This window comes from Streptomyces sp. NPDC003247 (assembly GCF_042888135.1).
Lineage (GTDB): Bacteria > Actinomycetota > Actinomycetes > Streptomycetales > Streptomycetaceae > Streptomyces.
Genome location: NZ_JBIAPF010000006.1, coordinates 1 through 57,406, shown reverse-complemented (window position 1 = coordinate 57,406; position 57,406 = coordinate 1). Strand labels below are relative to the sequence as shown.

Below are 57,406 nucleotides of genomic sequence, written 5' to 3'. Positions count from 1 at the left end.
CCAGGTCCTCGGGGCACATACGGTAGCCGTCGTCGACGGCGACGGTCCGCAGGGCCGAGGAGCCCAGTCCCAGGAGTTCGACGGACTTGCGGACGGAACTGTGCGCCTCCTCGGAGGTGTACAGGACGAGACGCCGGCCGTCGGGAGGATCGACGCCGTCTCTCCGGACGTCCCACCCGTCGGTCTCGGCGACCCACTGGCGGGCCGCGGCCAGGCCCGTCATGGTCGCCGTCGTTCCGCCGCTGACGAGGATTCCGGCCGCTTCGGACGGGAATCCCATCAGGTCCTTGAACCACCCGAGTACAGCGGTCTCCACGTGCAGTGCCGCGATGTCACCCACGTCGGCGCTCGGATTCTGGGCCGCCGCGAGCATGTCCGCGAGGACACCTATGGGTGCGGGTGCCGAGTTGACCCAACCGAAGAAGCGCGGGTGCCCGTTGCCCATGGGGTAGGGGAGCACGAGTTCGTCGATGTCCTTGAGCAGTTCGGCGGCAGGAGCCGGGGCGTCGCTCAACTCCTGCGTCCGTAACCGCGTCCTGACCGCTTCGGGCATGACCCGGAAGACGGGGCCGTTACGGATGTTCGTCAGATGGTCGACCACTAAGTCGGCCGTCTCGTGAGCCAGTCGACGGAATTCGTCCTCCGTGAGGGACGGACCGCCCTCAGTGCTCATGGCACAGATCCCTTCGGACGTCGTGGACCGTTACCGGTCTTGCCGCTGTGTCCTTCCAGACTTGTCCGTTCAGCTGGCAGCTGATATCGGCATGGGTGGCCATGAAGTCCACGGCGGTGCGGCGCACACGCTCAGAATTCGTTCGGCATCCGGGAGTCACCTGAGGGGCGTGATGCCGCACGAGGAAATGGGATGCGGGCGCGAAAAGACCGTCTCCTCGCGGAAGCGCACCTTATTGCGGATACGGGGCAGATGGATGCGGTCAGCAGTGGCCGACGTGTTCGGGAATGATGGAATGCTGCGCTGCGAACAGCGTTCGACATCTCGAACGTGCGAGGGCGGTTGTGGTCGGGTGACGGCCGGCAAGAAGTGGGCCGGAAGCGGTGGTCGGCGTTACTGCGGCTCCTGCTGGTTCTCCCCGAAAGCACTCCCGGGGATCCGGTCTCCGGTGTGGCCGCACCGCGGCACTCCGCCCGACTCCGGCCGGCGGTACACCCGGAGTCCGGGAGAGAACACCGTCGCAGGTGAACGGTGCGCCATCACGAACAGGCGAACGGAACAGACTCATCTAGTCAGCGCGCCAGCTTTACCGCGCTGCAATGAGCCTAGATGAGGAATTGCCGCGCTGCAAGAAGTCGGTCGACGCCGGTGCGGAGGCCGGCTCTTCGGGTCGGGACGGAGCAGGCCTCCATCCCCCTGCTGTCGGCGGCGTCGTGAAGTGGAACCCCTCGGCCGGCTGACCACGGCAGACAGTGCGGTGGGGCGGGAGGGGTCGGGGGAGCGGCGTCGGGCCGCGCAGGCGATGCGCGTCAGGAGCCGGAGGCCTGCGCGGCCTGGCGTCCCACGGTGCTCTGGCGTGCGATGAGCCGGTGCGGGGCGCGAATCTCCAGGCCGGGAACCTGAGTGGTGCTGCCGATGCGCTGGAGGAGCCGCTCGACCGCCGTTTCGGCGATCATCTTCTTGTCCGGCGAGATGGTGGTGACGGTGGGGTTGGAGTACCGCCCGTCCTCGATGTCGTCGTAGCCGACGACGGCGACGTCCTCGGGAACCCGCAGGCCCCGGGAGGCCAGCGTGTGCATGGCGCCGAGCGCCACCAGGTCGCTGTAGCAGAAGACGGCGTCCGGCGGCTCCTCCCGGTCGAGCAGGTGGGCCATGGCGGTGGCGCCGTCGGCGCGGTTGAAGCGCGGCGTGGAGATGATCAAGTCCTCGTGGACCGGCAGCCCCGCGTGTTCGTGGGCGAGCCGGAAGCCGCGGGTGCGCAACTGGGCTGCCTCGCCGGTGCGGTAGGGCTGGTCGCCGATCGCCGCGACGCGGCGTCGGCCGAGGCTGAGCAGGTGCTCGGTGGCTTCACGGGAGGCGGCGCTGTCGTCGATGCCGACGTGGTCGAAGCCGCCGTCGCTGACGCGTTCGCCGAGCACGATGAGCGGCAGACTCGCGTCGCGGACGGACAGGTCGGACTGGGCCAGGCCGAGCGGGCTGAAGATGACGCCGTCGAAGAGCAGGTGGAGGGAGCCTTGGGTGAGGAACTTCTTCTCGTGCTCCGGATCGCCTTCGGTCTGGTCGATCAGGACGTTGTAGCCCCGCACGCGAGCGGCACGGATGATGTCTTGCAGGAGCTCGGCGAAGTAGGGGGTGTCCAGGTAGGGCACCACCACGGCGATCTGACCGGAACGTCCGGCGGCGAGGTTGCGGGCGAGTACGTTCGGCCGGTAGCCGAGTTCGTCGACGGCCTGCTGGACACGGGCGCGGGTGCCCTCGGCGACCGGCGCGTAGCCGTTGACCACGTTGGAGACGGTACGGCTGGAAACGCCCGCTCGGATGGCCACATCGCGCAATGTGACGGGTCTTCCCATGTGTCACCTTCGCCTGGGATGCCGGTATTCGGAGTCGTCGAGTTACTGCCGCGTTACCTCTTGCAGCGCGGCAACTTCTTGGTTCACACTTCTGCAGCGCTGCAAAACAGCCTAACAGAGCGGCTCTCCCGGCACAGCGAACCGTCCCCTTCCCGGGCCGGGGAAGCGGGTTGCCCGGGAGGCCCGGCAGGCATGCACACAGCCGGAAGGAGACGGCCCGGACCAGACACGGGAATCGTTCACACCTCCTCGATCCTCTCTTCCTGCCACCTACCCGACGCCGGCGGCCCCAGCCTTCCTGCCCGAGCCGGGACCGCGAACCCCTACGGGATCCTTGCCGGGCCCCCGCGGCGCTACCCGCCGCCCTGCCGCAGTGGTCCGCGGCGGTTCCCGTTTCCGAGCCGACCGCCACCAGGACTCCCCGAGGCGGCAGGCCACCCGCCGTGCCGCGCCGAACCGCCGCCCAACAAGCACGCCCCCCGGGCGGGGCCGGGGTGGCCCCTGCCTGCCGCGTCGGAACTCCGTCCGTCGCCGAACCGCACTCGAAGCATCCGCCAAGACATCCGCTCACCCTCCTGTCACGGCCGTCCCGCGGCCGGCTGCGTCTACCTCCCGGAGCGATTTCTCATGCTGCATGCCTCCCTGACCGTCGATCCCGCCTTCCGCGTCGCCGAAGTCAACCCCCGCCTCTTCGGTTCCCTCGTCGAGCACATGGGCCGCTGCGTGTACACCGGCATCTACGAACCCGGCCACCCCCAGGCCGACGAGGACGGCCTGCGCCGCGATGTCCTCGCCCTCGTACGCGAGATGGGCGTGACCACCGTGCGCTACCCCGGCGGCAACTTCGTCTCCGGGTTCCGCTGGGAGGACAGCGTCGGCCCGGTGGACGAGCGTCCCCAGCGGCTCGACCTCGCCTGGCACAGCACCGAGACCAACGCCTTCGGCCTGCACGAGTTCCGCACCTGGACCGAGAAGGCCGGCATCGAACCGATGATGGCCGTCAACCTCGGCACCCGCGGGGTCGCCGAGGCCCTCGACCTGCTGGAGTACTGCAACCACCCCGGTGGCACCGCCCTGTCCGACCAACGGCGGGCCAACGGCGCCAAGGACCCCTTCGGCATCCGCATGTGGTGCCTGGGCAACGAGATGGACGGCCCCTGGCAGACCGGCCACAAGACCGCCGCCGAGTACGGCCGCCTCGCCGCCGAGACCGCCCGCGCCATGCGCCAGATCGACAACCGTCTGGAACTGGTGGCCTGCGGCAGCTCCAGCTCCTCCATGCCCACGTTCGGATCCTGGGAGGCCACCGTCCTGGAACACGCCTACGACCAGGTCGACTACATCTCCTGCCACGCCTACTACGAGGAGTGGGACGGTGACCTGGCGAGCTTCCTGGCCTCCGGGGCCGAACTAGACCAGTTCATCGACGACATCGTCGCCACCGCCGATCACGTCCGGGCCAAGTTGCGCAAGAAGAAGCGGATCAACCTCTCCTTCGACGAGTGGAACGTCTGGTACCTGTCCCGCTTCCAGCAGGAGGAGGTACCGACCGACTGGGCGGTGGCCCCGCGGGTCACCGAGGACGAGTACAACGTCGCCGACGCCGTCGTCGTCGGCGGCCTGCTGATCAGTCTGCTGCGGCACAGCGACCGCGTCACGGCGGCCTGCATCGCCCAGCTCGTCAATGTCATCGCACCCATCCGCAGCGAACCGGGCGGACCCAGCTGGCGGCAGACCACCTTCCACCCCTTCGCCCAGGCCGCCCGCCACGCCCGCGGCACCGTCCTGCGGGTCGAGCCCGTCGCGCCGGTGTACGACACCAAGCGGTCGGGCGAGGTGCCCGTCATCGACGCGGTCGCCACGCACATCTCCGGTGCGGAAGGCGAGGACGGCGACGAGCTGACGGTGTTCGCCGTCAACCGGCACCTCAGCGACACCACCGAACTCTCCGTCGATCTGCGTGCCTTCCCCGGCTACCGACTGGTGGAGCACTCGGTACTCAGCGACCCCGACGTCCGCGCCGTCAACACCGAGCAGCAGCCCGACCGAGTGCGTCCGCACCTCGCCGAGCCCGGCTCCCTCGACGGCGGCCGCCTGGTCGTCCGGTTGCCGGCCGTCTCCTGGAACGTCATCCGGTTGCGCCCCGTCGGCTGACCCGTCGCCGCGATCGGCGCCGGAACCCGCAACAGGCCCGCCGCCGGCGGCACCGGGATCTCCAGCTTCTCGGTCTCGTGCGGTGCGGGGCCCGTGATCGAGCGGGCCGCTTAGCATGCGGCTGGTGCAGAGCGGCCTTCGCCGGAGGTCCGGGTGGCGACGGACTGCCGGCGTCCGCGGGATGAGCAGGGCTGAGTCCCCGGCCCGCTGGGGCGGCCGCCGGCCGAGGTGCCGACCCGTGTGCCCCTCGTGGGGTGCGCCACCGCCTGGCCGCTGGAACGGTCGGCGAGGCCGGCCTCGCCCTCGGCCGTCCCGCCGTGACGCCCGGCTGACCGTTCACGGCAGGCGGCGGCTGGTCGCACGAGGACCTCCGGTGCGGTGCAGTCCTGGACAGCCCCACCACACCGGAGGTCCTCGCCATGATCAAGATCCGTGAGTGTCACCAACGCTCGTGAGCAGTACGCCTGGCCGCTCGTCGTCGCCGCAGAGGTGCGCGGCCACGATGTGACGAGCACTCACGACGGCGGTCAGAGGGCGATGACGTCCAGATCCGACGGGGCGATGATCGAACCCCGGTAGCCGATCGCGTCGGCAGCCGTCTGCGCCTTCGCGGAGAACGCGGCAGGGGCCTGCGGAATCGGCGTGTAGTGGCAGAGGACGAGTCGTCGCGCACCGGCGGCTTTCGCCACCCGAGGGAGGTCCGACACATCGGAGTGCGCCTGGAGCATGTGGGTGCGCAGTTCCTCCGCCTGGGCTTCCGGGAGCGAGGCGGTGATCCGGTCGATGAGCGAACTGTCCATCACCTCGTGCACGAGGACGTCGCAGTCGTGCGCGAGCCGGATGAGGTTGGCGTCGGGCGCGGCGGTGTCACCGGAGAAGACGACGACCTTGCCGCTCGCCTTGACGGTGAAGCGGTAGGCGTAGGCGTCCTTCACCTCAGGGCCGTGGAAGACGCGGGTCGCGTCCACTACGACGTTGTCGTCCTCCATGACCCGAACGATCGCCGAGGAGCCCGGCACCTTCACATCGTGCGCACGCAAGGTGGGATAGTCGGCGAAGCCGCCGGCGGCTTCGTAGAGCCGCACGTCCTGACCGAACATGGCCGTGAGTCCGGTGAGCTTCTGCTTGACGCCCGGCGGCCCCCACAGGGTGAGTCCGCCGAGGGCGCTGCGCGCGTAGGTCCAGCCGTGCAGGACCAGGTCGGGGAGACCGGACGTGTGGTCGACGTGGTGGTGGGTGAGGAACACGTTCTCGAGGTTCGCGAATCCCAGGCCCGAGGCGACCAGCTGGCGGGCCGTGTCGAGCCCGCAGTCCACGAGGTAGACGCTGCCGCCGGCGACCAGGGCCAGGGCGGGTTTCGCGTGCCCGACATTGACGGTGGGCCCGCCGTCGACGCCCAGCATGACGAGCCGGTCGGCGCCGGAGTCGACGGCCGCCGCCGTATCCGCCGCGGCAGGCGACGCCGACCACAGGCCCGACGCCGTCAGCCCGCCGGCCACGACCAGTCCCGTCTGTACGACCCGGCGCCTGGACACCGGTGACGCATCGGCTCCGGTCCTCGTGCCGTCGGGTGACAGTCCGGCCGGTGCGGAGTGGAGGGGCGGGTCAGCACACATGTCGGCTCTTTCCGTACGGCCGTCGTCGACGGCGGGGACGATGCGGGGGGCGGGTACGGTCGGTCGAGGGGCCACGGGGGTTCACGGCCGACTGCCGCGGCCAATGAGGGGCGGGGGCGTCACGGTCGTGGTGACGAAGGATGGGGCAGAGAGCAGGCGGGAGGGCTGCCGTCGGGCAGGGCGGGAGTCGCTGGCCGAAGGGGGGCGACTCTGCCGGCCGCAGAGATCACCGCTTCAACAGGTGAGGACTTCTGGCGGTCGGTCGCGGAGATCACTGCTTCAACGGGTGGGGGCTTCCGGCGGCGCCGTGAGGGGCTGCCCGCCGGGACGAAGGACGCGGGAGGCGCCGCCGCTGTCGCGCGGGCTCGTTCTGCGCTGGTACGCCAGGAGGCCGAGGAACCCGGCGAGGAAGCCGCTGATCAATCCGGAAACGGCGTGATGGGCTGCGTTGGCCGCCGGGCCGGAGGGCATGCCGACGACGATGTAGTTGGCCAGTGCGCTCATGACCGCGCCGATGACGCCTCCGATCAAGCCACTGGTCAGCGCGGTGGACGTCGGCCCTGCCCGGTGCCCGGAACCCACGTGGGTGGTGCCGGCGCAGGACGCGGGGTCGGAGCATGGCGGCTTTGGGGCGGAGGAGGACGTGTCGTCGGACGGGATCATCGTTGATTCCTTGGGTGTGCGGGTGTGTCTCGAGGCCGCGCCGCCGTCGCCCGCAGTCGCGGACCGCCGAAGCGACCGGACCGGGGCGGGCACGGCGACCGAAAGGCTCAACGGCCGGCTCCCGGTGGGGGCGGCCGCCTGGGGGCAGTGAGGCTGATGCCGATCCCGGGCAGATGACCGTCGCGAGCGACGCGACGGCGGATGGCGGCGTGGCGGTGTCGGTACGGCGGCGGCAGGGGGTGGTGCGCCGGACGTGCTCCCGGTCCCTTCGGCGGGCCCGGAATGTCAGTAAGCCTGACATGGCTTTCGGTACCTCGACAAGACGCGCGGCGAACAAAGTCGTGGCTTCCGCAGTACGTGAACCAACCGGCCCGGAACCAACCGGCCCGGCCCCGGGCTGCCACCCTCAAGATGCTGCCCAGCGCGAAGGGCAGCGCACGGCGGTGAAGCCGCGAGCCGCCTCGGCGCCCCCGTCCCTGGCGCGGGTGAGGTCGGCGGCGGTGTCGAGGCGTCATGGCGAGGCGGGCTGCGCAGCGAGCGGACCGTCAGCGAGGGTGACGGTCATCCACGGTGCGGCCTCCTCGCGAAAGGAGTGTCCGACGGGATCGGTGCCGCTGCGGTCGTCGAGACCGAAGCCGGTGACCATGATCATGTCCGAGTCGTCGGCGACGGAGACGAGATGCGTTCCACGGAGCGGGCAGAAACCGCGGCGCAGGGTCGGCCAGGTTGCCTACCACGTCGGCTCGCCACCGGGGCCGGTCCACGTCAGCCCGTCCCTGCGGAAGCCGAGCCACAGGACGGCCGGGCCGCCGGAGATCCGGGTCTCGTGTCGGCAGGAGCACAGATGCGGATCATCCGGGACACCTGCACCTGGTACACGATGTTCTCGCACTCGCGGCGTCCGGTCCTCAGCGCAATGGCCGTACCCGCTGCGTCGACGTCCGGGTCCGTGTCCCCGGATGAGGTGTGATCCGGGTGGCGGGAGGGACCGTCTGGCCGGGGCGGCGGGAGGAGCTGCGCATGGAACTCCTTGTCCGTAGGCGCCCGTTGGGCCGATGACACTGGGTGGGGCATCACGCGAAGGGGCTTCACCAAGGTCGGGGTGGGCTGTCCGTAAGTCCTGAGGCGGCCGGGCCGCCGCAGGGGAGGCCGAGACGGGTGAAGTACTCGGTGGCGAGGATGCTGTCCCGCCTCTGGGCGTCGGCACGGGACAGCAGTGCGGGCAGCGGTCGCCTGCCCCTGAGTTGGCTGATGTGTGAGCAGACGGCGGCCCATTTATGGTCGAGCCAGGCCGTCACGTCCACGACGGCGGTCACGTACTCATCGGGTACGGCCAGCAGGGTTTTCCCGACCTCGCTCAGCAGCGGCTCGAGGTCAGTGATCCCGGACCGGGGGTGGGTTGCGGCGTAGAAGGCCGAGGGGTGCCAGGGCTCGCCGGCGTCGGGGTACAGGTGCGGCAGTCCGGCGGCTTCGACGGCGAGAAGGGTGATCTGGTGGGTGCGCCTGTGGTCCGGGTGTCCGGTCAGCTGGCCCAGGGCGTCGTGGCCGATCACGATGTCGGGCTGGAACTGGCGGATGTGTACGACCAGGCGGCCGACGGCCTCGTCCAAGGGCGCGTCGACGAGGCGTACGGCACCGCCGGGTGCGGAGTCGGGGTTGCGCGCGTCGGCGTAGCCGAGCAGACGCGGGGCGCCGGCGCTCAAGGCCGTCAGGGCGTCGGCGAGTTCGGGGGCACGGTGGCTGTCGGCCGTCCAGGTGGCGGTGACGACCGCGGTGCGGGCGCCCGCGGCGGCATGCAGGGCGAGAACTCCGCCGGCGAGGAGGGATTCGTCGTCCGGGTGTGCGAAGACTCCGAGGACGGAGGGTGCGCTCGGTTGCGTCACGGGGGTGCCTCCGGGCAGGGGCGGTTCGGTCAGTGCGTGGGGACGGGGGTGTGGGTGAGCTCTTCGGCCCGGCGGGCGATGAGCGGGGCGAGGGTGGGGTGGACGCCTCTGGCGCAGGCCTGGAGGAGCTGGGCGAGCGCGACGAGTTCGCCGGTTCGGCCGGCGTCCGTGTTCAGGACGTGGGCGAACTCGCGCCGGATGCGGGCGGCGGTCGCGGGCGCGGCGAGGGTGTACGCGTGGAGAAGGCCGAGGTCGTAGCCGACGGGGAGGCGCCCCCAGTTTTCCCAGTCGAGCATGACCAGGGGCGCACGGGTGAGGTTCGCCCAGTGCAGATCGGCATGCCCGGTCGTCGTCTCATGGATCCGTACGGCGTCGATGCCGAGGAAACGGCGGAAGTTCCGGTCGATCCAGCCCTGCCGTACGGACTCCCGGTCGGTGGGCACCGTCGCGAGCGTGCTCAGGGCGTTCCTCAGGTCCGTCCACCAGGCGTCGGGCAGAGCGATGTCCTGGGCGAGGGCGGGACTGCCGAGGGTGACCGGTGGGACGGGCACGTACTCGGTGAGCTCGGCCCGGTAGGCGACTTCCGACGCGGTCCAGTCGAGGACGCCGCGCAGCCGCGGCCGCGGTACCGATCGCGGCACCTGCGTGTCCGCGGTCGCCGTGCCTTCCCACAGCCGGCCGCCGGCCCGGTCCATCGCGGCGGCGACGACCCGGAGCCAGCCGTCCCCGGTCCGGCGTCCGAGGGTGCGGCCCTGCCATCCCCACACCTCCGGCCCCGACGCGGACACCTGCAACCGCTGCGCGGCGGCCGCGTGCGCGCGCCGCATCCGCTCCCTGTCGTCGTGTTCCTTCGGCGCGGTGAACACCGTCTCGCGTGCCGCCGGTTCCACCGTCACACCCCCTCCGTCACGACGCCGGCCCCGGGGCGCTCGACGGGGCGGGGCAGCAGCGCGTCACGCCCCGGCCATCGGAACACCAGGCGGCAGTGCTCCTTGTCCAGGACGTCCCCGGCGGGCAGCAGATCGTCGGGCGTGCCGGCCGGGTGGACCGTCAGGGCGGGGTCGGCGTGCTTGCTGTTGTCGTCGGCGCGCACGTGGCGGTCCCAGGCCCGGACCGTGGCCGCCAGCCGCTCGGCGAGCTGTGGGCCCTGCTTGCCGAAGGCGTGGACGACCCACTCCCACTCCTTGTCCTCCGGGCGTTCGCCGTCCTGGGTCTGTACGTGGGTCAAGTAGGCGAGCGAAGCGTCGCCGACGATCGCGGGTGCGTCACGGTCCTTCGCGATGCCGGTCACACCCTCGTCCGGGTCCTGGTGGGCGGCCAGTCGGCAGGAGCTGGGCAGGGTGGTGGCCGCGTACAGCTGCAGTGAGCCGAAGAAGACGCCCGCCCCCATGACCACACCGGTGGCGACCTCGTGCCGCGGCCCGCGCAGCGCCTCCTCCAGGCCCGCCGTCGGGGCGGCGGCACCGTCGTCGAAGCGGAGCGTCAGGCCGCCGTCGAGAAGGGAGACGACCGGGGTGGCGCGGGCCTGCTGCCCCTGGTCGCGGACGAAGCCGCAGTAGGTGAAGTGGCGGGCGTGCAGCACCTGGCCGCGCCGCTCGAAGGCGATCGCCCGGGTGTAGCCGCCGATCTCCAGCGGAAGGACGAGGCGTCCGCCCCCGGCCAGCTGTTCCCGCCAGGCCGGGGCGATGTCCCAGCAGCTGTAGGTGATCACGCTGCCGTCGAAGCCGCCGCGGGGCACGAGGTGGGCGGGTGCGCCGAGGGCCGCGTCGGCTTCGACGACGGTGACGCGTCCGCTGCCGGCCTCCGTGGTGAACCGGCGGGTGCGGCGCACGACCCACGGGTCGATGTCGACGGTGACCACGCGCCCGTCGGGTCCGGCGACGTGGGCGATCAGCTCGGCGTTGTAGCCGCCGGATCCCGCTTCGAACACGATCGCACCCGGCTTCAGGCACAGGTTCTCGATCATGTCGGCCTGGAGCCACGCCGAGGACACCGAGCTGAGCGCCGCTCCGGCCTCGTCGCGCCGGGTGATCACGGCCCGGTCGCCGCCGTCGTACGCGGCCGAGAGGTCCGCTTCCGGGGCGAAGCGGTGGCGCGGAACGGTCCGCAGCGCGTCGCGGACCGGCTCGGACGGGGCCCAGCCGCCGTCGATCACCGTCTCGGCCATCGCCTGACGCAGCCGGACCGCCTCGGCCGGCTCACCCGGCACCATCGGCTGCTCGACGGCGACGGGGTAGGAGACCACGGGCGGCAGGTCGGGAACGACTCCGGGCCACACGGCATCCAGCGCCTGCGCGGCCGGGACGAACACGGCGCCGACGCGGGCAAGAGCGTGCAGGTCGTAGAACTCCCAGCGGTCGAACAGCTCCGGTTCCCGGTTGGCCGGGGTTCCCGTCCACGCGGTGATACGGACGACCGCCGTGAGCCGCGGAACGCCGTGACTGTCGTCGACCAGCATCGTCACCACGTGCGCATCCGCCGGATCGGCGACCAAGCCCGTGTCCTCGGCGAGTTCACGCACCGCCGCGGCGGCGAAGTCCTCCGATGCGGTGGTCTTGCCGCCGGGCAGATCGAGCATGCCGTGCCGGGACCGGCCGAGCAGGACCCGCCCGGCTTCGTCGGTGACGACGGCGAGGGCCCCGGTCAGGGCGTGCCCGGTGGTCGGCCTCTTCTCGACGGTCCGGGTGTCGGTGTGGCAGGGCCCGCGCAGGACCAGGAAGGCCAGACCGTCCGCGTCCAGCCGCTCCACCGTCTCCCATCCGGCGGCGGCCAGGGCGATCTCGTCCTCGTCCAGGGCGATTCCGCGCCGCTCCGCAGGCGTGTTCTCCACCACCGGCGTGATGACGACGAGAGCGCCGCCGTCCCGCAGCCGCTCACCCAGCCTGTGCATGAGGCGACGGCGGTCCTTCACGAACGGGTACATCAGCCGCAGCACGACCAGGTCGTACCCCTTCTCGTGCAGCGGGGCCGGATCGTCGCGCTCGATGTCCAGCCGCAACCAGCGCACGCCCTCGACGTCGGCGTGCTCCGCGCGGGCCCGGGCGATCGCACTGGCGGCGAAGTCGACGGCGTCCACGGTGTAGCCGAGGGAGGCGAGACAGACGGACATCTCGCCGGTTCCGCAGCCCACGTCGAGCGCCCGCCCGCCGTCGGGGGCAGGGGCGTGCTCGGCGAGCAGATCCCGCTCGCGCTCACCGACCCGCCGGAATCCCTTGCCGTCGCCGTAGTGCTGCTCCCACTGATCGCGGGCGATGTACGTCACCGTGCTGCTCCTCGTGTAGCGGGGTGGTGGCCAGGGTGTTGTGCGGCGCGGAGCCGGGCCAGGGTGCGCCGGCCGCGCTCCACCAGCTCGGGATCGCCGTGGGCGGCGCCGTAGGAGACGCCGGAGACGGCGTCCAGGACGGAGAGGACCGTGAGCTGGGCCTCTTCCTCCGCGGTGAAGGGGCGGCCGTAGCCGTCCATCACGGCTTCCAGAAGGTCCGGACGGCCGTGCCAGGCATCGGACAGCCGCACGAAGTCCCGTACCGCCGGGCCTTCCTCCGATCTCTCGAAATCGATCACGTACAGGGCGTCGGCGGCTTCGTCCCATCGCAGATTGCGGGGCTGGAAGTCGCCGTGCGTGGGCACCGCCTCCCGGGCGGGCAGGCCGGCGGCCCTCTCGGCCGTGGCGCGGCCGAACTCCTCGTCCCCCGGCGCGAGGTGGGGCCGGGCTCCGTCCAGGTGCCGCCCCAGCTTTCCCAGCGGCGGGGCGCCGGCGGCGGCCGGACGGGGTGGGGAGCTGTGGTGGATGGCGGCTGCGAGCCGCCCGATGCGGTGGAAGATCCGGCGCTGCTGCTCGGGCGGGTGGGCGGCACCGTGCAGGGACCGGCCTCCCACTGCGGTGAGCACCACGGCCCGCAGCCCCGCGTCGGCGGCCACCAGCCTCGGCGCGGCCGCGCCGAGGCGGACGACATAGCCGCGGAGCGCGGCTGCTTCTCGCTGGTGGAAGCGGGCGTTCTGGTGGATCTTGACGTACCAGGTGCCGCCCTCGGCGCCGCGCGCCCGCCATACGCGGCTCTCCTCGCGGGCCCAGGAGACATCCGTCCAGGTGATGATCCGGCCCACCGCCCGCTCGGTGAAGGCGCGCACCGCAACGTCCGGGACGGTGCCGCAGTCGGTGCGGTCGGGGACCAGGACCAGTCGGTCGGCAGCCGGGGCATGGGCGATCGGGTCGCCGGACTCCTGGAAGTGCACGGCCATCCGCGCGCCGGCCCGGTAGGCCTCCAGCCCGGCCCGGCAGTACGCGGCCATCGGCTCCGGCAGCGCGTCGAGCGGGAACCAGCCCAGGGCGTCGCACACCCGGGGTGCCACGACCTGCGGGGTGCCGTGCCGGCGCCTCACCTCGAAGAACACCCCGAGACGGGCGCCGCCGGCGGGGGAGCGGTGGTGCACGGTGACGGCCGCGCGGACATCGGCCGGATCGACCGCGACGCCGGCCTCCTCCCGGGTCTCGCGCACCAGCGCCGTGACCATGTCCTCCCACGGACCGTCCACATGCCCGCTGACCAGATGCCAGCAGCCCGCCGCGTACACGTCACCGGCCCGCCGGGACAGCAGCACCTCAGGTCCCGCCGTGCCGTCGCGCAGGGCGATCAGGTGAACGTCGAGCGGCTCGGTATGCCGCCGGGTGCCGGTCACGCGGCACCGCCGGGGCGGCGCGCGAGCAGCACGGTGAACACCGCGTCCTCCTTCAGGACGCCGCCGCGGGCAGGGGCCTTGAGGAGCCGGAGCGCTTCGGCCTCGAACTCGCGGTGGCGGCCGGCGAGCAGGGCGGGGTCGGGAACGCCGTGCTGGGTGGCGGCCAGGAGGCGGACCGCCGCGTCCGGCAGGCCGGGACGGTAACGGGCGTGGTCGGCGGCCTCGGACCCGAACAGGGCGTCGTCCGAAACCACCGCAGAGGCCGACTGGTCGGGGCGGGTCATCGCGAATCTCCAGGGACGTGGGGGAGTTGCCAGGTCAGAGCGCCGTTCGGGCTCGTGGCACGCTGGACGTCATCGGCGTCGAAGCGGAGCTGGTACACGGCCGGTCCACCGGCCGCCCGCCAGCGGGCGGCGACATCCTGGACCTCCGCCCAGATGTCCCGGGGGCCGCAGGTCGTCACGTCCCACCGGCGGTAGCCGACCGGTCTCACCCGCATCCACGACCCGCACCGGGGCGCGCCGATCGTCAGGTCCTCGGCACCGAAGTGGCGCACCGACCCCGGGTACAGAGCGTCCAGGGCCAGCCACATCCCGCGTGCCGTGTCCGCCGGCGGCGCCAGCCGGCTGCGCCGCGTCCGCCCTTCGGCCGTGGTGATCGTCGCGCGGAACCCGGCGGACAGGAACAGCCGGTCGAAGCCGGCACCGGCGCGATGCCCGAACTCGACCGCGCGCAGCTCCGCCCCGACGGTCCCGTCCGGCCGTTTGTCGATCACGGCCAGGCCCGGCCACGACGGCGACGACGTCCCGAGCGTCATCAGGGCGCGCCCGCCCAGAGCCAGCTGCTCCACCAGGGCCTTCGGCACGCGGCGGACGGCGAAGGAGACGAACATCCGGTCGTAGGGAGCCGCGTCGGCCCACCCCCAGGTGCCGTCTCCGGTCGCAACGGTCGGCCGGTAGCCGAGTGCGGACAGGCGCTCGCGGGCGCCCGCGGTGACGTGCGGGTCGATGTCGAGGGTGACGACGCCGGCGTCGCCGCACACGAAGCACGCCACCGACGCGGTCACCCCGGCGCCGGTCCCGACGTCCAGCACTCGCTGCCCGGGCCGCAGGTCCAGCTGCCGAAGCAGGTCCGCGGTCATGCCCATCGTGCTCGACATCGCGGTCATGGAGCCCCCGCGGCGCGGACCGGCAGCGCGGCCGACGATCGGCTCGCCGTCGTGCTGGATCGCGACACTGTCCCCGCTGTGCAGCCGCTCCAGCAGCTCGTCCCGGTCGGCCGGGCGGGACCAGTCCAGCAGATCCCAGCGCGGCGGGTCCTCGTCCGGGACGCCGCGCCGCACGTACGCCTGGGGCATCAGGATCTGGCGCGGCAGCGCGAGCAGGGCCGCACGCACCGGCCCGGGGCCCAACTCTCCGCTCTCCTCGAGCCGGGCGACCATCGCCGCCCGGGCGGCCGCGGCCCCGGACGCGGCGTCGGCGGACTGAGACGGCGGGAGAGCCACGGTGGGCATCAGGGCGCCCGGCACGACCCCGCCCGCCTCCGGCACCTCGCGCAGCGCCGCGGCGAGCAGCGAGCGCTCGTCGGGCTCGATGCGGCTGACGGGGGTGAGCAGGGGACCGTCGGTGGCCCGGTGCCAGATGTGCAGGACGCGGCGCCGGCGGCTGGTCACGACAGCGCTGCGGGTGCCGTGACGTGCTCAGGCAGCGTCGTGCGGGCGGGCACGTCGACGGGCCCGTCCAGCGCTGCGAGCAGCCCGGCCAGGGCGTCACGCTGGTCAGGGTGGCGGTCGATGTGCGCCTCGACGGTCTTACGGATCGCGGAAGAGCTGGGTGGCATGAGCGTCGTCTCGCCTTCGACGTGGGGGCGGTTCTGTGGGCGGGGCCGGGGAACTCGCACTGGTGGGTCAGCTCGCCGTCTCCTGATCGGGCGGCTGGGTGCCTCGGGAGCCGGCCGCGGCCTTCGGCAGGTTCCCGGCCCCGTCGCTGCCTGGTTCGATCTACGTCGATGCGCTCCCCTCGTGGACGTGATGGCGGTGTCGATGTGTTCGCCGGTGTGTTCAACGACGCCGCCGGGATGTCGAACGCCTGCTCTTTCGGACGGGTTGTGCACCCTGGGATCGAGCGGTTCTCCGAAGGTGCTCAGTGCACCGACCCTTGCCGCGCAAGAGCACACGCTCGCTGGCCGATTGGCCGAAACGCCGACGCTCGGGCGCTGTGGCGGTGCCTGATGAGGAACGCCTGGCTACGGGCTCGGGGTCCCGCTGGGTTTCGGCCCGGTGGCGACGATCGCCTCGGTGCGGATCACCTCGTCGAAGCGCCCGGACGACGTGGAGGTGAGGAGCGCCGCGCGCAGGTCCTGCTCGAAGTCGTCCTCTCTGCCGCCGAGCTGGGCGGGGCTGGAGTGGGAGAGAGCCGACGCCGAGCGACCCCGATGGGGCACTTCGTCAGCCCCACGGGTGAGCGCTTCGACCGGCTTTCCTGTCGGCTGTCCTGTCGAAGCGCATCTGTCAGATAGTGGTCCGGCGATCTGCGGGGATGCCATGTGGTGGGGGGAACCATGGCGGCCGATGTCCTTAAAGGACCTGGATCTCGAGGAAGTCGCGTTCGCGATACTGGGGGCCTGGATTCCGAGGGCGGTGCAGATCCGTGCGAACAGTCGGCTCAGCTCGGCGGTCGTCGCCGTACAAAGCTTCTTGGGATCGAGGGCCGGCTGTGGGCGGGGCGAGGATCAGGTGCACCGGCACCACGATCTCGGGGAACGCCGCGAGGTGACTGCGGTCCTCAGCCGAGACCTTCTTGCTGACAGCGAGAGCTTCGACCCGGTCAGGACGATCGGTCCATTCCTTCCCGGGGCCGATCGGCATTCCGGAGGCGGACCAGTCCGCTGACGGAGTTACGACAGCGGATTCCCTTCCTCTTCCAGGGGGTTGAAGACGCCGAACGGGGTGATCGGCGGGCCTCCTCCCGCCCCGCCCTATCTGGACTGCACAGACCTTTGTGCGAACGCTGCTGCCAGCGGATGATCCACTCGTCCAGGAGGTCCTGGAGCTTGGCGGGGGCCCAGACAGCCTCGGGGCCCGGTCGCTGCCGCGGCGGGTGACATCGGAGCCGGTGCGGCCAGCGACGTACTTGGATGCAGCGGCGTAGCAGCTCACCGCGCACAGCCTTCGGGTCGTCTGCCTTGTCGCCCAGGAGGCGCTCCGGGCCGCCGCAAAGGCCGGCCGGGTCGTCCGGCGACGGGCGGGATGCCGTCGACGAGGGCGCGGGTCGTCGGCGGTGCGCGCCCCGGAGGCGCGATGTCCTTCGGGGCGCGCGGCAGGGGTTCCGGTTCAGGCGTTGTAGCCACCGTGGGCGTCCAGCACCGCGCCCGTGACGTACGACGCGGCGGGGCTCGCCAGAAAGGCGATCGCCGCGGCGATTTCTTCGGGGCGACCCATGCGTTGCAGGGACAGCGAGCTGACCAGGGCCTTGAGGGTCTCGGGGTCCGGCCCTTCCATGCCGCCCTCCATCAGCCCGGCCTCCACGACGTTGGCCGTGATGTTCCGGGGCCCGAGGTCCCGTGCGGCCCCCATGGTGTACCTCTCGATCCCTGACTTGGTCGCCGAGTAGTCGGCAAGGCCCGGGGCGCCGACCCGGGAGCCCAGTCCGGAACTCACCGTGATGATGCGGCCGCCCGCGCGCAGCACTCGGGAGGCGGCCCGGATGACGGCGATCACGCCGAGGTAGTTGGTGGCGTGCATCCGGTCCAGTGCGGCGGTGTCGGCGTCCGGGTCGTCCACCGTGCGGCCCTGCTCCACCGAGATCGCCGCGTTGTTGACGAGGATGTCCAGGCCGCCGAAGTGCGCGACCACGTCGTCGATCAGCGCCGGCGCCCGACTCGTGTCCGCCTGGTCGGACTTGAAGGCGACGGCCTTCGCTCCCTTGCCGCGCACCTCGTCCACGACAGCCTGCGCCTGCTTCTCGGAGCTGACATAGGTGAAGGCGACGTCGGCGCCCTGCTCGGCCAGCAGTCGTACGGTCGCGGCTCCCAGTCCGCGCGACCCCCCGGTGACCAGGGCGACCTTGCCCGTGAGTGGCTTGCTCATTCTTCTCACCTCGTTGATTGACCCTTGCCGATAGTCGCAACGTTAATGGTTACGACAGTGCGTTGCAACCATAGCTGTTACGACTGTGCCGTCGTAGCATGGAGCGTTGCGTCCGGGAGGAGGGTTCATGAGTGCCAACAGCAGGCTGACCATTGCCGCCCATGCGCTGGCCTGGATCGGCCTCTACCAGCGCCAGGGTCATGAGGTCGCCACCTCCGAGCAGATCGCGGCCAGCGCGAACACCAACCCCGTGGTGATCCGGCGGCTGCTCGGCGAGCTGCGCAGGGCCGGACTCGTGGAGTCCCGGCGGGGCGTGGGCGCGGGCTGGTCGCTGGCGCGCGAGCTGGAGTTGATGACCCTGCTCGACGTGTACGAGGCAGTGGAACCCGGCCCGCTGTTCGCGATGCACCGCGCCACCCCGGACCAGGGATGCGTGGTGGGCCACGGCATCCAGCCGGCGATGCAGGGCATCTACGACGGCATCGAGGAGACCCTGAGGAACGAGCTGGCCCGCGTCACGCTCGCGAACGTACTCCGGGACGTACTCGCGACACCTCGCTAGCCTCCCCGTTACGGCGCTTACGCCCTGACATCACCAAGATCCCATCCGTGCCCAGGTCGGCGAACAGCCTGGCAACCAGTCACGCCAAAGGGCGTTGCGGTAAGCGACCGTGTCCTGGGTCAGGGCCGCTTCCGGCTCGGGCGGGCGCATTCGGCTCCTCCAGGGCGTGGGAGTGGTGCGCCACAGCCTGCTGGAATTCGGCGATCACGAGACCACCGTCAATACGATCTTGCCTTGGAGGTGGCCCTGCACGGCTCGCACGTGTGCGCTGCCCGCCTCCGGCAGCGGGTAGGTGCTGTCCACTCCGACCTGGAGCTTGCCCTCGTCGAACAGGTGCCCGATCTCGGCGAGCTGGGGGCCGTTGGAACGCACCTGAATGTTCGAGACCGTGATGCCCAGACGTGCCGTCTCTTCCGGGTCGTACTGGGCGAAGAACACCGGAAGCATGGTGCCGCCGCGCTTGAGCACGGTCAGGAAACGTGAGCTGTCCGGGCCACCGACGGTGTCGATCAGCAGGTCGACACCGCTGACCACTTCCGCGGCCCGCGCCCTGGTGTAGTCGATGAACTCGTCGGCGCCGAGCTTGTGCAGGAACTGCTGGTGCCGGCCCGAGGCCACCGCGATGACGCGTGCCCCCTTCCATTTCGCCAACTGCACCGCGAAGTGGCCCACTCCACCGGCGGCCCCGTTGACCAGCACGGTCATCCCTGGCGTGATCGGCACCGGCTGGTGCACCTGGCCGGTGAAAGGAGACGGCACGTCGTGGCCGAGATCAACCAGGTACTGCCAGGCCGTCAGCACGGCCATCGGCGCCCCAGCCGCCTGCACGTGGTCGATACCGGCCGGCTTGTGGGCGAGGTCCGAAGCCGGCGCGGCCACGTACTCGGCGTACGTCCGGCCGTCGAAACCGGGGAACCGCAGCATGCCGAAGACCTCGTCACCGACGGCGAACCCCAGCACGTCCGGAGCGACCGCCTGGACCACGCCCGACATGTCCGTTCCGGGGATCAGGGGGAACTCCAGTGCCGGCCTCATCTCGGCCGGCATGACCTTCATCCCCTCACGCAGGTACCAGTCCGGCGGGTTGATGCCCGCCGCGTGCACCCGGACGAGCACCTCTCCCGGGCCGATCTCGGGAACCGGCACCTCGTCATACTGCAAAAACTTCCGGCCCGCCCGCTTCGTGGAACTGGATCGCCTTCATCGCGCCCGTCGCTTTCTTGGGGAAACGTTGCTCCTTCAGTCAAGGCCCACGACGGCCTGGCCGTCCAAGGCCGGTTCGGCAACCGGATCATTCCGAAACGGCATGACGCTTAGGCTGGAAGGGTGAACGATCTCGGACAGGACCTGGAACTGCGGCTGGTGCGCTACTTCACCGTGGTGGCGGCGCACCAGCACTTCGGCCGGGCCGCCGCCGAGTTGCACGTGGCCCAGCCGGCGCTGAGCCGCCAGATCCAACGGCTCGAGAAGTATCTCGGCGCACGACTGCTGGACCGCGTACCCCAGGGCGCCCGGCTCACTCCGGCCGGCCAGAGGTTCCTCCCCCTCGCCCAAGCCCTGTTGCAGGCCGCCCGCCAGGCCGAGACGGCCGTGCGTGAACAAGCCGAGACCGAAGCTTCCTTGCCGGTGGCGTCCATGGTGTCGAGCGCGGTACGCACGGCACGCCGGTCGGTGTCGAAGAGGAACCGGGCGAGACCGGTCTGCATGGAGATCACGGAATGTGGTGGGCGACCACTCGTGCAGTTCGCGGGCGATCCGGCCGCGTTCCTGGGCCACCTCGCGCCGGGCCCGCTCGGCCTGTTCGCGGCGCAGTTGCCGGGTCAGTTCGACCGAGCGGCGGGCGACGACGCCGAACCGCCACAGCACCGCCGGATAGACCACGGCCTGCCCCAGGACGGACGGCCAGGAGTCGGTGTGGTTCACCGCGCCCGCGTAGATCCATACCCCGCTCATCAGGACCGCGCACGGCACGGAGATCCGCACGGTACGCAGGGAGGCGACGATGTAGACGGCGAGCATGGAGCCGAAGCTGCACACCACTCATTCCTCATTCCTGCTTCCTGTCGAATGCAACCGCAGCCGGCATGGTGTTCACCGACAGACGGTTGTCCTTGGAGTTCCTGTTCCGTAGCGCGTGACGTGCTCGGTGCGTGCCACGTCCGACATCCGTGGTGCCTCGCCGGCGACGGCTGTCCGACCTGGCGTGACCAGGAACTCAGTGCGCTCGGCGACCGCACACGTCAACCTGGCGGTGGGCCGCGGCCGAAACTTTCGACGTACGGAGGGGGACCGCTGCAACCGGACGAGTAGTCCGACGCGGCTCAGGTGGGCGGCCGTGGCCGAGCCCGCACTCCCGGCGGTGCCGCATCCATCCGACCGGAGAACCGCGGAGGAGGTCGAGTTCGGTCCGGCCGGAGCCTGCGCGTTGGAGGAGCCTGACCACGGTTGCCTGACCTTCGACCTGACCGAGCTCCAAGTGCTCGACAGGCAGGCGAAGGCGCTCACGGCGGGTCGTGATCCAGCGCAGAGCCCTCCTGGGTTCCCACAGTGCCGGGGGCGGTGGCGGCGCGGCGGTGCCTTGCTTCAGCAGGTGAACTTTGGAGTCGACCATACTCCGCGGCGTGCCGTCCCTTCCGGTGCGCTACCGCGTCGGCTGACGGCCGTCCGCCCGTCCGGAACGGTTCGGAGCCGGGGCCGGAGCCGGAACCGGAGCGGGAGCGGGTGCGGAACGGTCCGGAGCGGGTGCCGGACGGTCCTGGACGCGCAGATGGCGGCTGACGTCGCCCACCAGATGGATACGGACCCGTCGCTCCGCGAACCGCCAGCGTCCGTCCCGGCGCTCGAAGCGGTCGTTGTAACGCCCCGCGGCCACCGGCTGCAACGGGAAGCCGGGCAGGGCCTGGAACACCGTGACGTAGGACCGGGCGGCGGCGACTCCCGCGTCCTCGTCGACATCGACGGCGATGTTGGTCGTGACGTGATGGGTGCGCGGAGTGCCGTCCTCGTAGAGGATCACGCTGTCCCGGAGCATCTTCTCCACTCCCGCGTCCCGCCCCGGGACCGGTGCGCCGCTGCCGATGAACACGGCGTCGGCGAACAGTTCACCCGCACCGGCGAAGTCTCCGGTGTCGACCAGTTCCGCGTACTCGGCGATCAGGTTGGTTATGGCAGCTGTGTCCGCAGTCGTGCTCATGATTCCGAGAGTACATATCGAGTGGCCACCGGCAGGGGGTTCCGGTCGCCGCCCTCCGGAGAGCGGCGCCGGCCAACACGCCCGCCGCAGAGCCGGCATACGGGTGAGCTTCTCCGCGAACAGGCCGGCCAGCAGAGCGTGCGGAGCGGCGAGCGCCGGGCGGTGCTCGGGTGAGGCCACCTGGAAGGCTCCTCGGGGACGCCGAGGAGTTCGGCGATGACCGTCGCGGGCAGCGGGGCGTTGAACGCCTCGACGAGGTCGAGCTCGCCCGACGGCGGCATTGCGTCGATCAGGCCGTGCGTGATCTGGTCGACGCGCGGCGCCAGTTCGGCCGTACGACGGAGGGTGAAGGCGGCCGAGGCCGACCGGCGCAGACGGGTGTGCTCGGGCCGGATCGGCCTCCGTCATCTGTGCGCCGAGTCCGGCCGACGGTGCAGGACGTAGCGGGCGGGGTCCTCCAGACCGCGCGGCAGGCCGCCGTACTCGCCCTGGCAGACGGCGTCGAGGGCGAGGTGACGGCGCCCCGGCGGCACCCGTGGCGCGCAGCGGTGCCATGGAACGGCGCGGGTTTGTGGCGACGGCTGCTCCCGACCGGGCCGTCCGGCGCCTCGCGTACCGGGGTGCCGCCGGGTCTCAGGCGTTGGACCACTTCTGGTTGCTGCCGCCGGAGCAGGACCACAGCTGGAGCCGGGTGCCGTTGGCCGTACCGTTGTCCCGTACGTCCGTGCACTTGTCCGCGAGAGCGCTGACCAGGTCGTTGCGGATGTTCAAGGTGAACCGCTGCGCCGGACTCCCGTCGCAGGCCGCCAGTTCGAGGTCCGTCCCGTCCGCGGTCGAGGCGCCGGCGAGCTGCACGCACATGCCGAGCGTGCGCATGGTTCCGTCCGAGGCGAACGTCCAGCGCTGCGAGGCGGATTGCGAGCAGTCCCAGATCATCAGCCGCGCGCCCTGCGCGGCCTTGCCGCCCACGACGTCGATGCAGCGCCGCGACGCGTGGCTGACCACGTTCCCCCCCCGGCGCGGCGGCCGGAGAGGTCGTCCTCGTCCGGGGCTCGTCCCGCGCCGAGTCGGTGGCGTGTTCGCCCGGAGACGCGGAGTCCTCGCTCGACGCACTGCTCCCCGGCGAGGCGGACGTGGGCTCGGCGGAGCCGTCGGGCTCCTTGCCGACCCCGGTGCCGGACGCGCTCACGGAAGGCGCCGGCAAGCCGCCGAGCCCGTCGACGACGTCCGTGCCGTGCCCGTTCGAGCCTGCGCCCACCGACGTCCTGTCACGCTCCGGGCTCTGATCACGGTCGGCCAGCCCCAGGGCCAGCAGGACACCGCCCGCCGACAGCAGCCCCACGATGCCCACGACGGCCAGGGCACCCCGGAACCCCTCGCGCCGCGCCTTGCCACCGGTGTACGGGGCCGCCGGCTTGAGCGGTACGACGATGTCCGCGGCGGTGCGCCCGTCCGCCTCACCGCGACGTGCGAAGCCGCCGGGCCGGTCCGCGGCGGATCCGTCCGCCGGGGCGTCGGCCGTCGAGGACGACGCCGTGGGGAAGCGGCCGGCATTCCTCCGCGACCCGAGCGAGGAGAACTGGGTGAGCCGGGGCACAGAGGTGCCTTCCCCGGCCGTGTCGGGCGCCCGGCCACCGCTCGCCGACGCGGCCGACGCGGCCGGCGCGGTAGGTGAGGCCGGCGAGGCCGGCGAGGAGTCGTCGGCCGCGGGGCCGTCCGGGGCGGGTACGGCATCGGAGCCGACGCGTCTGGTGCTGCCCGGGACTCTCTTGGGGAGATCTCGCGCCGACCGGGGCGTGTGTGGAGGCTTCATGTGATCCTTTCGAGCGGAGCGCGGGGCATGGGACACGGGCGCGGCCGTCTTGCGTTCGGTCTCCGACCGGCCTCGGGGGCGGTCCGGCCTTCCCACACGTGCAGCGGTTCTGCCGCTGTTCCGGTTCACTCCTACGGCGTGTGACATGTGACTCATACCGGCCCGCGAGTGACGACTCAAACCGGCGCATCGGGCGGCGCGGCCGGAGATGCCGGACGGGCCGTGGGATGAGGAGAACGTGTCCGGCCACCGGGCACAGGCGAACGCCGCCCGGCCTCGGGGACGGGCGGCGCCGGTACTCGACGCTTCGCTGCTCGGTGCTTCGCCGCTCAGCGCTCAGTGCTCAGTGCTCGCCTTCAGGCCCAGCAGCCGTTCACGGTCGCGGCGAGGCCGTCCATCGCGTCCTTGATGTCGGCCGGTGCGGCCGTCGAGCGCCGAACGAGCCGACCGTGACCGTGACTACGAGCGTGTGATGTGGAGCACATCCGTCCTGTTCCGGGGAGTCCAAGAGCGCATGATCAGGAAGGTGCCGTCGTTGCCGTCGTTGCCGTCGTTGCCGTCGTTGCCGTCGTTGCCGCCGGGGCCGTTCCGGCAGAGCTGACCTCGGAGAGTGCCGGACGGGTGTCAGTGTGAGCCGAGGACGGCACCGGGGCCGATGCCGGTCAGGTCACAGCTCGCCTCCCACAACCGCGTCGCGACGGAGGTGTCGGCGAGGTGGTTCCACACCGGTTCACGTCGGGGCTCGCCGCGCAGGCCGAAGACGCGCGGGCCCCACAGTTGGCCTCCCCGCACGGCCGGGTCGAGCACCGCCCGGACCGCGGGCCACGCGCCGGCATGCTTGCCCTGGACGAGGAGGGCCGCAGGTGCCGCGCTCAGCCGCGCGCCGGTCGTCTGCACATGGATCGGCGGCCGTGACGGGGTGAGGGAGTCCAGCGCGCCGCCGGGATGGACCACCACGCTCGCCACCGTGCTGCCGGCAGCGCGCAGACGGCGGTCGAGTTCGACACCGAAGTACATCTGGGCCAACTTGGAACGCCCGTAGGTGCGTTTGGGCCGGTAGTCCTTCCAGGACTGCAGATCGTCCAGGTCGAGCCGCTCCGACTTCGCCGCGAAACTGCCCACGGTCACGACGCGGGCCGCCGGTGCGGCCGACAGCAGCGGCATCAGCCAGTGGGTCAACGCGAAGTGCCCAAGGTGGTTCGTGCCGAACATGAGCTCGTGGCCGTCCCCCGTCTCCTCGCGCGGAGGGTCGTCAAGCGCGACGCCGGCGTTGTGGACCACCGCGTCCAGGCGGTCCACCTCCAGTGAGTCCGCCACCGTCCGCAGCGACGGGAGGTCGGCGAGGTCCAGCCGTACCGTCCGCACCCGCGCACCGGCAACACGCGCACGTATCGAAGCCGAGGCGACCTCGGCCTTCGTGGGGTTCCGGCTGCCGAGCACGACGGTCGCTCCGGTCGCCGACAACTGCTCCGCGACGAAGTACCCGATGCCGGCGTTGCCGCCGGTGACCAGGAAGACACTGCCATCGGCACGCGGCAGCCGTTGGACGTTCCAGGGCGGGGTGGAGGATACGGACGACATGGCGACGGGACTCCCTTGCTGCTGAGGACGGCTGCGGCCGGCGGCCGGGCAACTCGACGCCCACGGTTCCAGCGGCCACCGACACATCGCCGAGGGATCACCGACAGTTCCGCCGGACGGCCGATGTCCCACCGACACGGGGCCGGCCCGTCGCCGCACCGTGCCGGTGAACGTCACGTGGACCAACCGGAGCACGCCGAGCCCGGCGAGCAGGGCGACCTCCTCGCGAGGTGGTCGACTCCGAGCTCGCCGGCACCATCACCGAGGCCGGAGCCGCCGACGCCATGCGCCTCCACCGTGCCCACGCGATCGGGCCCGACGCCATCGCCGCCGCCGTCTCCTGCGCCCTTGCGCAGCCGCCCGACATCGACGTCAACGAGATCGTCGTACGCCCCGCCCGCCGGCGCTGGACCCACCGCACCGATCGGAGATCCCCATGACAACGCCCCGCACCCCCGGGGACCTCACCGGACGGGCCCCCGCGCGGGGAGTGGCCATTCGGCAGGGGCACCCGGGCCGGGGTCCGTTCTCATGTCTCGGGAAGTGCGGACCGCCACAGGCTGTGATCTCGCACAGGCTCGAACGCCGCCGCCGGTCACCGTGTCAGGGGCGTCGGCCCTTCCCGTTCCAGAACTCGACGAGGGATTCAGCGGTCGCCTCGGGGCAGTGGATGCTGGGTGAGTGCCCGCCGGCGGGGACGGTGAGACGTTCGGCCTTCAGCTGTGCCGCCATGCTGTCCAGCTCCCGGACGGACCAGGACTCGTCCGGTTCGCCGGCCAGAACGAGCTTGGGGATGTCACATCTCGCCAGATCGGAGAGGGACGAGACGGGATCGAGCATCCATCGAGCAGCACAGGTGAGGCTCTGCGCAGCGGTGCGTGTCCAACGGTCGTGCATCAGCTCCTCAGCGTCCTGACCTGCCTGGGCGGGACGCACGAAGGTCCAGATGTCGTCCTTCGGCATCGATGCCAGGGCGTCGATGAGGAGCTGAATCCGCTGACGCTGATGGGTGGACGGCGTAGACGGACCGGAGTTGAGCAGAGTCAGAGTGGCCCAGGGCATGGCCGGTTCGACGTCGGCCCCGAGGAGCACCGCTTCCCGAGCTACGAATCCTCCGAACGAGTGGCCCACGAGGTGCACGGCACCGTCCCCCAGTGCCCGGGTCTGGGCGATGACATCAGCCGCCAGCTCGGCCGGAGCATAAGCCGATGGGGAGCTGGGGCCCTCCGTCTCGTACTGGCCCCGTCCGTCGACGGCCACGGCGCGGTATCCGGCTGCGGCAAGCAGGGGCAGCAGGGGAGCGAAGTCCTCCTTGCTGCCCGTCAGTCCCGGCAGCAGGAGCGCCGACCCTTTGCAGGTGCCGTGTCGAGGGCCGGCTTCCAAGCAGGCGAAGCGCCCCCGGCTGGTGTGAAGGTCTGTGCGGTCGACGGCTTCGGGAAGCGCTGCCGTCAGAAGTTGGCTCATGGGACGGGGAGTGTAGGGCGAGCGCTCTCCGCCGTCGGACCTCAACCCCCGACGCGCAGGTGCCAACCGCCGAAGCGGCCCACGAGACCGGGTACGCCGCGAACACGCATACGGCCTTCCTGCGCCAGGGTCTCCCACGTCAGAACCGCGTCGGTGCTGCCGTACCCCTGTGCCGCGAGTGCGTTGACGCGTTCTTCGATCTTGCGCAAATGCCGGCCGATGCGCTGGATGGCCCGGTTGATGCCGCGAAGCCACAAGAGAGCCACGACAAGAACGAGGACGGCCACGTAGAAGGCGGGTGCGCCGAAGTTCAACTTGTCGGAGACGACCAGTAAAGCGGAGATGATGCCCGCGAAGCCGATCATCTGCATGCGTCCGGCGACACGGTGGATGATCTCCTCCCGCAGTGTGCGGTATTCCTCGAGGAGCAGTGCGATTTCCTGTGACGTCCCGCGCGGCTGGGCGTGACCTGGGGCGCCGCTTGCCTGAGACGGCAGGCCTGCTGATGTCATGAGTACCCCCGAAGCGCTGCTGCGTGGTGTGCGTTCTGCGTGATTCTGCCCCATCCGCCTTGTGGCATACGAGATTCGGCAAGGGCCGACTCGTGGGCATGTCCATGGGTATGCTCATGGATATGACGGGGACTCGGGGCCTGTTGGGACCCCGCACCCGTGGACCGGGCATTTCGCCCCCGTTCCTGCGGAGCGGTCCCGGCAGAGCGACTTCGCGACCATCGACGCCGACCCTGCGGTCCTGGACGCCGGGGTGTGCTGGTGGCTCCCTCGGAGAACGGCGTGACCCGGCTGGTCTGCCTGGACCTCGAACGGATGCGGGTTCCCGCCGGTGAGACCGTGCCCCCGAACGAGTTCCGCGAGACCCCGGTCCGCCTCTGCGGCTCCGACTGCGGGATCGCCGAACCCTGCTGGCTCTCCCGTTTCGCCCGACTAGAGCTGGCAGGTGACCCGCACACCGGCGCGACCATCGGTGCGGGATGGGGTCCTGCGTCACGGTCCTGCGTCACGGGTCCTGCGTCACCACCGTGACCGTCACCCGGCGCGATGACCATGCGGACCTCCACGGAGTGACCGCGGTCCTCGTCCGCCCCGACGGCCACATCGCGTGGGCCACGCGCGTCACCGACCCGGCCGTACGCCGTGACGAGTGCCGTGCGGCGCTGACCGTCCGGGCCGGAAACCCCGCTCACGGGCTCTGACAGAACCAGGCTTCCGCCACCTGTGCAGTCCGGGCCGGACCGGCCGGTTCGGACCCTGGCGCGTCAGGATCCGAAGGGAGGCCGAGGCAGGAAGGCAGGATCGGGCCGAGCCGTGCGGGGCCGGGTCCGCAGGTCTGCCGGAGCCGGCAGACCCGGGCCACCACGGCCTCCGGAGTTCGACGCGGTGTCGCGCGGGGCCGGCTGGAGCGGTCGGCGAGGCTCGCCTCGCCCTCGGCCCGCCGACGGCGGACTCCCTTGTGCGCCGTCGCTCCCGAGACGTCCGTTCCACCGCCCGGGACGCCCGTCGGGGCGGCCTGCACGGACAGGTTCGACCGGCAGCCGCCCGCCATGAACGGCCGGCCGGGCCTCACGGTGGGACACGAAGATCTCGGTGCGGTGCGGGCCTGCCGGTGTGTCGCGGCGGGACAAAGGGCGCTTTCCGCGAGATTCTGCCGCCGGGCGGCGCGGAGTACCGGCTCCCCGCCCCTTCCCCTGTCCGCCCTACACCCCGGGGACCCGCCATGGCAGCACCGCACGCCCCGTCCACCGAGGACGGTCACCGCTTCGACGACCTGCGCGCACTCTTCATCAACTGCACGCTCAAGCCGTCACCCCGACTCAGCCACACCCAGGGACTCATCGACAAGAGCCGGGCGATCATGGACGGGCGCGGGGTGACCACGGAGCTCATCCGTGCGGTCGACGAGGACATCGCCCCGGGCGTCTACCCGGACATGACCGAGCACGGCTTCGGCACCGACGCCTGGCCGGCGCTGTACGAGCGGGTGATGGCCGCGGACATCCTGGTGCTGGCGGGGCCCATCTGGCTGGGCGACAACAGCTCCGTCACCAAGCAGGTCATCGAGCGCCTGTACAGCTGTTCGAGCCTGCTCAACTCCCAGGGACAGTACGCCTATTACGGACGCGTCGGCGGCTGTCTGATCACCGGCAACGAGGACGGCGTGAAGCACTGCGCCATGAACGTCCTCTACAGCCTGCAGCACCTCGGCTACACCGTCCCGCCGCAGGCGGACGCGGGCTGGATCGGCGCGGCGGGGCCCGGCCCGTCGTACCTGGACCCCGGTTCGGGCGGCCCGGACAACGACTTCACCAACCGCAACACCAGCTTCATGACCTGGAACCTGATGCACCTCGCGGCCCTGCTCAAGCGGGCCGGTGGCATCCCGGCCCACGGCAATCAGCGCTCGGAGTGGGTTGCCGGCTGTCGGTCGGGGGCGGACAACCCCGAGCACCGCTGAGCAGCACCGCAAGCCGGGGTCTCCTCCTGCTGGCCGCCGTGGTTCGAACCCTGCCGGCTCCACCTCCGCTCCCGCACCCGCTGGACGAGGTTGTTGGCGAACCTGCCTCGCTACCAGGGCTGTTCCAGCGGCTGGGTGCTCCTTGCCGCGTCGCGGGCACAGGTGCTCAGGGCATGGTCGCCGGGGGACGGTGGACCACGGGGGAAATGCCCTGCCCGCACGTGTGGCGCTCTGACTCCGCTGCTGGACTTGGCGTTCAGCCTCCTGAGGCAAGGTCCGTGGCGACCGGCGGTAAGCGGTTACCCGAAGTGAGCGCGCGAACAGAGAGCGCACACCTGCCGAATGCGAGCACGGCATCCCACCCGTACCCGACCGGCCAAGCACCACCTGGGCCGACTTCCTGCGCAGCCAGGCCGACACGCGCCCCGCGCCCCGGGGAACCGGGGCGCGGAGGCGGGCTCGTGGTGCGGCACCGTGCGGAGCGGGAACGGGACGCCGTACCGGGTCCGGTCAGTCGTCGGGCAGGGTGCCGGTGCGTGCCACCTCGGAGTACCAGCGGGCGCTGGCCTTCGGAATCCGCGTGCCGGTCGGGTAGTCCACGTAGACGGCGCCGAAGCGCTTGCCGTAGCCGTGCCCCCACTCGAAGTTGTCCAGCAGCGACCACAGGAAGTACCCGCGGACGTCCGCTCCGTCCGCGACGGCCCGGTGGACGGCGGCCAGGTGGCCGCGCAGGTAGGCGATACGGGCGGGGTCGTTGACCTGGCCGGAAGGGTCGGCGTAGTCGTCGCAGGCGGTGCCGTTCTCGGTGATGGCCAGCGGCAGCCCGGGGAAGTCGGAGGCCAGCCGCCGCAGCAGGTCGTACAGGCCGGTCGGGTCGACGGCCCAGCCCTTCATCGGGGTGGTGTCGCCCGGAGGCTGGTGGAAGGCGACCTCGTCGGCGGCCGGCCACGGGCTGTGGGTACTGTTGCCGTGCCCGTCCGAGGAGTGGCTGCCGCTGCCGTCGGCCCGGGAGACGAGGGTGGGCGTGTAGTAGTTGACGCCGAGGAGGTCCAGCGGCTGGTGGATCAGCGCCAGGTCGCCGTCCCGCACGTACGACCAGTCGGTCAGTGCGGCGGTGTCCTTGAGCAGGTCCTCCGGGTAGGCGCCGCGCAGCATCGGCCCGGTGAAGACCCGGTTGGCCAGCGCGTCGATGCGGCGCGCCGCATCGGCGTCGGCGTCGCTGCCGGTGAGCGGGCGCACCTGGTGGAAGTTGAGGCTGACCAGGCACCGGGCGTCGGCGGGGATGCGGTCGCGCAGTGCCTGGACGGCCAGACCGTGGGCCAGATTGAGGTGGTGGGCGGCGCGCAGGGCGGCGACCGGGTCGGTGCGGCCGGGGGCGTGCACGCCGGAACCGTAGCCGAGGAAGGCGCTGCACCAGGGCTCGTTGAGGGTGGTCCAGGTCTTCACCCGGTCGCCGAGCGCGTCGGCGGCCAGGGCCGCGTACTCGGCGAACCGCTCGGCGGTGGCTCGCTCCGGCCAGCCCCCGGCGTCCTCCAGTTCCTGCGGCAGGTCCCAGTGGTAGAGGGTGGCGACGGGCTGGATGTTCTTCTCCAGCAGCTCGTCGACGAGGCGCCGGTAGAAGTCGAGCCCCTTCTGCGCGGCAGGGCCGCGGCCGGTGGGCTGGATGCGTGGCCAGGCGAGGGAGAAGCGGTAGGCGCCGACGCCGAGGTCGGCCATGAGGGCGACGTCCTCGCGCCAGCGGTGGTAGTGGTCGGTGGCGATGTCACCGCTGTCGCCGTTGCGGACCCGGCCCGGAGTGCGGGCGTAGGTGTCCCAGATGGACGGTGTGCGGCCGTCCTCCGCGACGGCTCCCTCGATCTGGTACGCGGCGGTCGAGAAGCCCCACAGGAAACCTTCGGGGAAGGTGCGGGAGGCGTCCGGGGCGGACGCGGTCTGCTGCTGTGCTGCGGTGACCACGTGGATCCTTCCGAGTTGAGGTGGTGCGGCGGGTCAGCCCTTGACGGCGCCCGCCATGATGCCGCTGACGATCTGCCGGCCGAAGACGACGAACATCGCCAGCAGCGGCAGCGTGCCGAGCAGCGCGCCCGCCATGATCAGGGACTGGTCCCGGACGTAGCCGGCGCTGAGCTGGGTGAGGGCGACGGGAACCGTCGGGTTGGTCATGTCGAGCACCACGAACGGCCAGAAGAAGTCGTTCCAGGCGTGCACGAACGTGATCATGAAGATGACCGCCATCGCCGGGCGGGCCACGGGCAGCACGATGCTCCAGAAGATCCGCAGCGAGTGCGCGCCGTCCACGCGGCCGGCCTCGACCAGTTCGTCCGGCAGCGCCTCCGACAGGTACTGCCGCATGAAGAAGACACCGACCGCGCTCACCAGGGTGGGGAAGATGACGGCGGGCAGCTCCTGCGACCAGCCCAGCTCGGACATCATCATGAACAGCGGTACGACGCCGAGCTGCGGCGGCACCATCATGGTGCCGATCACCAGCATGAGCAGGACGTTGCGGCCCTTGAACCGCAGCTTGGCGAAGGCGAACCCGGCCAGCGTCGCGAACATCACCGTGGACAGGGCGATGACACCGGCCACGATCGTAGAGTTGATCATGGCCTTGCCCATCGCCGCCTCGTCCCAGGCACGGGCGAGGTTGCTGAAGAGGTTGGGGCCGGGCAGGAACGGCGGCGGCGTCTGGCTGACCCGGGTGTTGTCGGTGGAGGCCGCCACCATCGTCCAGTACAGCGGGAAGACCGACAGGATCGCCGTGATCGCGAGCAGGCCGTAGGCGAGCGGGCCCGCGTGATGCTGGCGGCCGGCGCGCCGGCCCGGCATCCGGATGCCGCCGCGGACGAAGGCCGTCTTCGACGCGGTCTTCGAGGTGGCCCGGTCCGACGCGTCCGTCCGGACCGGGAGGCTGTCTGTGGTCATGGAGACTCCTGGTCGACAGGTCAGGACGTACGGGGACGCAGGCGCTTGATCAGCAACTGCGTCACGAAGACGAGGACGAGCAGCAGGAACATCACCCAGGCGACGGTCGCCGAGCGGCCCATCTGGTAGTTCTTCCAGCCCTCCTCGTACAGCAGCAGGCCCAGCGTCTGGTACTGGTTGTCGGCGCCGCCCGACACGCCGTTGGGCCCCTGCCCGAAGATCAGCGGCTCACCGAACAGCTGCGTCGCGCCGATGGTGGAGAGCACGATGGTGAAGACGATGGTGGAGCGGATCCCCGGCACGGTGACGTGCGTGAACTGCTTCCAGCGGGAGGCTCCGTCGATGGCGGCGGCCTCGTACCGGTCGGCGGGGACGGCCTGCATGGCGGCCAGGTAGAGCAACGCGTTGTATCCGGTCCAGCGCCAGATGACGATGGTCGAGATCGCGAGCTGGGCGGGCCACTTGTCGGCCTCCCAGTCCACCGGGTCGATGCCGGCCAGACCGAGCGCCCAGTTGATCATGCCGAAGTCGCGTTCGAAGATCATGGTGAACACGAGGGCGGCGGCGCCGACCGAGGTGGCGTAGGGGACGAGCGTGGCGACGCGGAAGAAGAGCGAGCCGCGCATCCGGTAGTTGAGCAGGTGGGCCAGGCCGAGCGCCATCAGCAGCTGCGGCACCGTGGAGATGACACCGATCGTGATGGTGTTCCCCAGTGCGTTCCAGAAGCGGTCGTCGCCCCAGAGCTCGACGTAGTTGTCGAACGCCACCCACTCCATGACGTCGAGGGTGGCCAGTTCCACCCGGTGCAGGGAGATCCAGGAGGTGTAGAGAAGGGGATAGAGGCTGAACGCGGCGAACACGACGAAGAACGGTGCGACGAAAGCGTACGGTGCGCCCTTGACGTCCAGCCGGTGCAGCAGGGCGCCGCGCCGCCGGCCCGTGCCTTCGCCGCCCGGCGTGCGGGACGGTCCGCGACGCCCCTCGCCGCCGACCTGGGCCTTGGTGGTGGAGGTGGCCACCGGACTTCCTTCCTTCGAGAGCTTCAGGTGCGAGCCGGTTGTCGGGCCCGGGCCCGCCGGTGACGTGCGGGCGGGCCCGGGTGGCCGGAAGGGCGACGGGTCAGCCGACCGCCTTCTCGATGCGCTCCGCGGTGGTCTGCCATGCCTCGTCACGCGAGGCGTCCCCCTGCTCGATCAGGGCCAGGCCCTGGGAGAAGGTGTCCTTGATCGTGCCGTCCTTGCGGCCGAGGACCTGCTTGTCCGGGATCTCCTTGGCGGCCTCGCCGAAGATCTGCCCGATCGGGGCGTTGTCGAAGTACTCGGCGGTCACCTGCTGCACCTCGGGGGAGTCCAGGGCCTCCTGCGAGGACGGAACACTGCCCTGCTCCTGGAAGATGTGCGCCTGCTGCTCGGGCGCGGTCAGCCAGGCGACGAGCTTCTTGGCCTCCTCCTTCACCGGGCTCTGCTCGACCACACCGAGGAAGGAACCGCCCCAGTTGGCGCCCTTGGGAGCCTTGGCCACGTCCCACTTGCCCTTGTTCGCCTCGCCGGCCTTCTCGCTGATGTGGCCGAGCATCCAGGCCGGGCAGACGGCCGTGGCGAACGTGCCGTTGGCCAGGCCCGGATCCCAACCGGGCTGGAACTGCCGGAGTTTGGCGGTCAGACCGTCCTCGGCGGCGTCGGCGGCGAGATTCCAGGCCTCCTTGACGACCGGGTTCGTCTCGTAGATCAGGTCGCCCTCGGCGTTGTAGTACTGCTCGGGGTATCCGTAGACCATGGCGTTGAACAGGCCGCTGGCCGCGTCCGTGTACGCCACGTCACCGCCCTTGAAGTTCTTCTTGAAGGTGCGGCCGACCTCGACGAACTTCTTCCAGTCGCCCTCCCACAGCTTGGCGACCTCCTCGCGGTCGGTGGGCAGTCCGGCTTGCTCGAAGTAGTCCTTGCGGTAGCAGACGGCCATCGGGCCGATGTCGGTGCCCAGGCCCAGCACCTTGCCGTCCTCGGTGGTGATCTGGGACAGCTTCCACGGCAGGAAGTGGTCCGTGCCCGTCACACCGGAGAAGTCCGCGAACTTGTCGGCCTGGGTGTCGACGATCTCCTTGGCCCGGCCGATCTCGATGCCCTGGATGTCCTTCAGGCCCTTGCCCGCGGCCAGCCTGGTCTGCAGGGCGGTGTAGTACGTCTGCTCGTCGCCGGCCACCTCGGCCTTGATGTCGACGTTCGGGTTCTCCTTCTCGTACTGCTCGAAGAGGCCCGTCTCCTTGAAGCCCATCACCCCGTACAGACCCACGGTGATGGTGACCTTGCCGTCCTTCTTGCCGCCGCCCGTCACCGATGCGTCACTGCCGCCGCAGCCGACGACGAGCGCGAGCGCACCGGCGGCCGCGACGACCCCGGCCGCTCTTCCGCGTAATGACCTGTGAAGCATGCTCATGTGTCTTCCTCCAAGCGATGGGCGTCGGCGCACCGGGGTGGCGCCGTATGCGGTGGCTATGGGGCTGTGGCGGACACGGCAGGCGATGGGAACGTGCCCACCTGAGGGATGGGAACGTGCCCAACTGGCGGTGGGAACGTGCCCACCGGCGGTTGGAAGACTCGTGGCAGCGAACGGCTATGTCAATGACCTGAAGACGATTCGTTGCCCGACCGAGCACCCCGCTTCGGATGGGTGACTCCGGGAGACCGGTGCCGGCGCGGTGGCGTCTGCCACAATTACCGCTGGTCACGTCCGCGGCCGGTGCTGCCGCGGTTGCCGCCGGGAGGGACACATGACAGGGAACGACCAGCCCACGATCAAGACGGTCGCCGCCCGTGCCGGGGTGGGGCGGACCACGGTGTCCCGCGTCATCAACGGCTCGGACCTCGTCAGCGCCGATGCCCGTGCGCGGGTACTGGCGGCGATCGAAGAACTGAACTACGTTCCCAACTCGGTGGCCCGCGGCCTGGTGACCAGCCGCACCGACGCGATGGCCCTGGTGATACCGGAGTCCGAGAGCCGGCTCGGCTCGGAGCCGTTCTTCGCCGCCCTGATCCGCGGCGTCAGCGGTGCGCTCGCCGAGACGCGGATCCAGCTGCAACTCACGCTCGTCCGCGACCGGTTCGAGAGGGACCAGCTGGCCGCGACGGTGGCGACCCGCCGGGTCGACGGTGTGCTGCTGGTCTCGGTCCACGCGCGTGACCGGCTGCCCGGGATGCTGGAGGAGATGGGGCTGCCGACCGTGCTGGCCGGCCGCCGCGACGAGCGGGAGCGGCTCAGTTACGTCAGCTGCGACAACGCCGGGGGCGCCGCCGCGGCCGTCCGGCACCTGCTGGACAGGGGCCGCCGCCGCATCGCCACCGTCACCGGGGCACTCGACATGGACGTCGGCCGGAGCCGGCTCGCGGGCTGGCGCGAGGGCCATCGCGAGGCCGGACTGCGGGCCGACGAATCCCTGGTCGAGGCGGGGGACTTCACCGAGGAGGGGGGCCGCCGGGCAATGCGTTCGCTGCTTGAACGCGCGCCGGGCCTCGACGCCGTCTTCGCCGCCTCCGACCTCATGGCCGTCGGCGCCCTGGCCGAACTCCGTCGCCAGAAGCGGCGGGTGCCGGACGATGTCGCCGTCGTCGGATTCGAGGACTCCATCCTCGCCCGCCACACCAGCCCGCCGCTCACCACGGTGCGTCAGCCCGTGGAGGAGCTGGGCCGGACGATGACCCGGATACTGATCGACATCACTCAGCACGGCGCGGACCGACAGCAGGTGACACTGCCGACGGAGCTGGTGGTGCGCGAGTCGTCCTGACGTGCTCCCTGGCCTCTGGGCCGGGGAGCACGTCGATACGCTGGCGGGACGGCCACGCGCGGCCGCCCGCCTCGCTGCGGTTCGACTCCCTCGGTGTTGGCGTTGATCCGGTTCAGCAGCCGGTGGATGCGATCGGGACCCGCGTGCCCGGCCTCCTCCGCCAGTGTCCGGCCGTTCTTCCGCTCCAGCGGAGCGATCAGTCCCCGCAGGCAAGCCAGCGCCGACTCATGCGGCTCCTCCCGGTTGGACCGGTGCACGAACCGCTCATGCAAGGCATCCAGTTCACTCGCCCACCGCCTGACACCAGCAAGGTTCCCACCCATGACCACACCGACGACTGAGCCGGTCAGCAGTCACGGCAAGCACCGTTGCAGTAACTAGGCGGGAAGTCTGGGATCCATGTCGACCAGATCGCGATGTGTACGGAACAGGGGCCCGGCGAGACGTTCCACGGCCCGGCGCAGTACCACCGGATCGGCGTCGACGAAGCTCAGTTCGCAGATCCCGATGTAACCGAAGTTCCGCAGCTCCTGATAGTCGGCGTGCAGCACGAAGGTCTTGTCGGGGCGTGGGGCCGTCTGGTGTGGGCGGACCACCAGGATCTGGGACGCGGTCCTGCGGCTGGCGCCAGGGCTGGCGCTGCTACTCGTGTAGGTGAACCGGCGCAGCACCCCGAGGTAGTCGATGTCCTGCCACGGGATGTGGCATGAGACGCCGTCGCGGTCCAGGGCGAGCCCTGTGGCGTCGACCATGAGGCTGCGTGGTTTCTCACGTGCCGCCACGGCCGCTCCCCAGGCGAGGACCAGCAGCAACAGCGCGATGACAAGCGCACCTGCCGCAGCGCTCGGCCGGAGCCACGTGGCGTAGCCGAGCCCGCAGGCCAGGAGGGTCAGCAGGGTGCTCAGAAAGGCGTACCAACGGCGTTTGCCGGGGCTCATCTCCTGGGTGAAGCGTACCTGTGACGGGCCCGTCGGTCTCTGACTCACCGGGCGCTCCGCGACGGGACCGCCGACCAGGACGAGGTCACTGGCGGCGTTCACCGAACGGCGCTGCGGACGGGGGAGGCCCCGCCTGGCCAGGTCGCGGTCCACGTAGGTGTAGATGCCGTCCAAGGTGAGGGGGCCTGGAGCGCGGAGCGCTCCCAACAGGGCCTCCGTGAAGGCGGTGTACGTGGCTCCCGGCGGTGCGTGTGAGGGAGCGGTGGCCGTCGTGGAGGTGAGGGTGAAGGTGCCGGTCACTTCGAGTTGGCCGGCAACGAGACTGTCCGGCGTGCTCATCGCCGCCACGGCCCGGCCGGAGAAACAGCAGTCGAGCACCAGGACCCTGGCTCTGGCGCGGGCGCGGGACAGTTCGCGCTTGACCACCTCCAGCGATACAGCGGTGTAGGCGACGTTGTCAGGCTCCGCGTCAGCCAAGGTGAGGTGCAAGAACCCGTCCTCGTCCAGCAGCCCGTGGCCCGCGTAGTAGACCAGCAGCAGATCAGTGGCCTCACGCCGGGCCGCGGCCAGCGCGCTGCCCAACGTCGCCTTGTCGAGTGGCTGATCCTGGTCTCCCAGGACCTGGCAGTGGTCCGCGGGGAGCAGGCCGTGCTCCCCGGTCAGGACTTCCCACAGTGCGGTGAGGTTGTTCCGCACGGCCGGTATCTCCGCAAGGGCGGCGGACTTGTATGCGGGTGCGCCGATCAGCACGGCGCGCGAGGCGCTTCCGTCGGGAATCCACGGGTCCGGCATAAGGCTCAGTTGCGGGACTGGTCGAGAAGGGCCACGACTTCCCTGATGACGTGCTCGGGATCGGCCGCCCGGCGCACATCCACCTCGACGCGGCGACCGTCCGCCGCGACGACCGACACCTTGACGTCCGTGCGGCGCTGAATCAGCCAGGTCGACAGTGACCGGGCGAGCACGGCGCCCGCGCCGCCCGATCCGAGGGCCACCGCCACCACGTCGAGGGCCACCCCCATGTGACCCGGCTCCGGTGCGGATCCCCGCAACTCCAGACGGCCACGAAGGGCGTCTTCCAGGCCCAGCCAGTCGCGCAGTGCCAGCAGATGCGTCTCGGCGTCGTCGCCGGACACCGTCAACTCCACTTCAGGTCTTTCCGTGTGCGCCTGCGTCATGCCGACCATGGTGCCAGGAAGCATCCTCATGACCCAGGGGATTCGACGAGATCCCGGCTGCCGACAGGCAACGTCCCGTGCTCCGGCCGAGCCCGCGGCGCGGGCCCGGCGGCGGGTTCACGGCGTGCTGGGCGGGTGCGCGTGGTGCAGGCGTGGTGCCGGCGGCAGCGGTGTGGGCGCCGGATCCTCCGGTGCGGCGCGGAACGCCTCGATCACGTAGGCGGCGAAGCGGCGGGAGGCCGTGACCCGGGCGGCAGGCGGCGTGTCACGGAGGCCCCGGTGGGCCATGAGCATGAGGACCAGGTCGTCGACGACGAAGCCGGGGCGGAGCCGGCCGGCCTTCTGGGCACGACGGGCCAGTTCGGCGACCGCGCGCAGGGTCCGCTCACGGTCGGCGGCGAGGTCCATGGCCCCGGGGAAGGCCGTCATGAAGGCGTCGGCGAATCCCCGGCTGTGCGCGTGGAGTTCGCAGATCCGCTCGACCAGGCTCCGGAATCCGTGCCACGGGTCCGTGTCCGTGAGGGCGTCATGGACGGCGGCGGCGCAGGCTCGCCGCTGCTCGGCGAAGGTCTCCGCGATCAGTACCTGCTTGGTCGGAAAGTGCCGGTACAGCGTGGCGGGGCCGATGCCGGCGTGCCGGGCGACCTCGCGCATCGGCGCACTCAGGCCCTCCTCGCCGAACACCGTGCGGGCGGCGTCCAGGATACGGGCCCGGTTGTCGCGGGCGTCGGAGCGCACGGTCCGAGATAAGTGGCCGGTCATCCTTTCTCACTTCCGTCAGGGGGGCGAGGGCGTCCGTTACGGTCCGATGGCGGTGCTGCCGCCGCCCTGTCCCGGCGTTCTACCCATGATGCCTCGGTGGCTGTGGGGACCGGCTCGCCGCCACGACCGCAGCAACTGTGACACGTCCGTGCACCGATCCGGGGAGCAGAGATGAAAGCCGTAGTGATCAGGACGTTCGGAGACCCCGACGGCCTGGAGGTCGTCGACGTGCCCGAGCCCGTTCCCGGGCCGGGGAAGGTGCGGATCGCCACGGAGGCGATCGGGGCGGGCGGCGTGGACGCCTTGATCCGCCGGGGAACGCTCGCCGCCTACGGCTTCCGTGAGGGGCATCTCCTCGGCAGCGAGGTCGCGGGAAGCGTCACCGCGGTGGGAGAGGATGTGGACGCCTCGTGGATCGGGCGGCGTGTGTGGGCGTTCACCGGCCTGTCCGGTGGGTATGCCGAGCAGGCCGTCGCCGCGGTCGGGGACGTCCTTCCGTTGCCCGACGCTCTGACCGCCGCCGACGCGGTGACCATCGGCGGCTCCGGCGTGGTCGCCCACTTCGCCCTGCACCGGGCCCGTTTCACGCCCGGCGAGACGGTGCTCGTGCGCGGTGCGGCGGGCAGCATCGGGATCACGGCGGTCCAGCTCGCAGCCGGGGGCGGCGCGGGCGCGGTGGCGGTCACCACCTCATCGGCGGAGCGTGGCACCCGCCTGCGGGACCTGGGCGCGACCCATGTCCTCGACCGCTCCGGCGAGGGCGGCCCGGACGCACCGGCGGGCTTCGACGTGGTGATCGATGTCGTCGGGGGTTCCCGGCTTCCCCTGTTCCTGGACAAGTTGAACCCCAATGGCAGGTATGTGGCTGTCGGTGTGGTCGGTGGGCAGCCGCCGGCGGACTTCGGCATGCGGCTGATGGACGCCTTCCGCAGGTCGCTGTCGTTCGCCACCTTCAGCTCCGACACCGTGCCCGGCCCCGACCGGCAGGCCGTGCGGTCGTCCCAGTTCGCCCATGCCGCGCACGGACACCTGCGCACGGTCGTGCACAAGGTGCTGCCGCTGGACCAGGCGGTGGCGGCCCACCGCGAGATGGACGCGGGGGAGGTGTTCGGCAGGATCGTGCTGGCGCCCTGAGCCGGGCGGGGACGGGGTTCGCGGCAGATCGGCCCCCGAGGGACAGACAGGTACGCCAAGTCCGGGCGAACACATGGATGCTGGTCGGACCCGTCGACCAGCCGCCCGCGTACGCATCGACCCTTCGAACAGGCGGTCAAGCGTCAGCCCCGTTGTCGAACGCCATTGCTGTGTCCGCGTCGTTCGCAGTGGCTGATGCGGGCTCGGTGTCGGCGTCGGCGTCGCCGGTGTGACCAGTGCAGAAGGTCGTACCTGCTGCGGGCCGGGGACAGCGCCCGCTTCGACGGGCGGGCCGGCCACTACTGCACGACCGAGGACATCCCGGTCACCACCCACAGCATCGTCGGCTACCCCCTCGCCTGACGCGATCGGCGGGGTGTCCCTGGCGAGCACCGGTCGCGCGATGCCCATATGCCGGAACGTCCCTTGCCGTCGGCAGCGTCACCTTGAACGATGCGTCCATGAACGTCGTCCGTGAGTCGCGCCCGTGTGTGTCTCCCGCGCTCATGGTCCGGGCGGGCGGCCGGTCCGCTCACGGGTGTCGCCGCCTCCGCTGTTTCTGTTCCTGAGCGTCCCGAGCGCCCTCGGCGTCCCCGCACCGCCCGCCGCACCGGCGCCGCAGGGACGCCGGACGGACCTCACCGTCCCGGCGACGCTCCGGCGGCCGGCATCGCGCCCGTTCCCCACATCCGCTTCCACTCCCACTCGCCCTGATCTCCTCCCGCCCTGATCTCCTTCCGCTCTGATCTCCTTCCGCTCTGATCTCCTCCTGCCTCTCCTCCGAAGGGTTTCCCGGTATGCCGTCCGACGCTGTTCCCGTCCTGCACTGGTTCCTTCCGACCGGCGGGGACGGCCGTTCTCCCGGCGGGGTGACCGCCGTGCAGGGCCGCACCGCCGCGGCCACCCGGCGCCCCGCCGACCTCGGCTACCTCGCCCAGGTGGCACGCGCCGCCGAGCAGGCCGGTTTCGGCAAGGTGCTCACCCCGGTGGGCCTCGGCTGTGTGGACCCGTGGGTGCTCACCTCCGCCGTCGCGGCGGTCACCGAGCGGATCGGCTTCCTGGTCGCCTTCCGGGCCGGGCTGACGCAGCCCACGCTCATCGCCCAGCAGGCGGACACCTTCCGCAGACTGTTCGGCGACCGTATCGCGCTCAACGTGGTCACCGGCGGTGACCCGGTGGAGCAACTCGCCTACGGGGACCCGCTGGAGAAGACGCAACGGTATGCGCGTACCGGGGAACTCATGGACGTGGTCGCCCGGTTGCTGGCCGGCAAGTCCGTCGACTTCGACGGCCGGTATGTCCGGGTGTCCGGCGCGCAACTGGTGGAGCCGACCCTCGACGCGCCCGTACCGCTCTACTTCGGTGGCGCCTCGGCCGAGGCGGAACAGGTCGCCGCGCAGCACGCCGACGTCCAACTGCTGTGGGGTGAGCCGCTGTCCGCCGTCGCCGAACGCGTCACCCGGCTGCGCGAGCGGGCGGCGGCGGTGGGCCGCACCGTCCGCTGTGGGCTGCGTGTGCACGTCATCTCCCGGGACAGCGCCGACGAGGCATGGGCAGAGGCGGCTCGCATCCTGTCCACTCTGGATCCGGAGACCGTCCGGCTCACCCAGGAACGCTTCGCCCGGATGGACTCGACCGGCCAGGCCCGTATGACGGCCCTGCACGGCGGCGACACCCGGGCGCTCACCGTCGCGCCCAATCTGTGGGCGGGCATCGGCCTGGTGCGCGAGGGCGCCGGCACCGCGCTCGTCGGCTCCCATGACGAGGTCGCCGAACGCCTGGCGGAATACTGGCGGTTGGGCGTGGAGGAGTTCGTGCTGTCCGGTTACCCGCACCTGGAGGAGGCGTTCAGGGTCGGCGAGGAGGTGGCCCCGCGGCTGCGGGCTCTCACGGCGGCCGAACCACGACGGTGACACCCGCACGCCGGCTCGCTCCGCCGCCGTGACTCCGGCGACCGCCGACCGCGTCGGTCCGCTCCTCGCCGACCTGGCCGCCTCGGTCACCGCCGCGCGAGAGGCCGAACCGGTCGTCGTGGACCCGGGACTGGCCGCACTGGCCGCCGGCCTCGACCCCGACGCCCTCACGCCGGAGGACGTCGCCGGCATCCTGGTCTTCGCCGGTCCGGACGGCGACGGCACCACGGGGCTGCCGCCGCGCATGGCACCGGTGCTGGCCCTGCTGGACGCGCTGCCTCCGCGTCTGAAGGAGCGGCTGCTCACGGAGTTCGTGGGGTCCCTGTTCCGCGTCTGACCACCCGGGCCGTCGCCCCTCGCCCGCCTTTCATGTCGCACGCATGGTGTTTTTTTGGTTCCTGGTCAGCTGATCGGGCACCTGGACCGCCGCCGAACCCATCGGATCACCCCGCTCGGAACCGCTCGGGGCGCCGCCGAGGGATCGGCGGCGCCCCCTTTCCTCGCCTGTCAGAGCCTGTCAGAGCCCGTCAGAGCCCGTCAGAGCCCGTCTGGGGATCCGGCAGTCACGACCCGAACGCGAAGGCCCGGATCGTGGTCTGCTCGACGGAGTTCCCGGAGGTGTCGACCCCGGTGATCTTCAAGGAGACGTGGCCTCCACCGTGGGGCCGCGGTACGTGTGCCTTCCAGCCGGCCGCGATGCGCACCATCGGTGCCTTCGCCCACGTGGCACCGTCGTCGAAAGACACCTGCGCGGTCACCGTCCCGATCTCCTCACCGGTGGCGTACCCGGGGTCGAGGGTGATGTCGACGGTGGCGGACGGGCCACGGACCCGGCCGGTGAGGTCGGTGTGCGCGTCGGCCCGGACGGTGTACAGCGGCGCGTACGCGGCGGTTGCCGCCTGCGCCGAGTGGAACGTCCACTGTGTGTGGACGCTGGTCGCCAGATCCGTCCACGCCGCTTGCCGCGTGGCGGTGCCGGTGAGCGTGTACGTACCCGCGCTCGCCGGGACGGTGAAGCTCGCCGAGGTGCCGCTGGAGGTTCCCAGCGTCACGCCGTCCCGCGCCAAGGTCAGCGATCTGTTCGCCGTGCTCGTGCCCATGTGGGCGGCGGTGAAGGACGAGAACGGCGCGTACGCCACGGTGAGCTTGTCGGCACCGGCCGCGCGGCTGGCGTACGCCGCACTGGTCTGCGGCGAACCGAACCAGTCGACCTCGCTCTTGCCCTTCGCTCGCTCGGTGAAGGGCGTGCTCTCGTACGCCAGCTGGGCGCCTTCGCCGTCGTAGTAGCTCACCTGACTTGCCCACGACGTGCCGGGCTCGGTGCTGTAGTAATGCACGACGTCGTCGCCGTAGGGCACGACGTGCGGGAGGGTGGGGAATGAGTAGCCGCCGAAACGGGGGTAGTCGCTCTGCCGGCCGAAGGTGCCGTCGGGCGTTGCGGGCGCGTGGTAGTTCTCGCGCACGGCCGCCAGATCCCGGTCCTGCCGGCGCAACGTGGCCTTGGCGGGCACGCGGTTGCCGAAGGAGTGGATCAGGTTGTAGGCGTACTGGCCGGCGACGGGTTCGTCGAGGTACGGATCGGCCAGCGGGTCGATTTTGTTCGTGCGGTAGAACACCTCGTACTGCCGGTCGGTCACCGCGGGGGTGGGGGTGGCCGTGAGGTTGTTGCGGGTCCCGAGGATCCCGGTCAGATGGACACCGCCTCCGTACACCGTGCCGTTGAGCGTCTGGAGGGCGTAGAAGGTCTGGTAGGCGTCGTATGCCTCGGCCCGGTCGACCTTGATGGACACCGGGGTCGTCTCGGACTGGTCGAAGGCGACGTCGATGTCGTCGTCGATGACGACGCTCGGCTTGAGCGTGTACCCGACGTCCCTGGTGTTCTCCTCGTCCGTCGGGTAGTAGGCGTATCCCTCGAAGCTGTAGGTGCCCTTGGGGAGCCTGGCGTAGAGCTGTCCGGCTTCGTAGTCGATCCCGAGGGTGTGGCGCTTCCCGGTGGTCAGGTTCAGCGGACGGCTCATGGCGATGCTGTTGTAGGACACCGCGTCACCGTTCTTCGCGGTGATCGGAAAGTGCACGGTGTGGGTCTCGACCTCTTTGTAGGCGCCGACGGCCGTGAGGATACGGGTGTCGCCGTCCATGGCCGTGACGACTCCTCCGTACACGCCGAAGTCGTCAGCGGACGGGTCCATGGTCAAGGTGACGTCGGCGGTGCCGTGCGCGGGCACGACCACCGAGGTCCGGTCGAGGCCGAACAGGTCGGTGGCGGCGCCGGTGGCGTTGTTCTTCGCGGCGAGGCTCAACGTCAGGTTCAGGTCCCTGTCACCGTCGTTGTGATACGTGACGGTCTTGGTCACGGATGTGTCGGCGGGGTACTCCAGGTAGGTGGAGATGCTCGCCGGGGACGCGTACGCGGACTGCGTCACACCGCGGGTCAGGTCGACGCGGCCGGTGCCCTGCTGGAACACCGTGTAGGCGCCGGGGACGGCTGTGGAGGTCAGGAACGGCTTGAGCTGCCTGGCCGTCCAGTCCGGGTGCAGCTGCTTGAGGATCGCCGCGGCCCCGGCCACGTGGGGCGTGGCCATCGAGGTGCCCGACATCTTCGTGTAGTACTGGTTCACCGCGGTGCCCGCGGATCCGGTCGAGGAACGTCCCGCGATGACGGCGACGCCGGGTCCGGTGATGTCGGGTTTGATCGCGCCGTCGAACACCCGGGGACCCCGGCTGGAGAACGACGCCAGCGCGTTCCCCGAGTCGACCGCTCCGACCGTCAGCGCCGCGTCGGCGGAACCGGGTGATCCGATGGTCTCCGCCGCGCCGGAGTTGCCCGCCGCCACGACGAACAGGGCGCCGGTCTGCTCGGTGAGGGCGTTGAGCGCCAAGGACTCCGGGTCGGTGCCGTCGGAGGCGTAGCCGCCGAGGCTCATGGAGATGATGTCCGCGCCCTCGCCCGCCGCCCACTCCATGCCGTCGATGACGCCGGCCTGTGTCCCGCTGCCGCTGTCACCGAGCACCTTGCCGACGATGACGGTGGCGCCGGGGGCGACACCGACGTACTTGCCGTCCGAGGCGGCGGCGTCACCGGCGATCGTCGTGGCCACGTGCGTGCCGTGGCCGTGCATGTCCTTGGTGCCGTTGGGGCTGCCGGTGAAGTCCTTGGCCTCGGCGACCCGGCCTGCCAGGTCCGGGTGGGTCTGGTCGTACCCGGTGTCGAGCACGGCGACCGTGGTGCCCGTACCGTCGTACCCGGCCGCCCAGGCGTCCGGAGCGCCGATCTGCGGTACGGAGACGTCGTCCCGCACCTCCATACGGCCGTTGAGCCAGACCTTCGACACGTTCGAACCGAGGTCGAGAGTGGATGCCGTCTCGTCGGTCACGAGGGTGTCCCACAACGCGCCGGCGCTGGACTTGTCCTGGTCCAGGGCGACGGCGTCGATGCTTTCGAGGGTGTGGGTGACGTGGGAGCCGGCGGCGAGCGTACGGTGTGTCGCGCCGGGCTGGTCGTAGCTGACCAGCAACGGCAACGCGTCGGTGTCGGCGTCGGTGTAACCCGCGGCGGCCAGTTCGGTGAGGTCGAACAGGCGCGCGTCGAGTTTCCCGGCGTAGACGAGGGCCTCGGCGTCGAAGGGGATCAGGCTGACGTGCTCGGTCCCGTCGGCACCCGGGCCGCGTTCCTCGCGGTAGCCGATGCCGCGGCGGCCGGGGGCCGGGTCGATCGTGTAGGTCAGCTGACCGTCCGCATTGGCCACGGTCACCACGTCACCGGTGATGAGCGTGATCGTCTCGGCCGAGTCGAACGCTTGGCTGACTCCGCCGCTGAAGACACCGTCAGCGACCGGACCGGCGGCCGCTGGTGGCGCGGGCAGGAGCGCTGCCAGAGCGACGCTCAGGACGACGACGGACGGTAAGCCGCGTCTTAACTTCACGAACATGAAGTCGTCTCCCCTCCTGTACCCGCCACATTGACGGGTACAGGACAGGAATCTTAAGTGTTCCAGGCTCGCTCGGGAAGGTCTAGACCTCATCGGTGTGAAATAAGGTCTAGACCTCATCGTGATCGTGTGAAATGTCGTGCCGGTCCTCGACGTCGGCACGGCCGGCCGACCGTGCCGACCGTCGGTCTCGACGAGCAGCCGTCCTGGTGGGCCGGCGGCGAGCAGTGGCCGCTGTCGGGCAAGTGGCCCCAGCCGGGAGGCAAAAGGCGACACCATGCGGGCCGGACGGGAGTACGCCGCTGTGCGGGCACTCCCTCATCGGGCAGTTGCTCAGGCGGTCAGGAGGCGTCGTGGGCAAGGTGTTTCGAGGCCTCCGCCACGCGCAGGCGACGGTCGAGGGTGTAGCGGCGCTGGACGAGGAGGGCAAGCAGCATCAGGGCCGCCGGCAGCAGTCCGAAGCCCAGGCGCAGGGCGGTGAGGGCGGTGCCGGGCTGGGTCACCGCCTGGCCGGCCACGCTGGCGGTGAAGCCGCTGAGGGCGAGCAGTCCGGCGTACAGGTAGGGGCCGAGCGCGGCGCCGGTCGCCTCGGCCGCGGTCCAGACCCCGGTGTAGGCGCCGGCCGTGGAGGTGGCCCCGCTCGCCTCGATCACGTCCGGCATCATCGAGAAGGGCAGCAGTTGCATCGCCGCGAACGCGATACCCAGCACCGCCACCGCGCCGACCAGCGCGGGCAGTCCGAGCGGCCGCCCGACGGCGAGGGCCAGTGAGCCGAGCGTGAAGACCCCCTGTGCGAGGAGGAGCAGCGGCTGCTTGCCGAAGCGGCGTGCGGCGGCGACCCAGGCCGGGGTGGCCACCAAGGCCGGTGCCACGAAAGCGGCGACCAGGACGGTGGTGAGCCGGGGACGGCCGAGTTCGTACTCGGCGTAGTAGGGCACGGCGGCAAGCACCAGGTGGCTGGTGGTGGACATGGCCAGGTACGAGCCGGTGAGCACTCGGAACTGACGGTCGCGCAGCGCGCCGCGCAGGGCGCCGAGCCCGCCGGGACGGGCAGCCGGAACCGGCGCGGGCACCGCAGCGGTGAGGCGACGTACCCCGCGGATGCCCAGCGCCATCGTGGCCAGCATGCCGAGGCCGAGCATCACGCCCATCCGTACGTAACCCCCGCGGGTGGGGTCGTCCTGCCCGGTGATCAGCGGCGCGACCAGGCCGCAGACCAGGATGCCCGCGGTGAGCACCACCATGCGGAAGCCCATCAGGCGGGTGCGCTCGGCGTAGCCGATGCCGAGGTCGGCCGGGGCGGCGAGGTAGGGCACCTGGTAGAGGGCGAAGAGCAGGTTGCCGCAGACGAAGGCGACGGCGACCCAGGCCGCCGCGGCCGGACCGGTGACACCGCCTGGTGGTGCGAAGAGCAGGGCGAAGGCGACCGGCAGCGCGCAGGCGGCGGCCATCAGCAGGCGCCGGTGGCCGCGGCGGGCCAGGTCCGCGTCGGACAGCCGGCCCACCCACGGGTGGAGCAGCACATCAGCGATCTTCGGCAGCAGCAGCACCAGCCCGGCCAGGGCAGGGTCGACCGCCAGAACGTCGGTGAGGAAGTAGAGCAGCAGCAGGCCCGGCACGGTGACCCAGGCCCCCATGGCCAGCGAGCCGCCGGAGAACATCAGCAGCCCGCCGAGGGGCAGCCTGTTTCCGCGCGTAGGCGCGTCATGCGCCGCTGTCCGGTTCGCCTGCGACACGTCTCCACCCCTGCCAGATAATCCAACGCTCGCTGGATAGTTTCGCTGGATAGTAAGGCAGGATGGCGGCTATGACGACTCCCCGCCGCCGCCCAGGGCGGCCACGCCTCGCCGAGCAGCGCGCCACCGCTGATCTGATCGTGGAGGCGGCCACCGGACTGTTCGCCCGGCACGGTTTCGATGCGGTCGGGGTCCGCGACATCGCGACGGCGGCCGGAGTGGACGTGTCCACCGTCCATCACCACGTGGGCACCAAGGCCGAGCTGTACGACGCCTGCTTCGCCCGCGTGTTCGAGGCCGAGCAGGCCGCGCTGCGCGAGGCCGCCCATGCGGCGCTGGGCGCGGTGGCTGCCTACGGCGAGGCGGCCGGGGACGCTGCGGCCCGCGCCGCGCTCGCGGCCCTGCACGAACTGCTCGACACCTTCGTCGACTTCCTCGAGGACCGTCCGGAGACCACCGCGCTGTGGCTGCGCCGCTGGCTGGAGCCGGAGCGGCACGCGGAGTTCGACGCCCGGTACGCGACCCCCCTCTACCGCCAGGTCGAGCAGGCGCTGGCGGACGCGGACGCGGCGGGCCTGCTGACCGAGCCGGTTCCGCACATCGCCGTGCGCAGCCTGGTCTGGGCGGTGCACGCGCACGTGGTGAGCCTGCTCTCCGGGCGGGCGGGCGCGCGGGAGCGCCGGGAGCTGCGGGCCTTCCTGCACCGCTGGATGGACCGCATGTACGGGCCGGGCGCCGACTGACCCCGCCCCTCCGTCCCCGGCGTGCCTTGACGCGCCGGCCGGCGCGGCCGCATGATGCCCGGGTCATCAATCCAACAGTTGATGGATTAACTGCCATCAAGTGCGTCAGGGAGGCCGGCATGCTCGGGGAGCCCCGGGTCGTGGTGATCGGTGCGGGACCGGCGGGACTGGCGACGCTCAAGGCGCTCGCCGACCGGGGGGTGTCCGCGCTCTGCTTCGACTCCGGCGACCGCCCCGGCGGCCTGTGGGTCCTCGGAGCGCCGGGTTCCTCCGCGTACCGGACCCTGCACCTCAACACCTCTCGGCGGCGCACGGAGTTCGCCGACCACCCGATGCCCGTCGAGTGGCCGGACTATCCGGACCACACCCGGATCGCCGAGTACCTCGCCGGCTACGCCGACCGCTTCGGGCTCGGTGACTCGATCCGCTTCCGGCACACCGTGCGGCAGGTCACCCGCTGCGACGACGGCTCCTGGCGGGTCACCGCCGACGGCCCGGACGGCCCGGTCACCGTGGCCGCCGAGGCGGTCGTGGTCGCCAACGGGCACAACAGCACCCCCCGGCTCCCCACGCCGCCCCACCCGGGCACGCCCGCGGTCGAGCAGCTGCACAGCCACGACTACCGGGGCCCGGAGCAGCTCGCCGGACGGCGGGTGCTGGTGGTCGGAGGCGGCAACTCCGCCATGGACATCGCGGTCGACGCCTCGCACACGGCCGCGACCACCCTGCTCTCGCTGCGCCGAGGGGTCTGGATCGTCCCCAAGTACCTGCTCGGCAAGCCCTCCGACAGCCTCAACGGCGCGCTGGCCCGGCGGCTGCCCTGGCGGGTGCGCCAGCGGATCAGCCAGGCCATGATCACCGCGGCGGTGGGGCGACCCGAGCGCTACGGGCTGCCGGCCCCCGCCCACGGTTTTCTGCAGGACCACCCGACCCTCTCCGACACGGTGCTGAGCCGGATCACCCATGGCGAGATCGGGGTCCGCCCGGGGATCAGCCGGATCGACGGCTCCACGGTGACCTTCACCGACGGCCGTACCGAACCGGTCGACCTGGTGGTGTGGTGCACCGGCTACCGGGTGGAGATCCCCTTCCTCGACCCGGCGCTGCTGAGCCCGGGCCCGGACGCGCTCCACCTCTACCGGCACGTCTTCCCGCTCGACACCACCGGATTGTTCTTCGTCGGGCTGATGCAGTCCACCGGCTCCGCGCTGCCGGTGGTCGAGGCGCAGGCCCGGCTGGTCGCCGCCCATCTGGCCGGCGAGTACGCCCTGCCGGACCCGGCCGCCCAGCGCGCCGACTGCGCGGCGGACCTGCGCGCTGCCACCGCCCGGTGGGGCGGACGCCGGCCCGCCATGCGGATCGACTTCGACGCCTACCTCGCCCTGGCCGCCCGGGAGCTGGCCGAGGGTGTCCGACGCCGTCGCGCGGGCCGCGGGGTGGCGTACGGAGCGCCGCCGCGCCCGACGGCCCAGACCGCTGCCGTGGTCCCCACCCAGGGAGAATCCGCATGACCACTCTCACCGGCCGCCGCGTGATCGTCACCGGCGCGGCAGGCACCTTCGGCCGACTGCTGTGCGAGCGGCTCACCGCCGCCGACGCCCGGGTGGTCGGGCTCGATCTGCGGGACGGCGCGGTCGGCGAAGTGCCCGTACTCGGCGCCGACCTGACCGACCCGGAGGCGGGCCCGGCCGCCGTGGCCGCCGCCGTGGAGCGCCTCGGCGGACTCGACCTCCTGATCAACAACGCCGGGGTCGGCGGCCCCGCCCCGGCCGAGCTGCCCCCGGACACGGCGGTCCACCGGCAGCTGGAGGTCAACCTGCTGGCCGCTTGGCGGACCACCGCCGCCGCGATCGACGCGCTGGAGACCTCGCGCGGACGGATCGTCTTCGTCGCCAGCCGGATGGCCTTCATGGCGCTGCCGCTGGCCGCCGGGTACGGCGTCAGCAAGCGTGCGGTCACCGCCTACGCCGATGCACTCCGGCTCGAGGTCGGCACGCACATCGGGGTGAGCGTGGTCCATCCGAGCATGGTCGCCTCGCCGATCCACGACGCCTCGTCCGCCGCCGGACTCTCTCTCGACGGCGTCTCCCGGTACGAGCCGCTGGAGGGCGTGGTCGACGCGATCCTGGGTGCCGCCACCGCCCGCAAGGCGCCGCGCGACGTGGCCACCACCCGTCGCGGCCGGATCGAGATCGCGCTCGCCCGGCACTGCCCCGGTCTCGCCGACCGGCTGGTCCGGCGCACGGTCGCGGGCCGGATCCGGGCCGGCGACCTCGACCGGTCACCGCTCGCCGCAGGCATGGTCAGGCGGCACCGAGCCGCCCCCTAGGTGTGCTGTCCGGGCACCCGCCGGGAGGGCCTGAGTCAGTCAGGGATCCCCGGCATGCCCCACCGGGCGTTCCTGCCCTCGACATCGGTTCCCGGACACGTCTTCCGCCACGTCGTGACGTCGGAATCCGCCCACAGCACCAGACCGAACAAGCCGAGACAGCCAGTCGTCACCGCCATGCGCCGTAACCGTGGAATCACCTGCATGGTCTGGTCCGCCGCGTCCCAGAGCAGATCTGCGCTGACAGCCACCCCGCCATCACGGCCCCCACCCGTCATCCTGAAAAGCCCGAAGCAAAAGCCCGAAGCGCAACCCCTCACCCGGGATCGAGCCGCAGAGCCGATCGGCCTGTCCAACCCGCAAGAATCGGGACACCAGGCCCTCGGGCTCGCGTTGACGAACCCTCAGTTTCCGCGAACTTGCGTGTCTCACCGGATATGAGTAGTCGCGGTACAGGTGGTAGCGCCGAGATCGACCACGGTCGTGCAGTGGGCACTTCGGCGTCCCGCGCCGGGCCGGATCGTACGATGGCGGCATGACCGTTGGCGCCCGACCGAGCCGCCGCCCCGCCGGGCGGTTGTTCGTGCTGCTGGTGCTGGCGGTGCTGACCGGTGTCCTGGGCATGCACGCACTGGCTCCCGGCGGGACGCCGGCGCCCGGGCACACCATGGCGATGGCCCACGCTCCTGCCACGGAACATGCGAGCGGAGCGTGCTCGCACACCCATGGCGGCGCCGGGCACCTCGCGCACGCGGACGGCATGTGTGCGGCGGCCGGCGTCGGTTCCGCCTATGCGCCGCCCGCGTTGGCCGCGGCGCTGCCCGGTGCGCCGGCCGCCGCCGAAGCCGTGATCGCCTCGTCGGCGAAGGCTGTGCGGGGCCGGGCGCCGCCCGACCTGTCCGAGCTGCAACTCCTGCGGATATAGAGCGGCCCGCACGGCACCTCCTGTACGCCCCTGGCCGGGGGCGGGTGCCGCGCTTTCGCCTGATCGTCACATCCCTTTCGACTTCGCGCGCCCCGAGCGGCGTTGCGTGAAGGAGTTGCACCACCATGACCCGTAAGCGCTCTCTGATCCGCCGCGGCGCGGCCGTGGCCTTCGCCGGCACGGCCGCCCTCGTCCTGGCCGCCTGCGGCGGCAGCGGCGGCAGCGGCGGCAGCGGCGACGGCTCGGCCGGGCACGACGGCCACAGCGGCACGTCCTCGTCCGCCGCCGCTTCGGCGTCCGCGTCGCAGGGACAGCACAACGCCGCCGACGTCGCGTTCGCCCAGGGGATGATCCCCCACCACCGCCAGGCCGTGGAGATGGCCGACCTGGCGCCCAGCCGGGCGCAGTCGGCCGAGGTGAAGAAGCTCGCGGCGGACATCAAGAAGGCCCAGGACCCGGAGATCGAGACGCTGTCCGGGTGGCTGACCTCCTGGGGCGAGGAGGTGCCCCCCGAGGGCGCCATGGACCACTCCGTGCACGGCAGCGACGGCATGATGACCGACGAGGACATGGACGAACTGATGGCGGCGTCGGGCGCCGCGTTCGACACCGCCTTCATGGAGATGATGACCGAGCACCACGAGGGCGCCGTCGCCATGGCCGAGACCGAGCAGGCCGACGGCTCCTACGCCCCGGCCCAGAAGATGGCCGGGCAGATCGTCAGCTCCCAGACCGCCGAGATCCAGCAGATGAACGAGCTGTTCGGCAAGGACTGACCGAGCCCGCCGGGACAGCGGGGGCGGGCGCCCGGATGGCGCCCGCCCCCACCCCGGCACACCCGACCTCCGCCTGCTCCCTTTTTCACCAGCTTGGCCCCGCACGTGATCACTTCTGTGCGCATACTCCGGCGACGCGGGCCCGTCGCCGCTCTCCTGGCAGCAGCCCTGCTGCCGGCCCCCTGCTCCGCCCCCCGGCACCGACCCGGGCGACACAACCGCCGCGGATCCCAGGACGGGCCATCTGCACGGCCTGGGCGTCGACCCGGCCGACGACACCGTCCACACCGCCGGCCACCTCGGCGCCTTCCGCCTCACCGACGCCGGCCGGAGCCGGACCGTCCTCCACCGCCCGCCCACGGCCGCGGTCGTCGGATGGCTACTGGCCCGCTTCGCCCCGCGCATGCTTCCACCAGCAGCAGCACACGGCACCGACGACGGGCCCGCGCCGCTGATCCCGGACGACGCCCACCATCACGAACCGCCGGGGCTGCGGCCTGCGGGCGCGCATTCCGCCGGCAGGCTTGCTCCTGTGAGCCGTGCCGGGCCCTTGTCACGTTCGGCGGAGCCTCCGCAGTCCTCGCCTCCGCCGTCCTCGCCTACGTCGCCCAGCAGGCCGTCCAGCACTACGGCTGGCTCGGCGCCGGCAAGATGGTCCGCGGACTCGCCCTCGCTGAGACCACCCCGGGCCGCTGATCATGGTCGTACTGGTCGCGGCTCTGACCGGCCTGCCCGGCACCTGAACCGACCGCCCCGAGCCCACGGAGCCGGAGCCGGCCCCCCTGACGCACGCGCGCTGGTTCCGGCCGCCGGGCCGGACGCCGTCGCCAGGGGGATGTTCAGCCGACTGGGGCGCTCCAGTCGGTATGGGGGGACCGGCCAGTCGGCGGGGGTGGTCCGGACTCCTGGCGGATGGGCATGGCAGGAGCCTGCACGGATGCTGGGGAAGGTCGGCGTCTGCCAAGGCAAGGGACGTCGCCATGGCACCGGGCCAGCGAGGAGGCATCTGTATGACGATCCGCCTGACACTTCTGTGTGCGAGCCCAGCACGAACGGTCCTCGGCTGCGCCCCGCTCAGTGAGCGCGCGCCTCATGATGTGGGCGCCGCCCTGACATCGCCTCCCGCGCACTCGGCGACCCTGAGATCCCCTTCGGCCGGCTCTGCGCTGATCGCCGCAGGCCTCGGGGTGCGGGCCGCGGTGGATCCCGCACTGCGCGACATCGACTACGGCACCTGGCGCGGCCGTACGGTGGCCGATGTCGTCGCTGCGGACCCGTGCGGGTACAGCAGCTGGCTGACAGACCCGGATGCCGCGCCGCACGGCGGGGAAACCGCACGCCAGCTCTGCCGCCGGATCGCGCAGTGGCTCAGCAGCCTGCCTGCGGACACCGGCCGCACTCTGGCCATCGTCGAAGCAGCCGTAGCGCAGGCAGTGTTGGTCCATGCCCTGTCCGCACCGCCCCGAGCACTCTGGAAACTCTCGGTGCCGCCCCTGAACGCCGTCCACCTCACCTGCTGTGACGGCGTCTGGAGGGTCCAGCCGACGGACGTATGTCCTGTCCAAGGCGTTCGCCGGCCACCGCCTGTGCCTCTCACCCCGCTGACCGCGCCCCGGCACAGGTTCAGCGACCGCGGAATGTTCGTCTGAGGGGCGAGAGCGGTCCGGCAGACCGCCACCTGCCGGGGGGCGTCCGGCGACGCCCCCAGGGCCCCGGTTCTGCTCGACCTCGGTGGTGCGGGCCGCGAAGACGCGGCCTTGAGGGTGCTTTCGCACCGGCTCAGCTGCCTTGCCTCCGCCGTGGCCACAGGCTCGCGTGGCGCATGCCGTGTACGCAGCCGCTGGTCACGCCGGTCGCGCCGGTCACGCCGGGCCGTCGACCGGGAGTGCAAGACGCAGCTCGTAGCCGCCGTCGGCCGTGGGTCCGCAGGCGATGGTGCCACCGAGGAGTTCGGCGCGTTGACGTAGTCCGACGAGGCCGTGACGGGAGCTCGGCAGGGGGAGCGGGAGGCTGGTGGGGGTGGTGTTGGTGACGGTGGCCTGTACGGTGCCGTCCTTGTGGTGGATACGGATCGTGGTTCTCGCGCCCGGCGCATGTTTGCGTACGTTGGTCAGTGCCTCCTGCACCGTCCGGTACACGGCGCGCTGGAGCGGCGGCGGCAGGCCGTCGGGGAGGTCGGTGTTCAGCTCGGCCTCGATACCGCTGTCGTCCACCAGTCGTCGCAGATCGGCGAGGGACGGCTGCGGGGTCAGCTCCGTGGGGCGGCTCCCGGAGGCGCGCAGGACGCTGACCATCTGCCGCAGCTCGTCGAGAGTGTGCACGCTGAGCCGCCGGATCGCTGACGCGGCGTCCCGGACCTCCGCGTCACGGCTGATCATCTGCAACGCCCCCGCCTGCACGGCGATCAGGCTGACCTGGTGGGATACCACGTCGTGCATCTCCCGGGCGAGTTGTGCGCGTTCCTTGGCCAGTACCGTCTGCGTGATCAGCAGCTGCTCGTGCTCGCGCACCGCGGAGATCTCAGCCAGCCGCAGGGAGAGTTCACGTCGGGCCTGGGCGAGCTGGCCCAGGAAGACGGGCGCGGCCGCCTCCGCCAGGTGGTAGCTGACAGTAATGAGGGCGAAGGTGCCGGAGAGGCCGGCGAACTGCGGTGACGACCAGGGCCACGCGGTGACGTTGCACGCGGTGAACGCGACGGCGCAGGCACCCAGCAGGGTGCGGCGGCGGCTGAGGGAAGCCAGCGTGTACAGGGCAACCAGAGCGGCGAAGACCGCGTCGGTGACCAGGACACTGGGCAGCGTGAGGACGAAGGCCACCAGGGGCAGTCGACGGCGCAGCGCCAGCGCGACGGCGCCGAGCAGCGCACAGGCCAGGACCGGCCATGCCTCGCCTTGCACATTGACCCACGTGTCCAGCAGCGCCGTCACGACCAGAGCGAGATCGATCAGCCAGGCCGGCGGGCGCCGTGGCCTCATCCGTCCTCCCGGGGCTCCGGCGGCCTGAGCAGACCCGCGCGTTCGGCGAGCAGGGCGGCCTGAACCCGGCTGCTCACCTCCAGCTTGCCGAGGATGGCGCTCACGTGATCCTTGACCGTGCCGGTGCTCAGGTGCATCCGCTGGCCGATGTCGGCATTGGACAGTCCCTCGCCGATGAGGACGAGGACGGCCCGCTCGCGGTCGGTCAGCCGTGCGACCGCCCGGGCGGCGGGTTCCTCCTGGTGGCCGTTGTCCAGGTAGCCGTCCACGACGGTGCGGGTGATGGTGGACGACAGCACGGCACCGCCGTTCGACAAGGACCGCACCAGATACGGCAGCTGCTCGGGATCGGTGTCCTTGACCAGGAAACCGGCAGCCCCGCAGCGCAGCGCCGTCGCCACGTACTCGTCCATGCCGAACGTCGTGAGCATGGCCACCACCGGCGGGTTGGGCAGCTGGTGCAGAGAGGTCAGGACGGTGAGTCCGTCGACGTCCGGCATGCGGATGTCGAGCAGCACCACGTCCGGACGCGACTCCCGCACGGCGCGGACCGCCTGGCCGCCGGTGACGGCCGCTACGACCTCGATGTCGTCCGCGCTGTCGAGGATGCGCTGGAAGCCCGTACGGATCAGTGCCTCGTCGTCGACCACCAGTACCCGGATCACCTGTGCTCCGCCCGCCATCGGATTAACGCAGGATCCTGTGACGCCCTATGTGACCTTCAGGCTACTTTGCGCTGATCTGATCCGCAGGGCGAAGACAGGTACCGCTTCGTCCGCACGGCCGGGGGACAGGTACGGCCGGTCGGCAGGGTGGCTCCGGACAGTCGGCGGATGGGATGCGAGAGGCCTGCCGCCGATCGTGGAGACCATGGCGGACAACGCATCCTCGGTCGCACCGGAGGTCATCGGACCCACCACGGTGATCGGCCCTCTCCGGGCCCCTGCCGGGGCGCCGTCGACCGGACGCCTGCTCGGCGTCGACCTCGCCCGCGGACTCGCGGTCTTGGGCATGTACGCCGCCCACGTCGGCCCTGCCCCGTCGGTGGGCGGGCCGACAGGGTTCCTGATGGAGCTGGCGCGTGGCCGTTCCTCCGCGCTGTTCGCCGTGCTCGCCGGATTCTCCCTCGTCGTCATCACCGGCCGCCCTCACCCGCGGACCGGACGCGAGGGACGGCAAGCGGCCGGCAGGATCGTCATCCGCGCATGCGCCCTGGTGGCGCTGGGCTTCGCCCTCACCGCCCTGGACACGTCGATCGACGTCGTCCTCGCCTTCTACGGGCTGATCTTCCTCACCGTGCTCCCGCTGTACCGGCTGCGGGCCAGGACGCTCGCGGCGATCGCCGCCGCGGGAGCCCTCGCCCTGCCCCAGGTGCTGTGGGCCGTACGGCAGTCAATTCAAGAGCGAACCTGGTCGGAAACGGTCATCGCCCGCGACCCGCTGGCCGAGATCGGTGACTCGGACGGGATCCTGGAACTGCTGTTCACCGGCGAGTACCCGGTCCTCACCTGGGCATCGTTCCTGATCGCGGGCATGGCCGTGGCCCGGCTCGACCTCGCCGACGCCCGTGTCCGCGCCCGCCTCGCCCTGACCGGCGGCGCGCTCGCCGTGGCCGGCTACGGCGGCTCCTGGCTGGCCCTGCACCTCGTTCCGCAGGCCCGCACCGTCATCACCGCCGCCACGGGCGGCGGTTCAGCATCATCCGCCTGGTGGTCCGATGCCGTCGGCGACGTCACGGACGGCACACCGCGAGAGTGGCTGCTGGTGGCCGCACCGCACAGCCAGACGACCTTCTCCATCCTCGGCAACACCGGTGCCACCCTGGTCGTGGTCGCGGCGTGTATCAGCGCCACGTACCGGACGCCCCGCCTCACACGCCTGTTGCGTCCCGTTGCGGCGGTGGGCACGGTGTCGCTCAGCGCCTACGTGCTGCACATCGTCGCCATTGGTGTTTTCGGAAATGAGGACGACTCGATGTCGGCTCTGCCGGTGCTGGCCTGCTACATCACAGCAGCCGTGGTGTTCGCACTGGTCTGGACCCGCCTGTTCCGCCGGGGTCCGCTGGAGTACCTCCTGAATGCCGCGACCCGGCCGGCCCGCCACATCAGGTGACGCCCCTCCTGAATGCCGCGACCCGGCCGGTCTGCCGCATCGGGTGACGCCTGGCAGCTCGACGACCCGGCAGGCCAGGGCCTGGACGCCGTGCGGGCCGCGGGCCGGCTGGCGCCGCTGCCGGTGGAGGCCCTGCACGGCATCGGCCCCCGGGGGACGACGGGACGGGGTCGATGCCGTGGGCCCGGTCGGCGGCCTGGCCGCCCTGCCCGCCACCACAACCGTCCGGTACGCCTTCGGCCACCACGCCCTGGACGGCGCCGACGTCCGCGCCGCCCTCCGCGAGCTGGTGATCCGGCTCGCCCTGCTGCTGCGCAGGCTCGCCCGCCTTCTCCGGGCTCTTGACCAGCGCCTCGTGCAGCCCGGACCGGTAGCCCGCCAGGTCGTCCTGGCTGAAGGCGCGCGGAGCGGCGTCGCCCTTTGGGCGTTCGGGCTACTTCGCCGCGGGTGCCGTGCGGGGACGGAGTGCCAGGGTGAGCAGCGGGCCGACTGCCAGCAGCACGGCGAGGGCCGCGTAGCCGGTGGTGAGCGTCGAGACGGTGGCCACGCCGGCGACGAG

At 71.4% G+C, this 57,406-nt stretch carries 46 protein-coding genes and 5 pseudogenes (1 of these 51 cut by a window edge); 18 read left to right on the top strand and 33 right to left on the bottom strand.

All coding sequences use genetic code 11. The features are described from left to right. A protein-coding gene (locus ACFYWQ_RS21205) for a pyridoxal phosphate-dependent decarboxylase family protein (protein ID WP_389518398.1) crosses the window boundary here: on the bottom strand, positions 1-673 show its start. It extends 818 nt beyond the left edge of the window; 673 of the gene's 1,491 nt are visible here — the first part of the coding sequence; the start codon lies at positions 671-673; its stop codon lies off the left edge, out of view. Between the two features lie 809 nt (positions 674-1,482). After that, entirely contained in the window at positions 1,483-2,526 is a 1,044-nt protein-coding gene (locus tag ACFYWQ_RS21200) for a LacI family DNA-binding transcriptional regulator (RefSeq protein ID WP_389518397.1), read from the bottom strand. Positions 2,527-3,153: 627 nt separating this feature from the next. Between ACFYWQ_RS21200 and ACFYWQ_RS21195 the strand changes: the two genes are divergently transcribed. Next, positions 3,154-4,680 carry an alpha-N-arabinofuranosidase gene (locus ACFYWQ_RS21195; protein WP_389518396.1) on the top strand — a complete coding sequence of 509 codons (1,527 nt, stop codon included), beginning with the start codon at positions 3,154-3,156 and terminating at the stop codon, positions 4,678-4,680. Between the two features lie 527 nt (positions 4,681-5,207). Here the strand turns inward: ACFYWQ_RS21195 and ACFYWQ_RS21190 are convergent. From ACFYWQ_RS21190 to ACFYWQ_RS21135, 12 genes are all read right to left on the bottom strand, one after another. Then, a complete protein-coding gene (locus ACFYWQ_RS21190) occupies positions 5,208-6,215 on the bottom strand; it encodes an MBL fold metallo-hydrolase (protein ID WP_389518395.1) in 1,008 nt (335 codons plus the stop codon). Positions 6,216-6,575: 360 nt separating this feature from the next. Next, entirely contained in the window at positions 6,576-6,959 is a 384-nt protein-coding gene (locus ACFYWQ_RS21185; RefSeq protein WP_389518394.1) for a hypothetical protein, read from the bottom strand. Positions 6,960-7,470: 511 nt separating this feature from the next. Further along, positions 7,471-7,611 (bottom strand): hypothetical protein, encoded by a 141-nt coding sequence (locus ACFYWQ_RS21180; protein WP_389518393.1) that lies wholly within the window; start codon positions 7,609-7,611, stop codon positions 7,471-7,473. Positions 7,612-8,047: 436 nt separating this feature from the next. Further along, entirely contained in the window at positions 8,048-8,842 is a 795-nt protein-coding gene (locus ACFYWQ_RS21175) for a PIG-L deacetylase family protein (RefSeq protein WP_389518392.1), read from the bottom strand. Between the two features lie 29 nt (positions 8,843-8,871). Further along, the gene (locus ACFYWQ_RS21170) at positions 8,872-9,738 is read right to left on the bottom strand and encodes a hypothetical protein (protein WP_389518391.1); all 867 of its coding nucleotides are present in this window, start codon (positions 9,736-9,738) and stop codon (positions 8,872-8,874) included. Then, positions 9,735-12,104, bottom strand: coding sequence for a methyltransferase, FxLD system (gene fxlM / locus ACFYWQ_RS21165; protein ID WP_389518390.1), 2,370 nt, complete (start codon positions 12,102-12,104; stop codon positions 9,735-9,737). The genes ACFYWQ_RS21170 and fxlM overlap by 4 nt, the downstream gene beginning before the upstream one ends. After that, positions 12,101-13,519, bottom strand: coding sequence for a phosphotransferase (locus tag ACFYWQ_RS21160; RefSeq protein WP_389518389.1), 1,419 nt, complete (start codon positions 13,517-13,519; stop codon positions 12,101-12,103). The genes fxlM and ACFYWQ_RS21160 overlap by 4 nt, the downstream gene beginning before the upstream one ends. Then, positions 13,516-13,803, bottom strand: coding sequence for a hypothetical protein (locus tag ACFYWQ_RS21155; RefSeq protein ID WP_389518388.1), 288 nt, complete (start codon positions 13,801-13,803; stop codon positions 13,516-13,518). Before ACFYWQ_RS21155 ends, ACFYWQ_RS21160 begins: the two co-directional genes overlap by 4 nt. Further along, a complete protein-coding gene (locus ACFYWQ_RS21150; protein WP_389518387.1) occupies positions 13,800-15,191 on the bottom strand; it encodes a protein-L-isoaspartate O-methyltransferase in 1,392 nt (463 codons plus the stop codon). The genes ACFYWQ_RS21155 and ACFYWQ_RS21150 overlap by 4 nt, the downstream gene beginning before the upstream one ends. Then, positions 15,188-15,358 (bottom strand): hypothetical protein, encoded by a 171-nt coding sequence (locus tag ACFYWQ_RS21145; protein ID WP_389518386.1) that lies wholly within the window; start codon positions 15,356-15,358, stop codon positions 15,188-15,190. The genes ACFYWQ_RS21150 and ACFYWQ_RS21145 overlap by 4 nt, the downstream gene beginning before the upstream one ends. A 405-nt stretch (positions 15,359-15,763) precedes the next feature. Then, on the bottom strand, positions 15,764-15,961 hold the full coding sequence (locus ACFYWQ_RS21140; RefSeq protein ID WP_389518385.1) for a hypothetical protein: 198 nt from the start codon (positions 15,959-15,961) through the stop codon (positions 15,764-15,766). 889 nt (positions 15,962-16,850) lie between these two features. Continuing rightward, positions 16,851-17,606: an SDR family NAD(P)-dependent oxidoreductase gene (locus ACFYWQ_RS21135; protein WP_389518384.1), complete on the bottom strand. Its 756-nt coding sequence runs from the start codon at positions 17,604-17,606 to the stop codon at positions 16,851-16,853. Positions 17,607-17,733: 127 nt separating this feature from the next. Here ACFYWQ_RS21135 and ACFYWQ_RS21130 point away from each other — a divergent pair, with 127 nt between their 5' ends. Next, positions 17,734-18,168, top strand: coding sequence for an Rrf2 family transcriptional regulator (locus ACFYWQ_RS21130; protein ID WP_389518383.1), 435 nt, complete (start codon positions 17,734-17,736; stop codon positions 18,166-18,168). A 204-nt stretch (positions 18,169-18,372) separates the two neighbouring features. Here ACFYWQ_RS21130 and ACFYWQ_RS21125 read toward each other — a convergent pair. After that, positions 18,373-19,372, bottom strand: a pseudogene (locus tag ACFYWQ_RS21125) (NADP-dependent oxidoreductase). Positions 19,373-19,494: 122 nt separating this feature from the next. Here ACFYWQ_RS21125 and ACFYWQ_RS21120 point away from each other — a divergent pair. Next, positions 19,495-19,641: pseudogene (locus ACFYWQ_RS21120) on the top strand (LysR family transcriptional regulator); the annotation flags it as partial. A 140-nt stretch (positions 19,642-19,781) separates the two neighbouring features. Here the strand turns inward: ACFYWQ_RS21120 and ACFYWQ_RS21115 are convergent. From ACFYWQ_RS21115 to ACFYWQ_RS21100, 4 genes and pseudogenes are all read right to left on the bottom strand, one after another. Continuing rightward, positions 19,782-20,208, bottom strand: a pseudogene (locus ACFYWQ_RS21115) (histidine kinase dimerization/phosphoacceptor domain-containing protein); the annotation flags it as partial. Positions 20,209-20,809: 601 nt separating this feature from the next. Next, positions 20,810-21,361, bottom strand: coding sequence for a nuclear transport factor 2 family protein (locus ACFYWQ_RS21110; protein WP_389518382.1), 552 nt, complete (start codon positions 21,359-21,361; stop codon positions 20,810-20,812). A 633-nt stretch (positions 21,362-21,994) separates the two neighbouring features. Next, on the bottom strand, positions 21,995-22,366 hold the full coding sequence (locus tag ACFYWQ_RS21105) for a ricin-type beta-trefoil lectin domain protein (RefSeq protein WP_389518381.1): 372 nt from the start codon (positions 22,364-22,366) through the stop codon (positions 21,995-21,997). 1,432 nt (positions 22,367-23,798) lie between these two features. Then, positions 23,799-24,755 carry an SDR family NAD(P)-dependent oxidoreductase gene (locus ACFYWQ_RS21100; RefSeq protein WP_389518380.1) on the bottom strand — a complete coding sequence of 319 codons (957 nt, stop codon included), beginning with the start codon at positions 24,753-24,755 and terminating at the stop codon, positions 23,799-23,801. 230 nt (positions 24,756-24,985) lie between these two features. Here ACFYWQ_RS21100 and ACFYWQ_RS21095 point away from each other — a divergent pair, with 230 nt between their 5' ends. After that, positions 24,986-25,195: a hypothetical protein gene (locus ACFYWQ_RS21095; protein WP_389518379.1), complete on the top strand. Its 210-nt coding sequence runs from the start codon at positions 24,986-24,988 to the stop codon at positions 25,193-25,195. A 163-nt stretch (positions 25,196-25,358) separates the two neighbouring features. Here ACFYWQ_RS21095 and ACFYWQ_RS21090 read toward each other — a convergent pair whose 3' ends face one another. Then, on the bottom strand, positions 25,359-26,219 hold the full coding sequence (locus ACFYWQ_RS21090; RefSeq protein ID WP_389518378.1) for an alpha/beta fold hydrolase: 861 nt from the start codon (positions 26,217-26,219) through the stop codon (positions 25,359-25,361). Positions 26,220-26,260: 41 nt separating this feature from the next. Then, positions 26,261-26,731 carry a hypothetical protein gene (locus ACFYWQ_RS21085; RefSeq protein WP_389518377.1) on the bottom strand — a complete coding sequence of 157 codons (471 nt, stop codon included), beginning with the start codon at positions 26,729-26,731 and terminating at the stop codon, positions 26,261-26,263. Between the two features lie 479 nt (positions 26,732-27,210). Here ACFYWQ_RS21085 and ACFYWQ_RS21080 point away from each other — a divergent pair, with 479 nt between their 5' ends. Both ACFYWQ_RS21080 and ACFYWQ_RS21075 read left to right on the top strand, forming a co-directional pair. Then, the gene (locus ACFYWQ_RS21080; RefSeq protein ID WP_389518376.1) at positions 27,211-27,432 is read left to right on the top strand and encodes a hypothetical protein; all 222 of its coding nucleotides are present in this window, start codon (positions 27,211-27,213) and stop codon (positions 27,430-27,432) included. A 521-nt stretch (positions 27,433-27,953) separates the two neighbouring features. Then, positions 27,954-28,691, top strand: coding sequence for a flavodoxin family protein (locus ACFYWQ_RS21075; protein WP_389518375.1), 738 nt, complete (start codon positions 27,954-27,956; stop codon positions 28,689-28,691). Positions 28,692-29,201: 510 nt separating this feature from the next. On the opposite strand, the gene ACFYWQ_RS21070 is transcribed toward ACFYWQ_RS21075, so the two are convergent. The 4 genes from ACFYWQ_RS21070 to ACFYWQ_RS21055 form a co-directional block, all read right to left on the bottom strand. Then, a complete protein-coding gene (locus tag ACFYWQ_RS21070; protein WP_389518374.1) occupies positions 29,202-30,647 on the bottom strand; it encodes a GH1 family beta-glucosidase in 1,446 nt (481 codons plus the stop codon). Positions 30,648-30,680: 33 nt separating this feature from the next. Beyond that, positions 30,681-31,616 carry a carbohydrate ABC transporter permease gene (locus ACFYWQ_RS21065; RefSeq protein WP_389518373.1) on the bottom strand — a complete coding sequence of 312 codons (936 nt, stop codon included), beginning with the start codon at positions 31,614-31,616 and terminating at the stop codon, positions 30,681-30,683. Positions 31,617-31,636: 20 nt separating this feature from the next. Then, positions 31,637-32,635: a carbohydrate ABC transporter permease gene (locus ACFYWQ_RS21060; RefSeq protein WP_389518372.1), complete on the bottom strand. Its 999-nt coding sequence runs from the start codon at positions 32,633-32,635 to the stop codon at positions 31,637-31,639. A 100-nt stretch (positions 32,636-32,735) separates the two neighbouring features. After that, on the bottom strand, positions 32,736-34,043 hold the full coding sequence (locus tag ACFYWQ_RS21055) for an ABC transporter substrate-binding protein (RefSeq protein ID WP_389518821.1): 1,308 nt from the start codon (positions 34,041-34,043) through the stop codon (positions 32,736-32,738). Positions 34,044-34,383: 340 nt separating this feature from the next. Between ACFYWQ_RS21055 and ACFYWQ_RS21050 the strand changes: the two genes are divergently transcribed. Further along, positions 34,384-35,397, top strand: coding sequence for a LacI family DNA-binding transcriptional regulator (locus ACFYWQ_RS21050; protein ID WP_389518371.1), 1,014 nt, complete (start codon positions 34,384-34,386; stop codon positions 35,395-35,397). 83 nt (positions 35,398-35,480) lie between these two features. On the opposite strand, the pseudogene ACFYWQ_RS21045 reads toward ACFYWQ_RS21050, so the two are convergent. The 4 genes and pseudogenes from ACFYWQ_RS21045 to ACFYWQ_RS21030 form a co-directional block, all read right to left on the bottom strand. After that, positions 35,481-35,720: pseudogene (locus tag ACFYWQ_RS21045) on the bottom strand (IS701 family transposase); the annotation flags it as partial. 54 nt (positions 35,721-35,774) lie between these two features. Then, entirely contained in the window at positions 35,775-37,127 is a 1,353-nt protein-coding gene (locus ACFYWQ_RS21040; protein WP_389518370.1) for a caspase domain-containing protein, read from the bottom strand. Positions 37,128-37,132: 5 nt separating this feature from the next. Continuing rightward, positions 37,133-37,513, bottom strand: coding sequence for a hypothetical protein (locus tag ACFYWQ_RS21035; protein ID WP_389518369.1), 381 nt, complete (start codon positions 37,511-37,513; stop codon positions 37,133-37,135). Between the two features lie 117 nt (positions 37,514-37,630). Next, complete coding sequence (locus ACFYWQ_RS21030; protein ID WP_389518368.1) at positions 37,631-38,275, bottom strand: TetR/AcrR family transcriptional regulator; 645 nt, start codon at positions 38,273-38,275, stop codon at positions 37,631-37,633. Positions 38,276-38,446: 171 nt separating this feature from the next. Between ACFYWQ_RS21030 and ACFYWQ_RS21025 the strand changes: the two genes are divergently transcribed. The 4 genes and pseudogenes from ACFYWQ_RS21025 to ACFYWQ_RS21010 form a co-directional block, all read left to right on the top strand. Then, positions 38,447-39,409, top strand: a complete 963-nt coding sequence (locus ACFYWQ_RS21025; RefSeq protein WP_389518367.1) for a zinc-dependent alcohol dehydrogenase family protein — start codon at positions 38,447-38,449, stop codon at positions 39,407-39,409. Positions 39,410-39,604: 195 nt separating this feature from the next. Further along, a complete protein-coding gene (locus ACFYWQ_RS21020) occupies positions 39,605-39,772 on the top strand; it encodes a hypothetical protein (RefSeq protein WP_389518366.1) in 168 nt (55 codons plus the stop codon). 434 nt (positions 39,773-40,206) lie between these two features. Next, complete coding sequence (locus ACFYWQ_RS21015; RefSeq protein WP_389518365.1) at positions 40,207-41,322, top strand: LLM class flavin-dependent oxidoreductase; 1,116 nt, start codon at positions 40,207-40,209, stop codon at positions 41,320-41,322. A 28-nt stretch (positions 41,323-41,350) separates the two neighbouring features. Continuing rightward, positions 41,351-41,659: pseudogene (locus ACFYWQ_RS21010) on the top strand (aspartate aminotransferase family protein); the annotation flags it as partial. Between the two features lie 226 nt (positions 41,660-41,885). Here the strand turns inward: ACFYWQ_RS21010 and ACFYWQ_RS21005 are convergent. Both ACFYWQ_RS21005 and ACFYWQ_RS21000 read right to left on the bottom strand, forming a co-directional pair. Continuing rightward, on the bottom strand, positions 41,886-45,251 hold the full coding sequence (locus ACFYWQ_RS21005) for a S8 family serine peptidase (RefSeq protein WP_389518364.1): 3,366 nt from the start codon (positions 45,249-45,251) through the stop codon (positions 41,886-41,888). 341 nt (positions 45,252-45,592) lie between these two features. Next, positions 45,593-46,987, bottom strand: a complete 1,395-nt coding sequence (locus ACFYWQ_RS21000; RefSeq protein WP_389518363.1) for an MFS transporter — start codon at positions 46,985-46,987, stop codon at positions 45,593-45,595. Between the two features lie 71 nt (positions 46,988-47,058). Here ACFYWQ_RS21000 and ACFYWQ_RS20995 point away from each other — a divergent pair, with 71 nt between their 5' ends. From ACFYWQ_RS20995 to ACFYWQ_RS20970, 6 genes are all read left to right on the top strand, one after another. Next, positions 47,059-47,730: a TetR/AcrR family transcriptional regulator gene (locus ACFYWQ_RS20995; protein ID WP_389518362.1), complete on the top strand. Its 672-nt coding sequence runs from the start codon at positions 47,059-47,061 to the stop codon at positions 47,728-47,730. Between the two features lie 119 nt (positions 47,731-47,849). Further along, the gene (locus ACFYWQ_RS20990) at positions 47,850-49,241 is read left to right on the top strand and encodes a flavin-containing monooxygenase (protein ID WP_389518361.1); all 1,392 of its coding nucleotides are present in this window, start codon (positions 47,850-47,852) and stop codon (positions 49,239-49,241) included. Next, complete coding sequence (locus ACFYWQ_RS20985; RefSeq protein ID WP_389518360.1) at positions 49,238-50,059, top strand: SDR family NAD(P)-dependent oxidoreductase; 822 nt, start codon at positions 49,238-49,240, stop codon at positions 50,057-50,059. The genes ACFYWQ_RS20990 and ACFYWQ_RS20985 overlap by 4 nt, the downstream gene beginning before the upstream one ends. Before the next feature lie 535 nt (positions 50,060-50,594). After that, a complete protein-coding gene (locus tag ACFYWQ_RS20980; RefSeq protein WP_389518359.1) occupies positions 50,595-50,984 on the top strand; it encodes a DUF6153 family protein in 390 nt (129 codons plus the stop codon). A 125-nt stretch (positions 50,985-51,109) separates the two neighbouring features. Further along, positions 51,110-51,760 carry a DUF305 domain-containing protein gene (locus ACFYWQ_RS20975; RefSeq protein ID WP_389518358.1) on the top strand — a complete coding sequence of 217 codons (651 nt, stop codon included), beginning with the start codon at positions 51,110-51,112 and terminating at the stop codon, positions 51,758-51,760. A gap of 1,010 nt (positions 51,761-52,770) precedes the next feature. Continuing rightward, entirely contained in the window at positions 52,771-53,409 is a 639-nt protein-coding gene (locus ACFYWQ_RS20970; protein ID WP_389518357.1) for a histidine phosphatase family protein, read from the top strand. Between the two features lie 213 nt (positions 53,410-53,622). On the opposite strand, the gene ACFYWQ_RS20965 is transcribed toward ACFYWQ_RS20970, so the two are convergent. Continuing rightward, the gene (locus ACFYWQ_RS20965) at positions 53,623-54,735 is read right to left on the bottom strand and encodes a sensor histidine kinase (RefSeq protein WP_389518356.1); all 1,113 of its coding nucleotides are present in this window, start codon (positions 54,733-54,735) and stop codon (positions 53,623-53,625) included. Then, positions 54,732-55,400, bottom strand: coding sequence for a response regulator (locus ACFYWQ_RS20960; RefSeq protein ID WP_389518820.1), 669 nt, complete (start codon positions 55,398-55,400; stop codon positions 54,732-54,734). Before ACFYWQ_RS20960 ends, ACFYWQ_RS20965 begins: the two co-directional genes overlap by 4 nt. 205 nt (positions 55,401-55,605) lie before the next feature. Between ACFYWQ_RS20960 and ACFYWQ_RS20955 the strand changes: the two genes are divergently transcribed. Then, the gene (locus ACFYWQ_RS20955; RefSeq protein ID WP_389518355.1) at positions 55,606-56,847 is read left to right on the top strand and encodes a DUF418 domain-containing protein; all 1,242 of its coding nucleotides are present in this window, start codon (positions 55,606-55,608) and stop codon (positions 56,845-56,847) included. Positions 56,848-57,406 lie beyond the last annotated feature (559 nt).

Coding starts and splice junctions, on each gene's coding strand:
- ACFYWQ_RS21200 (WP_389518397.1), bottom strand. CDS start 2,526: ATGGGAAGACCCGTCACATTGCGCGATGTGGCCATCCGAGCGGGCGTT.
- ACFYWQ_RS21195 (WP_389518396.1), top strand. CDS start 3,154: ATGCTGCATGCCTCCCTGACCGTCGATCCCGCCTTCCGCGTCGCCGAA.
- ACFYWQ_RS21185 (WP_389518394.1), bottom strand. CDS start 6,959: ATGATCCCGTCCGACGACACGTCCTCCTCCGCCCCAAAGCCGCCATGC.
- ACFYWQ_RS21180 (WP_389518393.1), bottom strand. CDS start 7,611: ATGATCATGGTCACCGGCTTCGGTCTCGACGACCGCAGCGGCACCGAT.
- ACFYWQ_RS21155 (WP_389518388.1), bottom strand. CDS start 13,803: ATGACCCGCCCCGACCAGTCGGCCTCTGCGGTGGTTTCGGACGACGCC.
- ACFYWQ_RS21145 (WP_389518386.1), bottom strand. CDS start 15,358: ATGCCACCCAGCTCTTCCGCGATCCGTAAGACCGTCGAGGCGCACATC.
- ACFYWQ_RS21135 (WP_389518384.1), bottom strand. CDS start 17,606: ATGAGCAAGCCACTCACGGGCAAGGTCGCCCTGGTCACCGGGGGGTCG.
- ACFYWQ_RS21130 (WP_389518383.1), top strand. CDS start 17,734: ATGAGTGCCAACAGCAGGCTGACCATTGCCGCCCATGCGCTGGCCTGG.
- ACFYWQ_RS21110 (WP_389518382.1), bottom strand. CDS start 21,361: ATGAGCACGACTGCGGACACAGCTGCCATAACCAACCTGATCGCCGAG.
- ACFYWQ_RS21100 (WP_389518380.1), bottom strand. CDS start 24,755: ATGTCGTCCGTATCCTCCACCCCGCCCTGGAACGTCCAACGGCTGCCG.
- ACFYWQ_RS21090 (WP_389518378.1), bottom strand. CDS start 26,219: ATGAGCCAACTTCTGACGGCAGCGCTTCCCGAAGCCGTCGACCGCACA.
- ACFYWQ_RS21085 (WP_389518377.1), bottom strand. CDS start 26,731: ATGACATCAGCAGGCCTGCCGTCTCAGGCAAGCGGCGCCCCAGGTCAC.
- ACFYWQ_RS21080 (WP_389518376.1), top strand. CDS start 27,211: ATGGGGTCCTGCGTCACGGTCCTGCGTCACGGGTCCTGCGTCACCACC.
- ACFYWQ_RS21075 (WP_389518375.1), top strand. CDS start 27,954: ATGGCAGCACCGCACGCCCCGTCCACCGAGGACGGTCACCGCTTCGAC.
- ACFYWQ_RS21065 (WP_389518373.1), bottom strand. CDS start 31,616: ATGACCACAGACAGCCTCCCGGTCCGGACGGACGCGTCGGACCGGGCC.
- ACFYWQ_RS21055 (WP_389518821.1), bottom strand. CDS start 34,043: ATGCTTCACAGGTCATTACGCGGAAGAGCGGCCGGGGTCGTCGCGGCC.
- ACFYWQ_RS21050 (WP_389518371.1), top strand. CDS start 34,384: ATGACAGGGAACGACCAGCCCACGATCAAGACGGTCGCCGCCCGTGCC.
- ACFYWQ_RS21040 (WP_389518370.1), bottom strand. CDS start 37,127: ATGCCGGACCCGTGGATTCCCGACGGAAGCGCCTCGCGCGCCGTGCTG.
- ACFYWQ_RS21035 (WP_389518369.1), bottom strand. CDS start 37,513: ATGACGCAGGCGCACACGGAAAGACCTGAAGTGGAGTTGACGGTGTCC.
- ACFYWQ_RS21030 (WP_389518368.1), bottom strand. CDS start 38,275: ATGACCGGCCACTTATCTCGGACCGTGCGCTCCGACGCCCGCGACAAC.
- ACFYWQ_RS21025 (WP_389518367.1), top strand. CDS start 38,447: ATGAAAGCCGTAGTGATCAGGACGTTCGGAGACCCCGACGGCCTGGAG.
- ACFYWQ_RS21020 (WP_389518366.1), top strand. CDS start 39,605: ATGCGGGCTCGGTGTCGGCGTCGGCGTCGCCGGTGTGACCAGTGCAGA.
- ACFYWQ_RS21015 (WP_389518365.1), top strand. CDS start 40,207: ATGCCGTCCGACGCTGTTCCCGTCCTGCACTGGTTCCTTCCGACCGGC.
- ACFYWQ_RS21005 (WP_389518364.1), bottom strand. CDS start 45,251: ATGTTCGTGAAGTTAAGACGCGGCTTACCGTCCGTCGTCGTCCTGAGC.
- ACFYWQ_RS20995 (WP_389518362.1), top strand. CDS start 47,059: ATGACGACTCCCCGCCGCCGCCCAGGGCGGCCACGCCTCGCCGAGCAG.
- ACFYWQ_RS20990 (WP_389518361.1), top strand. CDS start 47,850: ATGCTCGGGGAGCCCCGGGTCGTGGTGATCGGTGCGGGACCGGCGGGA.
- ACFYWQ_RS20985 (WP_389518360.1), top strand. CDS start 49,238: ATGACCACTCTCACCGGCCGCCGCGTGATCGTCACCGGCGCGGCAGGC.
- ACFYWQ_RS20980 (WP_389518359.1), top strand. CDS start 50,595: ATGACCGTTGGCGCCCGACCGAGCCGCCGCCCCGCCGGGCGGTTGTTC.
- ACFYWQ_RS20975 (WP_389518358.1), top strand. CDS start 51,110: ATGACCCGTAAGCGCTCTCTGATCCGCCGCGGCGCGGCCGTGGCCTTC.
- ACFYWQ_RS20970 (WP_389518357.1), top strand. CDS start 52,771: ATGACGATCCGCCTGACACTTCTGTGTGCGAGCCCAGCACGAACGGTC.
- ACFYWQ_RS20965 (WP_389518356.1), bottom strand. CDS start 54,735: ATGAGGCCACGGCGCCCGCCGGCCTGGCTGATCGATCTCGCTCTGGTC.
- ACFYWQ_RS20955 (WP_389518355.1), top strand. CDS start 55,606: ATGGCGGACAACGCATCCTCGGTCGCACCGGAGGTCATCGGACCCACC.